This window comes from Veillonella sp. S13053-19, assembly GCF_002959835.1.
GTDB lineage: Bacteria > Bacillota > Negativicutes > Veillonellales > Veillonellaceae > Veillonella > Veillonella rogosae.
Genome location: NZ_PPDA01000013.1, coordinates 1 through 57,671, shown reverse-complemented (window position 1 = coordinate 57,671; position 57,671 = coordinate 1). Strand labels below are relative to the sequence as shown.

Genomic DNA, 57,671 nt, shown 5'->3' with positions numbered 1-57,671 from the left:
GAGCGGATTCATCGCGAAGCAGAGGCTTTATATACGCAAATATACGCAACGTATGAGGCCTATGTAGATAGCTATGAAGAGCAACACCATAGTGTGGCACCTGAACGTATAGCAGCGGACTTGATGAATCATAATATGTCTGACAGTCATATTGGCACTATTGGTCGCGCTCTTGAAGATATGGAAGTAGAAGGCACAAATCTTGCCGTTATGCAGCAAGCCGTTATGACACCTGCCTTTGAGCAACGATTATGGAATATTTTGCATGATGTAAATAGCTTACTCCTTGAAGAGGATCAATTCTTTGGTTATTTCTATTTACAAATGGCTCATCGCATTCGCTTTGACATGACCAGTGCTTTTGGCATTAACCTAAAACAAGGTGGCTATGTACTCTATGTAAATCCGTTTATCTTATTGCGCCAACCGCCGGATGTGATGAAGGATGGCATTAAGCGCGAAATTCTTCATATCATTTCGGCTCACTTGATGCGGGTGAAAGCATTGAGCCAAGGCTTTCACAAAACAGCCGTTCACATGGCTATGGATATGGTGGTAAACGATTATCTTGAACATGTGGACCGTGATGCGGTAACGGTCGCTAATGTGAATGAGCGCTTTGGTTTATTGTTAAAACGGTTCCGTACCATTGAGTACTATGCGAAGGCTATCGACAAGGTCATGAAAGAGAAGCCAGATCTCTTTGTGCCTATCGACAATACAGAAACAGCAGTAGCTATGGAGTTTGATCCTCAAACAAGTCATGATATTTGGGATGAATCTGATTCTATTGACACCGATACGATGGACCAAATTACGGAGCGTTATATTAACGAAGCCTCCAAAGGCGATATGGAAGGCTATGTGAAAAGTCTCATCGATACGTTCCAAAAGACGCGTCGAGCCTTGCCTTGGTATTTTTACCTTAAAAAATTGATGGGGAAGGTAGCCAGCGGTTACAAAAAAACGACGATGCGTCGCAATCGTCGTCAGCCAGAGCGCCTTGAATTATCTGGCACTTTGCGCCAACATAAGGCGAATGTGTGGGTAGCTCTCGATATGAGTGGCAGTATTACCGATGTTGAGTTTACCAATGCATTAGAGGAAGTACTGCAAATTGTGCATGCCTATAATCACCGCATTACCGTAGTGGAATGCGATAACGAGGTGCGCCGTACCTATACGATGGAATCGGTGAAGGACGTTAAGCCGCGCCTCGATGTGCGTGGTGCCACAGCCTTTGCACCTGTGTTCTCTTTAGCTAATCAAAATCGTGTTGATTTACTAGTTTACTTTACGGATGGCAAAGGAGAGGAGCGCCTCCGAGAAGCTCCAAAAGGCTATAAAGTACTTTGGGTGCTGACAGGTGAGAACCCTCAATTATCTTTGCACAATCCATATGGTTTAGTTCGTGAGCTAGGCTATGTAGGTGTAGATGAAACTCAAGATATTGATGAATTTGTGCGCATGGCTAATCGTGGTGGCTTCTCCATGGCAAATCAAGAGTTCTAGGCCAATAGGAAATCACTTTATTTCATTAGGTTTTGTTTAGAACCTAACAATAAAAAATGACGCAATTCCAATGGATTGCGTCATTTCTATGTCATGTTTTGGGATTAGCTATTAAGCTCGATAGAGGAACCTGGTTCGATAATGAGGGCTGTTTGATTGTATTTGCCTTCAACTAAGCTTGTGAATACACCCGGTTCACGGTCGATAACAGGCCATGTTTTGTAGTGAATTGGAATGGAAATACGGGCTTTTACATAAGAAGCGGCAAGAGCTGCATCTTCAACGCCCATGGTGAAGTTATCACCGATAGGAAGCAATGCGTAGTCGATATCGCCAAAGCGATTCAATAATTTCATGTCGCTAAAGAGTGCTGTATCGCCAGCGAAGTAAAGAATGTCGCCGTAGAAGTCTACGATGCAACCTGCTGCATGACCGCCTGGGATACCAGCACCGTGGAAGGCAGGAACCATGCGAACAGAACCAAATTCGAAGTCGAATTTGCCGCCTAAATGCATAGCATGAGCACGGCAACCAGCAGCGGCTGCTTTACCTGCTACCTCTGCAGTAGAGATAACGAGGGCATCATTTTCTTTAGCGATAAAATCTGTATCGCCGTAATGGTCATCATGACCATGGCTAACAAAGATGTATTGGCATTTAATATCTTCTTTTTTAGCGATGTCCCATGTGTTGCCCGTTAAGAATGGGTCGAAAATCATGGATACATCACCGCGAGTGAGCATAAAGCAAGCGTGGCCGAAATAAGTTAGTTTTGTTTTCATAGGAACACTTCCTTCCTTATACATACAATTGTTAATTCTATTGTATAATATAACTAATGAAAATAAAACTATGGATGATAATTTATGCATAATTAGTAAGGATATAGTATGGATTTAACACATTTTGATCAAGATGGTAATGCCTGGATGGTAGATGTGTCCGATAAGGATATTACATCTCGCACAGCTGTGGCTGAAGGGTTTATTGCCATCAACGATGCTATTTATGAGCGTATCGCAGCGGGCACTATGAAAAAGGGCGATGTCCTTAGTGTAGCGCAACTAGCTGCTATTATGGGGGCTAAACAAACGAGTAATCTCATTCCCCTATGCCATCCGTTGGCATTGACTAAGGTTGAGGTTCACTGCACCTTAGTAGATGGTGAAAGCCCGGCTTGTACCGATGAAAATCATAACAAGGCCGTTAAGGTGAGTGCCATCGTTAAAACAACTGGTAAAACAGGCGTTGAAATGGAGGCCCTTACAGCTGTTCAAGTGGGCTTACTCACCGTATACGATATGTGTAAGGCCATCGATAAAGGGATGATTATGGGCCCTACATACCTCGTAGAAAAAGAAGGCGGTAAAAGTGGACATTTTGTGCGTTCCTTTGTAGAATAATATAGATATAAAGAATAGGGGAACGATAATGGAAATAGTACTTTATGAGCCAGAAATCCCTGGCAATACGGGAAATATAGCGCGTTTATGCGCCGCCAATCACATGACTTTGCACCTTATCAAACCGCTTGGCTTTTCCATCGATGATAAGCATGTAAAACGAGCTGGTCTTGACTACTGGCATTTAGTAGATGTGCAAGTGCATGAGAATATTCAAGAACTATATGAGAAATATCCAGATCGTAGATATTTCTATGCTACTACAAAGGCTAAGCATACACACTCTGAGGTCAACTATGAAATTGGGGATATGCTCGTATTTGGTCCTGAATCAAGAGGCTTGCCTGAAAGTCTTTTAGAAGGTAAAGAGGATACTTGTATTCGCATACCAATGGTGGATGAAGCGCGTTCTTTGAACCTGTCTAATGCAGTGGCTATCATTGCCTATGAAGGAATGCGCCAACTTGATTATCCAGATCTTAAAGCAGAAGGAAACTGGATTCAACCCAAATAATTATACTTTCACTATAAAGGGATATAGTATAAGTATGTGTTAAAGAACCTACCAAATCTCTATGACCGGTAGTGTTTCGTACGGTGTTGTTAGAGGAGGATATTATGAACTACGATAAAGCTCATGATTTAGCTCACGCTATGCGTGAATCCGAAGAGTACAAAGAGTTAATGGCTGCTCAAGAAGCAGTGAAGGCTGATGCAGTAGCAACGGCTTTGGTACGCACATTTATGGCGCAACAAATGCAATGGGAATACGCTAAGTTGTCCGGTGCTCCAGAAGCAGATGAATTGCAAAAGAAACAAGAGGAATTGATGCCTCAAATTCAAGAAAATGCTGCAGCGACTTCTTATTTGCAAGCGCAAATGCGTTGGAGCCAGATTTCTAATGATATCTATAAAATCATTAGCGAACCAATCACTGAGGGGATGAAAGTGTTAGATCATGGCGAACAACAACAACCAAAACATTAAGGCCTTAAAAGAAGCCTTATTAGAGAAATTACCTAGTACACGTGTACGAGAACAGGAGCTGCTTTGTCATCATACGACATTTAAAATTGGTGGTCCTGCTGATTTATTTATTGAACCTACGACAATGGATGAGTTGAGCTTTACGCTACGCACCATTCACGAATTACAAGTGCCTGTAACTATTATTGGTGGCGGCTCCAATATTTTAGTGAAAGACGGTGGTATCCGCGGTGCTGTCGTATCGGTTCGACATATGACACAAATCATAGATTGCAATGATAATGTATTATGCATTGGTTCTGGTTATATGTTAAAGGATGCTTCTGAATTTGCTTGGGAAAACGGACTATCTGGCCTTGAATTTGCCATTGGTATTCCAGGTACGCTCGGTGGTGCTGTATTTATGAATGCAGGTGCTTATGACGGGGAAATGAGCAATGTAGTCACTACAGTACGTGCCGTAGATTTCGAGGGCAATATTAAAGAATACGATGCATCTCACTTAGATTTTGGATATCGTCATAGCGTATTCCACGATAACCATGAGGTTATTGGGGAGGTTGTTATGACGTTACAACCTGGCGACAAGGATGCTATTAAGGCTCGCATGGATGAGCTCACAGAAAAACGCGAATCTAAACAACCTTTAGAGTATGCTAGTGCAGGTTCAACCTTTAAACGCCCACCAGGGTATTTTGCAGGTACTTTGATTGAACAAACAGGTCTTAAAGGGTTATCTGTTGGTGATGCACAAGTATCTCAAAAGCATGCTGGCTTTGTTATCAACACTGACAATGCTAAAGCTAAAGATGTGCTTGATCTGATCAAAGAAGTACAAAAACGCGTATATGACCAACATGGTGTACATCTAGAACCAGAAGTACGCATGATTGGGGAAGATAACTAAATAGTAATTAAAAGATTTCTTATGTGCCTTTGCTCTTAGCTGATTTGCAGCAAGGTATCATAAGGAATCTTTTTTGTTGTCATATCTTTATACAGCAAATTTAGTCTTAAGATGACTCAAAAGTATAATCAAATGTAGAAATTGCCATGATTGGAAATCCTGTACTTCTTTGACTTTTTTCTATAGACTGCGTTATAATTAACTGTTGCCAATTTTGGGAATATACCTACATAGCTACTTTTACAAGCGCTATGTGATATAGAATATACTAAAGGAATTAAAGGGAGGATCTTATGATTCGCGAAAATCTTCGAAATGTAGCGATTATCGCCCACGTTGACCATGGTAAAACTACTTTGGTGGACGCGTTATTAAAACAAAGCCATGTGTTCCGTGAAAACGAAAAGGTAGCAGAACGCGTAATGGACTCCAATGACTTGGAACGTGAACGCGGTATTACTATCTTGTCTAAAAATACTGCAGTTATGCATAATGGCATCAAAATCAACATCGTTGATACTCCAGGCCATGCTGACTTCGGTGGTGAAGTAGAACGTGTACTTAACATGGTTGACGGCGTATTGCTTCTCGTTGATGCTTACGAAGGTCCAATGCCTCAAACTAAATACGTTTTGCGTAAAGCATTAGAACAAAAATTAAAACCAATCGTAGTTATCAATAAAATCGACCGTCCAGACCAACGTGTTAAAGCGGTTGAAGACGAAGTTCTTGAATTGTTCATGGAACTTGAAGCTGATGATGATCAACTTGATTTCCCTGTAGTATACGCATCTGCTCGTTCTGGTGTTTCCAAAACTAATTGGGATGATGAAGCAGTAAACATGGAACCATTGTTCCAAACATTGATCGACGAAATTCCTGCACCACAAGGTGATTTGGAAGGGCCTCTTCAATTCATGATTACTACACTTGATTACGATAACTTCATCGGTAAAATCGCTGTAGGCCGTATCGTTCGCGGTAAAATGAAAACTAACCAACAAGTGGCTATCATGAATGGTGAAAGCACTCGTAAAGCGAAAATTGGTCGCGTATATACATATAATGGCTTGAACCGTGTTGAAACTGACGAAGCTGAAATGGGTGATATCATTGCATTCGCTGGTATTGACGATATCAATATCGGTGAAACAGTAGCAGATGCTGAAAATCCTGAAGCATTGCCATCCATCTCAATCGACGAACCAACATTGTCCATGGTATTCTCTGTAAACAACTCTCCATTCGCTGGCCGCGAAGGTGAATTCGTTACATCTCGTCACTTGCGTGATCGTTTGTTCCGCGAAGTAGAAACTAACGTTTCTATGAAAGTAGAAGAAACTGATTCTGCAGATGCTTTCAAAGTATCTGGCCGTGGCGAATTACACTTGGCTGTATTGATTGAAACTATGCGTCGTGAAGGCTACGAATTACAAGTAGGTAAACCTCGCGTAATCTTCAAAACTATTAACGACCAATTGTGTGAACCACTTGAAGCATTGACTATCGACGTACCTCAAGAATTTATGGGTACTGTAATGGAAAACCTTGGTCAACGTAAAGCTGAATTGACTAACATGGTTGAATTAGCTGGTTACCTTCGTATGGAATTCGTAGTTCCAGCACGTGGTTTGATCGGTTTCCGTGCACAATTCTTAACAGCTACAAAAGGTAATGGTATCATGAACCATGTATTCCATGGCTATGCACCATATAAAGGTGAAATTCCTTCCCGTACACGCGGTGCTTTGGTAGCATTCGAAAATGGCGAAACTACTCCATATGGTTTGAACTCTGTTCAAGACCGTGGTACATTGTTCATTGGCCCTAACCAAGACGTGTACGCAGGCCAAGTTATCGGTGAAAACACTCGTGAACTTGATATGGATGTTAACCCATGTAAGAAAAAACACGTTACTAACATGCGTTCTAGCTCCTCTGACGAAGCAGTTCGCTTGACACCACCTCGTATCTTCTCCTTGGAGCAAGCTCTTGAGTGGATTAACGATGACGAACTCGTTGAAGTAACACCAGAAAGCATTCGTATGCGTAAAACAATCCTTGATCGTAACGCTCGCGCGAAAGCTGCTAAAAACAAAAAATAATATCTATATAGATGTTGAACGACGCTCCTTATGGGGCGTCGTTTTTGTATTGTAACAGAATAAGAATGGCATTTCATACATGGTAGTAAACGATATATTTCATCGTTTAGCCTAATTCAAGATATTCTTATTTATTATATCTACATGAATAAATGATGATAATTTTATCATTAATGCTAGATTCGCATACAAATGGTTGTATATACTAACTCCGCATATTAACTAAGTTATAGGGGTATTGGTATATACGAAACGTACAGAACGCTGTATAATAATAACAAGTTTGTTGAAATAAATTATTGATTATGGAGGTTCTTATGAATAAGAAAATCTTAGCTTCTTTGTTCGCAGTAGGTTTAGCAGCAGGTTGTGTGTGCTCTTCCGTTGATGCTCATGGCGTATTCTTTGCTAACCGTCTAGATGAAAAAGTATTAGTTCTAGGCGAAGGTCCTTTGGATAACGCTTACAAACCTGAAATGGTAACAGGTCTTGTAGGCTATGACAACAATGGTGCAGTAATCCCTGTAGAAGTTGTTAAACATGAAAAAAATATTGCTGTCGTGCCAACAGATAAATTAGGCGTAACAGCAACTAATTTCGACTATGGCTATTGGACAAAAGACAAGGATGGCAAAACTGTTCATAAACCAATCACAGAAGTTCCTGGTGCACAAAAAAGTACACATGCTATCAAATATGACGTTCACTACTGGAATGCAGAAGCAAAACCTTTAGACAATAAAGACGCTTTCATTCAAATCATTCCATCCGTTAACCCATTGACACTTAAAAAAGGTGATACCTATGAAATTCAAGTCTTGAAAGAAGGCAAACCATATGCAAATGCACCTCTTATCAAAGACGTAATCAATGATCTTACTAGCGAAAGCCAAGCTGATGCAAACGGTAAAGCAACTGTTACAGTAAGTGCTAATGGTCTTAACGTAGTAGGTGTTGAAGTTGGCTTCCCAACTCAAATCAAAGGTGAGCAAAACAAATACTTCAGCGCATTGTCCTTCATTATCAATCCTGAATAATTAAGTTTTATTTTACCGAGTGTGTGGATATACAAGACCTCCTAAGTTGGACTTAGGGGGTCTTTTTATATTTTGGTGTCTATGTTGTTCTGTGAGGGTACCAACCTACAAGGTAGGGAAAAAGGAGAGATACTTATGAAATTACAACGTCATGTGTCGGCTGTGATGGCTGCGTTAGTGTTAACTGGTATGTCTTATTCTGCAATGGCTACAGAATTTAATGCTACCAGCGATAAAGCAGAGCAATTGCTAGGCTTAACAATGGGGTCACCAGTACAAACGCAACCTGAGGTTAAACACATAGAGGATACATTAACCGTTAATGTACATGGTAAAAGTTTAACAGAGGCCGGTAAAAGTAAGAATGTTACAGGTATTTATAATGGCTTTGGTTCGCAACTAACGGTAGACAAAGATCTTATTGTACGATTAAAGAATGATGCACCAGCATCAAAGCGAGAATTAGGTCATTATTATATGAGTGCAGTCTATGCTGGTTATGGCGGCAAGGTACCACGTCTAAGTAAAGATAACCCTGATCGAGACTATGGTGATACTAATATTCATGTGAAAGGTAATGTGGATATTGATGCTATCGGTGTAGGTTTACAAGCTAATCAGCGCGGTCATATTATTGTTGATGGTGGTGGTCGTATCATTACCCATCCATTAGAAACATCTGATACGTACTCCGTAGTAGCTGAAGAGGGCGATGTCTATGTAAATGCAGGCTCTGATGGTAAACATCCAGGTACCAAAGACTTGGTTGCTGTTGGTAATGTAGGCTTAATCGATAAGGATTATGGTCGCGATCCAAACCATAATGAAGAACCGACGAATGTAGGTTTAGCTTTCACAACACCAAACTCTAGCCTCACAGGTGCTGTATTAAATGAATATGCTGAAAGCAATAAAAACCCTCATAATTCTGGTGCAGATATATATCTACAAAATGGTGCCACTTGGAATAATGAGTGGATTGGTATGGAGCGCCCTACACCTAAAAAAGAACGTCCATCAGGGGATAATGCAGCGTACCTATACAAGGGCAGTAAGGTTCGCAATCTTGTAGGTGGTGTTAACCCAACCGCAGCAGGTAACATTCATCCTATCGATGCGCGGCCTATAACAATTCAGAACTATAGCGGTTATGTGAATGCCATTTATAAATCTGGTGTACCGGCTAGTGATACAGGAAAAGGGCAAATCATCGTTGAACATGCGGCGGATAATAGCCATATTACAATGCAAGGCGACCATTCCGGTAATACCATCGACGATGCAAGCTACAAAAAGGATATCCAAGCATTAGCTGAGAAATTACAATACACAGGCAATGATAAGAAGCTTAGCACAACAGTTCTAATCAATGAAGGCGTTACTACACCTAGCGCTGTTGCAGACCTAGGAGCAGATCATTTTGATTCTCAAGGTCATCTCGTTGTAGATGATACAACAAAAGTTGTTCGTGCTAGCGAATCATCACTCGTAAGTGGCACGAAATCTGCCCTTACTTCTACAGTTATGGCGTGGAAAAATAATACTAATGATTTACAACGTCGTTTAGGTGACCTTCGTTTAGCTAATACAGATAAAGGAATATGGGCTAAATATATAGGTGGTAAATCTAAGATTACAGATGGTGCTGATGCACATATGACATATAATGGTGTACAAGTAGGTTACGACCATAAAGCCTCCAATGGTTGGATTTTTGGTGGGGCTATTGATTACAGCACATCTAGTAATTCATATGCCAACGGCAGTGGCGATGGTAAGTTAGGTGGTGTTGCCTTATATGGTACAAAACAACACGATGATGGTCGTTATCTAGATATTATCGCTCGTGGTAATAGATTATCCAACGACTATAGCCTTAACTCTATGAGCAGCCAACGTTTGAATGGTAACTACCATACATTTGGTACATCCTTGAGTGCTGAATATGGTAAGCGTATTAAGAAACAAAATGGCTTCTACATAGATCCTAGTGTAGAATTTATCTTAGGTCGTTTAAAAGGTGTATCCTATGATGCGTCTATTGTTGGCGGTGGCTCCATGCATGTTAAATCTGATGCTGTGAACTCTGCTGTAGGTAGACTCGGCATTGGCATTGGTAAAGAAACAGAAAAATCCAATATCTTTGCTAAATTAGCACTAGCTCATGAATTCTCTGGTAAATTGAACACTACATACTCTGCACCAGGTAATCCAACAGTACAAACTACAGTTGACTTGAAGGATACTTGGCTTGATGCGGAAATCGGTGGCTCTTGGAGCATTCGTCCTAGTACATATCTATATGGTACATTCACTAAAAACTTTGGTGCTACCATAGATAATACATGGCGTATCGATGCAGGGGTACGACATAACTTCTAATTAAATATTGCACTAATAGTCCTTATAGCGTATGCTGTAAGGACTATTAGTATTTAAGGAGTGTATTATGACCAAAATTTTATTCATCTGTCACGGTAACATCTGCCGTTCTACGATGGCAGAGTTTTATATGAAGCATATCGTTAATGAGGCTGGATTAAGCGATTCTATTTGTGTTGAATCTGCTGCCACATCTCGTGAGGAGATAGGCAACGATACTCATTATGGGACTAAGCAAAAGCTAGATGAAATGGGTATTCCTTATACTCGTCGTAAGGCTCGCCAAGTGACGATAGATGACTATCAAAACTTTGATTACCTCGTTATTATGGATGAAAATAATGCACGTAATTTAAAACGTATCATTGGAGATGATCTAGACTCCAAGGTATACAAGGCTATGTCTTTTGTTGGTGACAGCCGTGATGTAATGGATCCTTGGTATACGGGAAACTTTGATGAAACCTATAACGATGTAAGTTGTAGTTGTGATGCTCTATTAGAGTTGATAAAAGAAAAAATATAAATACAGAGACCTTATTATTAGATAGAATAGTACTAATTATTAAGTTTAGCTTAGTTATTACGAAATCGAAATATCAAGAATAATAAGGTCTTTTCTATATGTAGACTAAGTCCCTTTATACTTTATACTACCGAACCATAGCGTTATATGGTATAATTTTTAGGTATTCATGCGCCTATAGCTCAGGGGATAGAGCGCCGGTCTCCGGAACCGGGTGCGCAGGTTCGATTCCTGCTAGGCGCACCAAATAAAAGGCTTCTCGAAATTTCGAGAAGCCTTTTTATGTGTCTTTATTCTTTAGGTTGATGTATAGTTAAGAAAATTATATGTTAGCATCTATATTTAGTACAACGAACTCCTCGTACTTGAAATTCATTCATCAGTAAGTCTATTGATTTATCAATGATTTCTTCATTAGTTATATATACCATCTTTTTGTAATAGACAGTACCATCAAATTCTATCCAACGGCTTGTTTTACCATTTAGTTTGCAAATTTGCATTCTGCCGGCCCAGCTGCCCATGCTACGGAATTTTTTACCTTTAGAAAAACGTACCTCACGAATATCGCTTAATTTAAATGTTCTTCTTACTAAGCCAATGCCTATAGAGACTTGATCATCCTTAAAGTAAAGAAGTTTATAACGTTCTTCAGGAGGCATAGATCTAATTATAGATAAGTTATAAGTAGCAAAAACTACAGCAATAGCGATTAATAGAAACATAAGGATTATCATATATTTTCCCATACTTTCAAAGCCTCCTTTTCTTTATTATAATAAATATAAATAATATATGAAACAACTATATTAACTCTAGTAATAGGAGAGAAACGAATGGAAATACATGCACGAACTACTAAATGGAGTATTCTATAATTTATGCTTCATGAATGAAATTTCATATTTCTTATATATTCGGTATGATATAATATTCTCAAATTTGCATTGTTATTTGTAATAGAAATGGAGAGGGTTCTATGCTTTCAACACTTATATTTTTCTTAATTGTATTCTTGATTTACTTCTTTATTAAGCAATACAATTTATTGCAAAATTTGACTGTAGAGATAAAAGAAGCACGTGCTAATATTATCGTTGCTTACGAGAAAAAGGTTGCTATCGTAAACCAATTTACAGGTCTTGTAAATGAGTATGGTGATTATGAAAAACTAATCCAGTTGAAAGTATCTGATAACTTTGTAGAAATGGCTCGTGAAACATCTAAGGCGGTACAAAATATTACAGCCTTAGCAAATCAATTCCCTGATTTGAAAGCCAATACTCAATATGGTAAATTCTTAGAAGCTATTAGCGAAAACGAAACATTTATTTCTAATAAACGTGAAATCTACAACTATGCAGTTAAGCAATACAACAGTGCTATTGCGCAAATTCCAATGGTATTTGTAGCATCCTTATTAGGTTTTAAACAAGCTCCGTTCTTTGATCCAAATAATGAAGGTGCGTTGGCTGAGTTCAGTGGTGCCGATCCAGAAGCGATTAAAGAGCTTGCATTGAAAGGTCGCGATAAATTAAAAGAAACTACTGATAAAGTTAGTGAGTCCTTTGAAAAGAGAGAACAAGAGGCACAAGCTAAGCGAGAAGAACGTATCAGACAAGAGCGTGAAGCTGCTAATAATGAGAGTGTAACGACTGAAGAGAAAACTGAAACAGAAGCTTCTAAAACTGAAGAGGCGCCTGCTCCGGTAGAGAAACAAGAAGAGAAATAATCATATACTCAATTGATGTATATGAGCAGATAGTATAAACCTATCTGCAAAATGAGAGATAAAAGACTCCACTCATTAGAGTGGAGTCTTTTGTTTTTGTAAAAAGCACATTAAATAGTCTTTATGTGAAAATACATATTTAATAATATTGAAATAGCATAATAAATGTGACTTGAGTAACACATTTTATTTTGAGAATGATGTACAATAAAAATAGCTATATGAAAATCTGAACCTCCTAGACGGAACACTAGGCATATAGGGGAGAGTTAAATTACATTGTAAATTTAACTGAGTGAAAACTACTTATAACTTATATATCTATAGCTTGTACATATTTGTATGTAGCTAATTAGAGGGGATATTATGACAAATACAATACAAGAGCTTACGGTCAACGAAGCTTGGCGCGATGAGCAAGATGCGTGGAATCACCGTTCCGAATATTTTGTGGAAATGCACAATCGAGAGGATCGAAAAGCACAAGTAACTGAATTTTTAGCATTTTTAAAGGATGAAAATCTATTACCCGCAGCTGGTGGACGCACTTTAGACATAGGCTGTGGCGTTTGCGATTATGCCCTAGGATTAGCACGTGAAGGGTATAAGGCAACAGGTATCGATTTATCTGACGGTATGATTCGAGGTGCTAAACAATTGGCAGAGGCAGAAGGTCTTGATTTGAGTTTATATATCGCACCTTGGTCTGATGAAACACGTCGAGAACTCAGTTGGGATAAGAGTTTCGACTTGGCGTATAGCATTTTCTGTCCCATCATGTTTGATGTAGAAAATATTCGTGCCATGCACGAAGCAAGTCATGATAAATGCTTGTGGATTGCTTTCAGCGAGCGCAGTGATGAAATGGTAGATATGTTATCTGAACATTTCTTTGGTCGCGACTCATTCCCTTGGGATGGAAAGATGAAAGAGTGCTTAGAGGCTATCCATGAAATAGGGCATAATGTGAAAGTAATTTATAAAACGGTTCCTGAAACAGAGGTTATGTCTCTTGAGAAGGCTGTTAATTACTTTACTATGCGCCTTCATAATAACGGCTGGGGCGCAATAGATGATATGAAAGAAGAGATTAGAAATCTCATTGAACCACTAGCTATCAATGGTGAAATTCATAATAAGACCGTTGATAAGGTCGCTTGGGTTTCTTGGTCTGTGAAATAGGAGATTAACGTGACAGTTGATGAAAAACGTAAGTTAGAACTAAAAACTATGTACCAAATTATTGGCATCTATTGTCGTGATAAACACCACACGCCTAAAGGTGAACTATGTGAGGAGTGCCAAGACGTTTGGCATTATGCAGAGCATCGTATTGATGTATGTCCACATATGGAAAGTAAAACCTTTTGCAGCGTATGTAAAACACATTGCTATGGACCAACATATCGTGAAAAGATACGTGAAATCATGCGATATGGTGGGCCTAGAATGTTATTTGTATCACCGATCCAAGTAATTAAACATATGTATCTTGAATGGAAAGACAAAAAAAGAGGCTAGCATTGCTAGCCTCTTTCTTAATGGATTTATCACATTTTTATGTAATACTAGATTACGCGATTGCTTTGTCCAATACAGCTTTGATTAAAGCTTTTGTTTGTTCATAGCTTTCACCAGGTTGAGCCTCGTATTGTTTGTCGAGGTCAAACCACAAGTTTGGATAGTATTCATATGGATGAGTTTTGAAGAGCTCGTGAGCATCTTGATCTTCAACCCAGTTAATATGAATATCTGCGTATGCAGGGTTTTCTGCAACGAGTTCATCGATAGCGCGGAATGCGTTTGCGCAGTAAGGGCAACCGATTAAGTGGAAACCTAAGATTTCTTTCATGTTACACAGTCCTTTCCAGATGGAATCAACACATACTTATATAATTTGAGATTTTATACATACTCATGTACCACAACATATGGTACTATATTGAGTATAACACATCTATATAAGATATTCAATTTTTTAGATATATCTAATGAGAATATTGAGAATGCAATATGCATGTATTACATAGATAAGGAGACACCTATGATTTCAGGCGCGCAGTATTTGGTAAAAGCCCTTCAAGAGGAGCAGGTAGAAATCTTATTTAACTATCCTGGGGCAGCTACCATTGATATTATGGATGAATTATATAAACAAGATCAGGTAAAGGTTATTTTGCCTCGTCACGAGCAAGCCTTAGCTCATGCTGCTGATGGGTATGCTCGTAGCACGGGTAAGGTAGGGGTTTGTATGGTAACCTCTGGACCAGGTGCTACCAATCTTGTAACAGGTATTGCTACTGCTTATGCAGATAGTGTGCCTCTCGTTTGTATTACTGGCCAAGTAGACTTAGGCCTTATGGGCAATGATGCCTTCCAAGAGGTGGATACAGTTGGTATCGTCCGTAATATTTGTAAATATGCTGTCACTGTGCGTGATCGTAAAGACTTAGGGCGCATTTTGAAAGAAGCTTTCTACATTGCCCGTACCGGTCGTCCAGGCCCTGTAGTTGTAGATATTCCTAAAAATATTCAAAAGGCGATGGGATCTGATGAATATCCTACAGAGGTTAATATTCGCGGTTATAAACCGAATATGGCTGTTCACGTAGGGCAAGTTAAAAAGGCTTGCTCTATCATTTCTAAGGCTAAGCGACCACTGTTCCTATTAGGTGGTGGCGTCAGCATTAGTGGGGCCAACCAGCTTATGATGGATTTAATTGAAAAAACAGGTATTCCAGTTGTAACGACCTTGATGGGGAAAGGGGCCGTAGATACACGTCATCCTCTATACCTAGGCAATGTAGGGATTCACGGTGGCTATGCACCAAATGTGGCACTCACAGATTGTGATGTAATGATTTCTATTGGCACTCGCTTCAATGACCGCATTACGGGTAAATTAAGTACCTTTGCACAACATTGTAAGATTATTCATATCGATGTAGATGCAGCATCTATCTCTAAAAATATTAAAGTAGATATTCCAATCGTAGCCGATGCTAAATTGGCTATTGAAAAACTCTTAGAGTATATTGAGCCTCATGATCTTGGTGATTGGCCTGAACAACTGCAACAGCTTAAAGCAGAACGTCCTGTAACGCAAGCTGATGAAGAAGGTTTAACACCTCAAACAGTCATTGACTACATCAATAATCACTATGATCGCCCAATTGTTACTACCGACGTAGGTCAAAACCAACTATGGACTACTCAGTTCTTAGAGGTACAAGGACAACACCAAATGCTGACTTCTGGAGGTCTTGGTACTATGGGCTATGGCTTCCCTGCAGCACTAGGTGCTCAAATGGGGAATCCAGATAAGCGCGTATTTGCCATCTGTGGTGATGGTGGGGTGCAAATGAACATCCAAGAGTTTGCTACCGCTATGCACTATCGTTTACCTGTGACGCTAATTGTTTTAAACAATGGGTTCCTCGGTAATGTTCGTCAATGGCAACAATTGTTCTACGATAAACGGTACGCTTGTACGAATTTGATGATGGATGAAAGCTCCATTGTTACACGAGATATCATTGATAATGATGAGTTTGAATATGTGCCAGACTTCGTGAAATTGGCAGAGGCTTATGGTGCTAAGGCAATGCGCATTACTAAAGTTGAGGATATTGAAAAAGGGTTCCAATTGGCGGATACTTTCAAAAATGGCCCGACTTTACTTGAGTTCATCATTCCTACAGAGCTCAACGTATTGCCAATGGTACCAGCAGGTAAATCTTTAAGTGATATGTTATTAAAGGATAAAAAATAGGAGGGGCTATGGAAGTACATATGAAAAAGCGCTGCATTTCAGCGTATGTAGAAAACCAAATCGGTGTATTGGCTAAAATTTCAGGTCTCTTTGCTGGTAAAAACTATAATTTAGATACATTGACGGTAGGGGAAACAGAAGATCCTACTATGTCGCGTATGACGATTGACCTTACTTGTGATGATTTGACGTATGAACAAATTATTAAACAATTGAACCGCAGTGTAGAGGTAATTAAGGTTATCGACTTTACGGATATGCCGATTACGAAAAAAGAGTTATTATTTATCAAAGTTAATAGCTGTAAGGAAGCGGATAAACAAGAAATCTTCCGTATTGCTCAAACCTTTGATCTCTTAGTGGTGGACTATAACCGTAAGTCTGTACTGATACAATGTGTAAAGACCGTATCTAAAAATAATGACATGATTGCCTTATTTAAAGATATGTTCGTGAATCGCATTGAAGTTGTACGCGGTGGTAGCGTGGCAATCGAAGCATTATCTACACCTGATAAATAAGAGATGTTTTAACTCTAACCTAAGTCTATTCATAATGTATCTGCATTAAAGAAATGGTAATAGTTTAGAGTGTGTACAACTGGATATGATATAATATTTATATCGACCATTATTGATATGAAGACCTTGGTTGCATGCCGAGGTCTTTTTATATAGGAGGTACTATGAGTTTATTAGATGATATTTTAGCCCATAATAGAGAATATGTAGAAGATCAAAATACCGGTTACGTTGACACTGACACTAAATGTAGTAAAATGCCAAGCCGCGAAATGGCTATCGTTACATGTATGGATACGCGCCTCGTAAACTTTTTAGAGGACTCCATGGATATTGGCCGCGGTGAAGCGAAGATTGTTAAAACTGCAGGTAACTGTATTACAGGGCCTTTTGACGGTATTGTGCGTAGCTTGCTGGTATGTATTTTTGAGCTAGGTGTAAATGAAATCTTTATCATTGGTCACCATGAATGTGGTATGGCTAAAACGACAGCTGAAAGCTTATCTAAAAAAATGTTAGCTCGCGGCATTGCACCTGAAGCGATTCACATGGTGAGAAAAGAAATGGAACGCTGGGCAGATGGCTTTACACATCCTGCAGAAAATGTAGAAGAAACAGTAGACGAATTGCGTATGAACCCTTTAATTCCTAAAGACGTTCCTATTCACGGTCTCATCTTCCACCCTAGAACTGGTGAAATAGAAGTCATCGTTAATGGCTATACACAAATGAAACAATATTACGAAAAATAATAGATAAATTTTTGATAGAGGTATTGTGAATTGAGCAATGTAGATAGATTAGATACCTTCGAGGTAGCGTGTAAACATTTTCTTGGGGACTTTTCAAATTTTAAAAATCTCATTTCCACTCAAGTTCAATCGTTAGATGGTCTAGAATGGTCTTTTGATAAAGGTTCTACTAAGGTTTGTAGTGCTGACGAAAAAGGCTTAAAAAAACGCTGTAAGGTTGGTATAACATATAATCTACAGGTTAAACTATCTCCACATGACGCGGAGATTATTTGGGAAGGGTTTAGCCAATTTTTTGGTAATACGAGTCTATACAACATTGAAAGAGTGTCGTCCAATGAGGAACTAGGACGTTATGAGTTTATAGCTAATAACTCGTTTGGTGATGAAATTATCTGTGGAATTTACTTACCGAATGAATGGAATAGGCCACAAATAAATATATTAGGTTTTGTTTCCTCTAGATACAGAAAAGTAGACTACGAAGAATCATAAAGATTATAAATTTAATTAACTTAAAGTTAAGTGTAAGTTTTATAATGTGTTCATATTAAGTATTAGTAAAACAATTTAGTTAATAAAGGAATTATATGAACAAAAAAAGATTAATTATTTCCTTTCTAGCCATTGTTGCCGTAGTTGGTGCTACTGTAGGTAGCTATGTATATAGGGATACTATACAGAGTCGAATTGCTCGGACTGCAGCTGTTGTGAGTGGTCAAGAGATAAAGCCACTTCTTGATTCTGAAAGCCGTTATATTCGGCAAATTGTGGCTCAAGATAATAGCACAAGCCGTACCATAATGTGGCAATCAGATAGTAGCGAAGCTGATGCGGTAATAGAGTATCGTCTGGCAGGGGCTGAACATGCTCAAACGATAGGCGCTACAGACAAAGCTTTTACCGATGATGGTAGCACTACCTATATTCATGAGGCTACATTGACAGGGCTAACGCCTAATACTAAATATGAATATCGCGTTGGTTACGGCGCAGATCGTCGCAGTGATTGGTACAGTCTGGAGACGGCTGGTGCTAGTGTATATGATGTGCTCATCTATCCAGACTCTCAGTCGGGGGATTATTCTCAGTGGGAAGAGATTGTAAAGAGCTCAGCACTACGCAACCCTAGGACCGCTCTGTATATTAGCATGGGTGATCTCGTAGATAATGGGGAGCAAGCTTATCAATGGCGCACATGGCTTAACTCTATTAAACCGTTAAGTGCCAATGTGCCATTAGCAACGACTTTAGGCAATCATGAGATGTATACATTAGATTGGAAAATGCGTGAGCCTTATGCATATTTGAATTACTTCGGAGTACCACCTAATGGTAATGAAACATTCAATCGTCGGTACTATTCTTACGATTTTGGCGATGTACATTACGTTGTATTAGACACGATGTTATATGAAAGTAATCATGAGGACAATCATGATACGCATCATCCTGATTTATATGATGTACAGGTTCAATGGTTGCGCCAAGATTTAGCGTCTAATATGAAAAAATGGACTGTCGTTCTTATGCATAGGGATCCATTCCAATACGCCTTTGACCGACCAGGCGCAAGTCGTGATGTAGGATTCAACGAAGAAGGCGTATTGTTTATGCCTATCTTTGATGAGTTTAATGTAGATTTAGTGTTGTCAGCTCATTTACATTCTTATCGTAATAGAGGGCATGTACGCAACTTTAATCGAGATGCTTCGGGGCCCTTATATATCCTGACTGGTATCGCTGGAGATGCTCGTCGCCCTAAGTGGAAAGAACATCCATTAGATGTATATGTAGCGCCAGATCGTGATAAGAATAACTATATGACTATGACTGTTACACCAAATAAATTGATTGTAAAAGCATTCTTGCTTGATGGTACACAGCTCGATGAATCAGTCATTGCAAAATAAGATTTTAAGAATACATAAAACAATATAGCGGAAAGACACCTTTTTTGAAAGGTGTCTTTTTGTTTTTATACCGAAATAACATTGGCGATACATTAGTTGTTTTTATAATAAATCTTCTGAAAATATATTAAGTTAACATTAAGTTTATAGTTCTATGACTAAAATTAATTTGTAATATACAAAATAAAAATACATAAATTGCGTATAAATACTTGTACTTTGTGATTGGTGGTATTATAATACGTACATAGGTTATAAAAATACACAAAATATGTATAAAATATACATGAAGTGTATAAAGGAGATAAGGTAATGAATACATTACAAGATTTAATCAAACAATACGCCTCACAATATATAGAACAAGTTGTGGAATGGCGTCGATATATTCATAGCCATCCAGAGTTATCTGGTGAAGAAAAACATACATCTTTATTTATCCAAAAGGTTCTTGGTGAATTAGGAATTCCTTTTGTAAATGATGTTTCTGATTATGCAGTTATCGGCAAAATCGAAGGAGCTCATACGGGGCCAGTTATTGCATTGCGTGCTGATATAGATGCATTACCCATTCATGAGGAAACAGATTTAGCATTTGCCTCCCAAAATGAAGGTGTAATGCATGCTTGTGGTCATGATAGTCATATAGCGATTTTGCTTGGTGCAGGTGCAATTCTACAATCCATAAAAGATCAATTGTACGGTACTGTAAAGCTCGTATTTCAACCTTCGGAAGAAGAGGCTTTGTTTCCAGGTGCTCAAGGTATTGTAGATAGCGGTATCCTCGATGACGTAGATGAGATATATGGTCTTCATGTGTGGCCTCAACTACCAGTGGGAACTATAGGGCTTAAAAAAGGTAATCTCATGGCTGCATCCGATCACTTCCTCGTACACATTAAAGGGAAGGCTACTCATGGTGCGGAACCTCACAATGGGGTGGATGCCATCGTGGCTGCTGCAAACTGGATTGTTAATGTAGAGTCTATGGTGGCTCGTGAAACGAATCCAATGGAAAATCTTGTGTGTACTATTGGTGTCATCAATGGTGGTGACCGATATAATGTGGGCTGCGGTGATGTATATTTAGAAGGCACTTGCCGTACCTATGAACCAGAAAAACGAGATTATATTGAGCGACGATTAGGTGAAAGCTTACAGGCGCTTGATGTGATGTTTAAAACAGAAAGCACTTTAGATTATAAACGTGGTCATGGTGCTACTATTAATCATCCAGAAGCTATTGATTATGCAACATCCATCGTAGAAAAATACCTTGGCAAAGCGGCGGTCGTACATCCCGATTTTCCATCCATGGCGGCAGAGGATTTCTCCGCATACCTTCATAAAATCAAAGGCGCCTTCCTTTGGCTAGGCACGGGATTTGAAGGTAATCCAGCATTACATAATGCATGCTTTACTATTGATGAAAGCATCTTAGAATCAGGCATTACCATGATGGCAGCATTAGCGGCCGAGTTTTTACAAGAAAATTAGTTTGAAATAAGAGGTTATCATGAAAAGTTTACAACATAAATCATTTAAAACAATGCTTCAATATACATCAGAAGAAATTAAATACTTCTTGGATTTAGCTGCAAAATTGAAAGCCGATAAAAAAGCGGGCAAAGAAATCAAAACATTAGAAGGTAAAAACTTCGTTCTTATCTTTGAGAAAGACTCTACGCGGACGCGGTGTGCCTTTGAAGTAGGGGCTGCTGACCAAGGGGCGCATATAACATATCTTGGACCTACAGGTTCTCAAATGAACAAAAAAGAATCCTTGAAGGATACGGCTCGTGTGCTTGGTTCCATGTATGATGCTATCGAGTTTAGAGGCTTTGACCAAGAGGATGTCGATACGTTGGCAGAATACTCTGGCGTGCCAATTTGGAATGGTCTAACTGATATGGATCACCCTACACAAACATTGGCAAATTTCTTAACCATACAAGAAAACATCGAGAAACCATTGAATGAGATTTCCTTTGCCTATGTTGGCCATGGCCAATCTAATATGTGTAATGCATTGATGAGTGGTGCCGTTAAAATGGGCATGGATTTTAGACTCATTGGCCCTAAACAATATTGGCCAGCTGGTCCATTCTATGAAGAATGCTTAAAAGTTGCAAAAGAAACAGGTGCTACCATTACCTGTACAGATGATGTAGCCGAAGGTGTTAAAGGTTTAGATGTAATTTATACAGGCGTATGGGTAACCATGGGCGATACATATGATATGTGGGAAGAACGTATCAATACGTTCAAACCATTCCAAGTTAATGCAGAAATGATGGCATTAACTGGCAATCCAAATACAAAATTCTGTCACTGCTTGCCAGCATTCCACAATACGGAAACACAAGTAGGTAAAGATATCTTTGAACGGTTCGGCATGAATGGTATTGAGGTAACGGAAGAGGTATTTGAAGGTCCAAACTCCTTAGCATTCCAAGAAGCAGAAAATCGTCTCCATACGATTAAGGCCGTTATGGTTGCTACATTTAGTGACTATCCATTGAAATAATTTCATCTCCCTAGAAGGTGATGAATCGTATACTTTGTTTCCTATTTATAATCGGCGAAAGTAATAACTGAGAGTTGTATAAATAGGTGTGAGTCACCAATAGGTGAGAATTGAGGTTTATTATGGCACCCTATAAAGTATTTATTGTCGGTCATGAAGGTACGACAGGTTTAAGAATTCATGAACGGTTATCCGATAGAAAAGATATAGAGTTATTAGCTACAGCTGATGCGGATCGTAAAAATGTGGAGGCTATTAAAGAGGTCGCGAAGGAGGCAGATATTGTATTTCTCTGCTTGCCTGATGCGGCATCTAAAGAAATCATGACCGCTATCGGTGAATTGCCATGTAAGGTAATTGATACATCCACTGCCTTTAGAACGGCTGCTGATTGGGCTTATGGCTTCCCAGAGCTCGGTGCGGATTATAAAACAGCCATTGCTACTGAAAAACATATTGCTAACCCTGGCTGTCATGCGAGTGGAATGATTGCTTGTATAGCACCTCTTGTCAAAGCAGGACTAGTACCAGCGGACTATCCTTTCACTATAACATCTTTAACAGGCTATAGTGGGGGCGGAAAAAAGATGATAGGTCAATATGAAAGTAATCCAAAGGATTATTTCCTTTATGCACCGCGTCAATATGGTCTTAGTCAACAACATAAACATTTACCAGAGGTGCAACATGTTTGTGGCCTTAGTGAAGCGCCTATTTTTATGCCTATCGTTGATGACTACTATTCTGGTATGGAGGTGACGGTTGGTATTCATAGTCGCTTGTGTAGAAAACCAATAAGCATTGATAAAGTGCAACAGGTATTAGAAAACTTTTACAAAGATAGCACAATCATTACTGTCATACCATTTACTGAGAACAGTAATATAGGCATGTTAAATGCCAATCAGTTGAGCAATACGGATAGCATGAAAATTTATGTGACAGGCAACGATGAACGAATTATGGTTCATGCCATATTCGATAATTTAGGTAAAGGTGCATCTGGTGCAGCTGTTCAATGCATGAATATAGCGTTAGGCTTGTCAGAAGAGACTGGATTAGCATTGGGATAGAGGTAATACTATGAAGGATGTATCAAATGCAATGCGGGCGCAGATACTAACGGCGGCCGTTCCATATATAAAACAGTATACAGATCAATACGTAGTCGTTAAATATGGCGGTAATGCCATGACTGATGAAGAATTAAAAAAATCTGTTATGAAAGATTTACTATTACTTCAATTAGTAGGTGTGAAAGTTGTGCTCGTTCATGGTGGAGGGCCGGCTATTAATAGCACCTTAGAGGCCATGCAAATTGAGTCTCACTTTGCCAATGGTTTACGCGTTACCGATGAAGCGACAATGGATGTAGTACAAATGGTATTAGCCGGTAAGGTTAATAAAGGTCTCGTAGCAGACCTGACCGATCTTGGTGGTAAAGCAATAGGCCTCTGCGGTGTAGACGGAAATATGATTCAAGTTCATAAACAAAATGATGAGCTTGGTTATGTAGGTTCTGTAGATACTATTGATACGAGCATTATTCACGATGTTATCAGTAGAGGTTATATTCCTGTAATTTCTTCCATTGGTATGGGGGCAGATGGTAAGACATATAATATTAATGCCGATACAGTAGCTGCAAAAATTGCAGGCGCCCTCAAGGCAGAAACCATGGTTGCCATGACTAACATTGATGGCGTACTAAAAGATGTGAATGATCCAGAATCTTTAATTTCAAAAATTACAATGGCAGAGGCGGAGCAATTAAAAGCGGATGGAATTATTGCAGGAGGCATGATTCCTAAAGTAGATTGCTGTTTAGAGGCCATTAAAGCAGGGGCACAGAAGGTGTTCATCATCAACGGTGAAATTCCACATGCCATTCTTATTGAACTGTTGACTGATGAAGGTCTTGGTACCATGTTTGTAGCTTAAAGTAGTAAATATAATGTTGGTAATCATTTGATTACTGTTCATATAGATAGACGGCGGCAAGGCCGTACGTTTGGAGGATATAATGAATAATACAATAGATTTTGAAAAGCAAGATAAAGAATATATAGCCAATACGTATGGCCGGTTTAACGTATGTTTTGAAAAAGGTAAAGGTTCCTTATTATGGGATGTAAATGGTAAAGAATACATCGATCTTGGCTCTGGCATCGGTGTAACAGTCTTTGGTGTAGATGATGATGAATGGACAGAGGCTGTGACAAAACAATCTCATGAGTTGAACCACATTTCAAATTTGTACTATTCTTTACCACAAATTGAATTGGCAAAACAATTGTGTGCTAAAACGGGCATGAAGAAGGTATTCTTCTCCAACTCTGGTGCAGAGTCTAATGAATGTGCTATCAAGGCGGCTCGTAAATATAGCCATGATAAGTATGGTGAAGGTCGTCATGTCATCGTCACCTTGGTTAATAGCTTCCATGGTCGTACTATTACTACCTTGTCTGCTACAGGCCAAGATGTATTCCATCAACATTTCTTCCCATTTACAGAAGGCTTTATTCATACACCTGCCAATGATATTGATGCGGCCCTACAAGCTCTTTCCAATCCTGCCGTATGTGCCATCATGATGGAGCCTATACAAGGTGAAGGTGGCGTTATGCCTTTAGAAAAAGAGTTCGTGCAAGCTGTAACAAAATATGCTCATGAACATGATCAACTTGTGTTAATCGATGAAGTACAAACTGGTAATGGTCGTACGGGCAGTCTATATGCATATCAACAATTTGGCATCGAACCAGACGTAGTATCTACTGCAAAAGGTTTAGCAGGCGGTCTACCAATGGGTGCCACATTGTTTAATGAAAAAATGCAATACGTGTTAAATGCTGGTGCCCATGCTACAACCTTTGGGGGCAATCCAATCTGTGCTGCGGCTGGTAATACTATCATTAGCCGGTTAACGCCTGAATTCCTTGATTCTGTAAAAGCAAAAGGGGAATACGTAAAATCTACATTAGCTGGTAAGCCTGGTATTATTGGTGTTAGTGGTATGGGGCTTATGCTTGGCATTGAGACAACAGTAGATGCTAAAGCAGTTATCGCTAAATGTCTTGAAAAGGGCGTTGTATGCTTATCTGCTAAAAATAAAGTACGCCTTTTGCCAGCTCTTAATATTCCACAAGAACAACTAGAAAAAGCAATCACTATTTTAGCGGAAGTGATTGAAGAATTAGCAGCAAAATAATTTTGGCATAACTTTCATAAACATCATTTAAAACAGTTGAGTACTCGTATAATCATTGAAATAAATCAATGAATATATAGACTTTAGTTCTCATTCGTGTTAACCTAGAAGAAACAGTCTATATTGGAGGAGTAAATATGAATACAGAATCCTTACGTAATGAAGTATTGGTACCTGCAGTAGCAAAAACTTTGAATATTGCTGCTAAAGCAAAACCTACAAAAGAAGAACTTTTCACAACAGCAAAAATCACTGCTGCTGTGGCAGTTGCAACAGCTGTTGTATCCTTGGCGGTACAAGCCGTATTACGCAACCGATAAGACATAAAGAAAACGACATGGCGATGCCTGTCGTTTTCTTTTACTTTTACCCTGTTATTCCCCTTGATTATGGGATTTTATAAGGAGGCGATACCATGCATAGTCGCGATTTAATCGAACAATATAAAGGCTACGTTCAAGAGTGGCGTAGATATTTCCATAAACATCCTGAGCTCAGTAATGAAGAGTTTGAAACAACTAAGACCTTGGCTAAAGAACTAGAGTCTATGGGGGTAGAGGTTCACATTGATACAGAGCGTGGCATCGGCTTAATTGGTATCATCCGAGGTGCTAAACCTGGTAAAGCCATTGCGTTGCGCGCCGATATCGATGCATTGCCTGTTCACGAACATAATACAGTAGACTATAAATCAGAAACTGAAGGCAAAATGCATGCCTGTGGTCATGATGGTCATATGGCTATCTTGTTAGGCGCTGCAAAGATGTTACTGTCTATGAAAGATCGCATCGAAGGCGACGTATATTTAGCCTTTCAACCTGCTGAGGAGACCGGGGCTGGGGCACCAGATTTCATCAAATTTGGCGACTGGTACGATAAGGTGGATGCTATCTTTGGCGGTCACGTGTGGATCGACTTGCCAGCAGGTCTTATCTCTGTAGAGGAAGGACCTCGTATGGCCGCAAGTAGCCAAATTACTATCAATGTAAAAGGTAAGCAAGGCCATGGTGCACAGCCACACCAAGCAGTGGATGCTATCGTTGTGGCTAGTGCTATCGTAATGAACTTGCAAACCGTAGTGTCTCGTAATGTTAGTGCATTGGATTCTCTTGTATTAACTATTGGGAATATTCACTCCGGATCTGAATGGAATGTTATCCCTGGTGAAGCGAAAATGGGTGGTACCATTCGATTCTTTGATCCTAATCAAGAAGAGTATTATGTAGAATCTATACGACGCGTAGTAGAACATACTGCTGAAGCCTATGGTGCTACTGCTACATTAGAGTATGTAAAAAAAGTGCCGCCTACCATTAATGATCCTGAAGCAAGTGAATTGGCAGAACGCGTTGTTATTGATACATTAGGTAAAGAGAAATTATCTAAAATGCGTAAAGTTATGCCAGGCGAGGACTTTGCGTGGTACTTACGAGATAAACCAGGATGCTTTGCCTTTATTGGTATTCAAAATCCTAATGTAGAGGCTACGTACGATCATCATAACAATCGATTTAACATGGATGACTCCGTACTATCTGCGGCATCAGCTGTATATGCAGAATACGCTATTGCATGGTTGAAAGAGCATAAATAAAACTATTTAATCATATAAGCAATAACATACATACTGATTCGCCCAATGGATTGGATATTTGTATGTTTAATAATAAAATCAATTAAATCTTTTCATCATAAAAGCACCATTATCTTAAGGATTATGGTGCTTTTTCATTGTATCTTTATTTATCTTTTGTGCATGATATAGGTATAATATAGGTATAACATGGGTTTAATACAAGTGTAGTATACATCTTATATAGGTCTAATATATATTCTCTAGTTGAGAGGTGCTTATTTATGAATATAGTTATATGTATCACCATTATTGCTATTACAGGTATATTGTTAATGAAGCGCTATCAACCACAGCCAGTTTTAATTGGTATGGGAATTCTCATGATGTTTATTGCTTATGAAGCAAATTGGATTGATGCTATACTCGTTGAGTCTCAATCTACAGGTGTCTTGGTATTTGATGCCATGGATATCGTGCGCATTACCACGTCCGAGAATATAGTAAATTTAGGTCTCATGATTATGACCTGTGCTGGTTATGCAAAATATATGGAGCATATTGGGGCAGGGACGAGATTAGCACATACATTTATACGTCCTTTATATCGTCTAAATCGCCCATATATTGTACTGGCCCTAATGTTTCTTCTTAATATGGGATTATCCATTTGTGTACCTAATCCGTTGAGCCTTGCACTCCTTATGATGGTTACTATGTATCCCGTATTGCTTCGCCTTGGCGTGAGCCCCGTGGGGGCTGCAGCGGTTATTGCTACGGGGCACCTTATGGACGTAGGACCTGGTGCGGTGTCTACCTTACTCATTGCAAAGACCTTAAATATGCCTGTGCCAAACTATTTTGTAGGCTACCAGTTGCGTCTTTATTTCTTAGTCGCTATTGTGACGGCTATAGCACACTTTTTCTGGCAGAAATATCGTGATCGGGTGGAGGAATCTAAGGCTATAGATGCTTGTGAAAGTATTCCAAAGGCGCCCATAGGTCCTAAGCCGTATATGCTATTCCCTTTATTGCCATTGTGTTTTATTTTGGGCTTTAGTCAATACGGTTTACCTGGGGTGAAGATGAATGTAACGTTGGCTATGATGCTTGCTTTTGGTATTGCCTTGTTAGCGGAATTAATTCGTCATCGTAATTTACGGATAGTCCTTAAAAGTACGACTATATTCTTTGAGGGGATGGGAAATCAATTTTCCTATGCTGTAACACTAATTATAGGGGGACAGATTTTTGCACTAGGCTTAGTGAGCTTAGGAATTATTGAATCCTTAGTTAGTGCTCTTCAAACACTATCTCTTAACTCCATTGGACTTACCTCTGTTCTAGGGGGCGGTATGTTGGGTCTTAGCATGGTGACCGGCAGCAATGTGGCACCATTATTTACATTAGTTCCACTAGTACCCAATATCGTAGCTCATCTAGGCCTTGATCCAATTAATACTATGCTTGGTATGCAAAACGGTGCAAGCCTAGGCTTATTCCTTAGTCCCATTAGTCCCGTAATGGTCGGCGTATCAGGCGTGGCGCATATTAAGTCAGTAGACTTACTTAAACGAACTGCTGTACCTGTTTTTGTGGCATTACTTACTAGCTGTGTGGGGATATGGATACTCTATTAAATTTGGATATATACTAAAACTTGTGTAATATGTTATGGTACTAGTTAGTACTGTTGTTAATATTTTATTTAGATATAAAAAATACGGAGCTTGAATGATTAACTTTAACTTTTTGGATGAATGGTTGTTATTAAAACATAATATTAGAAATCTTTTTTTTAATCAAAGATTGACTCGCTTTTCGTATTTTGTAGGCTTAATATTTCTTTTTATAGAGATATATTTTGGTAACTTAATAAACCTTCTTGGGATTATAGGCTCTCTAAAATTTAACTTCAATGAAACTTTTCAGGAGTATTTTGATGATGTAATTTTTTCCTCTAATTACAAGATTGATGAACCAATGTTTATTATAATAACAATTATTTTTAATGTTATAGGTGCTTATGTATTATCTGAATTAGTTAAGAGACGTTTGAATGATTATAGTAATACACGTATTGGACAGTATATACAGTGTTGTATTTTAGCTTTTAATATAGGTATTTTATGCTATTGGGGATATAATCAAAGTTTTGATCATATTAATATTAGTATAACATTTAACCTTTATAGCTATTTTTTCTATGAACATATATTATCTCTATTGCTTGTACTACTACCATCAAACAAAAAAGAAAATATACATGGTCTTTCAAATGGGAATCAAAAGAGTGATGATTATATTATTTTCTTTGAACCCTTTTATAGTCCTAGTAAAACTACTGAGAAAGAGGATTACTGGGATGCTATTGGATTATCTCATTCTATAGATTCTTTTAAAGCTATGTTTATTAATAAGCTATTTGATTACCGAACAAGAGCAAAACGACAAGAATTATATTGGGGCGTGGTTATGTTTCAAATTTTAACAAATGCTCTAAATTCTGTATTGTTCTTTTTTTATGAAAATATATTTAATATTGAAACAGCTATTGTTGCGAGTATTATTATATATTGGATCTTTTGGTTATGGTATATGTTAGCTAATATCAGTTGTACTGTTAGAAGATTACATGATACAGGTCTTAGCGGTTATTGGTTAGTAACATTGTTTATTCCGTTTATTAATATTTATACTTTGTATATGACTGTGTTTAAACCATCTATACATAGTGTTGACTTAAATCCTATTAACGCATAAAGTTAATATTGAATTATGCTAAATAAACCTCTTTACATTTTTTGTAAAGAGGTTTATCATATTCCAAGATTAAATCATATGTAATTAAAATGGTTTCCTGCAGTGGTGCATGTTTTAGCTCATTGCGGATAAAAAGGGCCTTTCTTCGCCGGACGGTTCTAGAAGCCAGAAAGGATGTAATGAACAATCAAGTTTCTATTTCAACAGCAAATATTCGTGGTGCCTTTGGAGGCTTTTTTATCCCCGGTATGTATACAGCTTTATGGGCTGGCTTTGTACCATATTTAAAAGCAAAGCTTAGCATCGGTGAAGATGTACTTGGTTCTATGATTTTAGTGCTCGGTGTAGGTTCTTGTTTGTCCATGTCCATAGCTGGTAAGCTAGTAGAGAACTTTGGATGCAAGAAAGTCGTTTTACTAGCTAGCTTTATTGGGATGTTATCTCTTGCTATTGTTACCATGTGTTCTACAATTGCTACGACCACAGCGGCTTTATTCTTCTTTGGTATTGGCGTCGGCTTAAGTGGTGCATCTGCCAATTTACAAGCTATCTTGACAGAAAAGGTGAGCAAAAAGCACTTGATGGGTGCCTATCATGGTGGGTGGAGCTTAGGTGGCTTTGCTGGTGCTGGCGTTTTACTCGTTCTTTTAAAAATATTGTCCCTACCTGTTAATGAAAGTATTTGGGGACTTCTCATCGTATTATTCATTGCCATGGTTGTAGTCAGCCAATTCATGTTGACCTTTGGTAGTGATCCAAATGCAAAGGTTACTAAAAAATCTAAAAGTCCATTATCATTCCATCCAATTGCTATTATCTTTGGTCTCTTGTCCTTTGTATCTTACTTAGTTGAAGGTGCAGTAGGGGACTGGAGTGCATTATACTTATTCGAAGATAAAGGTATCGTTATCGAAGAAGCCGTTATGGGCGTTATGTTATTTAATGGTACCATGTGTATTGGCCGTTTGCTTGGGAATACAATTGGTAAACACTTAACCTCTAAACAAGTTGTTATTGGTGGTTATTTGTTAGGTGCTATTGCAATGGGGCTTATCGTATTCTTACCAGGTTATGGATCCATGTATACGTATTTATTGCTAGGTATCTCCTTAGCTATGGTAGTACCAAATTTATTCTCTGCTATGGGGGAACAAAATGTTATTCCTATGACACAAGCTGTGGCAACATCTACGATGCTTGGTTATATGGGGATTTTGATGGGACCAGCATTGATTGGTTTCATTGCTCATGGCACAAGTCTTACAGTGGCATTTATCGTATTGACTGCATTACTTGTAGTAAGTGCTGCAATTGGTAAATATGCATATATGTTAATGGACAAATCCAAAGAAGCTGAAGTATAAATAATAGCCCCAAAGACGATATGTCTTTGGGGCAATTTTTATGAAATATGGTAATATTATTATAAATATGTTGATTCGTTATATATTATCGATGAGATACAAAAAAGCCACAGGATAAATCCTGTGGCTTTTACATGTAATATTATATTAGCGATCGCCGTTGAAGATGGAGTTTTTAACAAGTACATAGTCTACTTTGCGGATTGCTTGTAGAGTAGTACCGCCAGCATAAGAGATGGCAGATTGTAAATCTTGTTCCATTTCAACTAATGTATCAAAGATAGAACCTTTGGAGTCGATAAAGATTTTTTTACCTTCTACGTTTTTGCGTTCCCCTTTTTGGAACTCAGAAGCAGAGCCGAAGTATTCTTTTACTGCTTTACCGTCAACGATTTTTTCGTCCCCAGGGGATTCTTCATGACCAGCAAAGAGGGAACCAATCATAACCATAGTAGCACCAAAGCGAATAGATTTAGCGATGTCGCCATGGTCGCGGATGCCGCCGTCAGCGATGATAGGTTTTGTAGCTGCTTTTGCGCACCAGCGAACAGCAGCTAATTGCCAGCCACCAGTACCAAAGCCAGTTTTTAATTTAGTAATACAAACTTTACCAGGACCAATACCTACTTTAGTAGCATCAGCACCAGCATTTTCAAGTTCACGAACGGCTTCAGGGGTACCAACATTACCAGCGATAATGAAAGTTTCAGGTAAGTTCTTTTTAATGTATTGAATCATTTCGATTACTGCGTTGGAGTGACCATGTGCAATATCGATTGTGATGTATTCAGGTGTTAAGTTTGCTTTTTTGAATTCATCAACTAAAGCAAATTCTTCAGCTTTTACGCCGATAGAAATAGAAGAATATAAGTTAAGGTCGTGCATGCGTTTTACAAAGTCCATACGACGTTCAGGTTGGAAACGATGCATGATATAGAAATAGCCTTCACGTGCTAATTTTTCAGCCAACTCTTCGTCAATGATAGTTTGCATGTTTGCAGGTACCACTGGTAAGCGGAATGTGCGTTTACCTAATTTTACATGTGTATCACATTCGCTACGGCTAGAGACGATACATTTATTAGGAATCAATTGCACGTCTTCATAATCAAAGATGTTCGTTGTGTTAATCATAGTTTCTATATCTCCTTCGGGTATTACATATTGAACCTGTACCATTATACAAGAGACTCGTAAAATTTTCAATACGTTCCGAATATTTTGTTTGGTATCACAAAAAAACTGTAGTACAATACAAGTAGACTGTATAAATAAAAAATATCAGTTAAAATATATATAAAAAAATATAATTGTGAGGAGGTCGATTGAAATGGAGCAATCAAAAACTCGAATGCTAGCAGAAGCTGGCGTAGCAATCGCTATTGCACAAGTTTTGTCATTTATTACGATTTTCCATATGCCACAAGGGGGATCTATTAAGGCTGCAGCTTTAGTACCACTTATGCTTTATGCGTACCGTTGGGGCGGCACACGCGGTATTTTTGCCGGTGTTGTGTACGGTATTTTACACTTTATTTTAGGCTTTAAATCATCTGTTCATTACTTGAGTATTATTTTAGACTACTTGGTAGCATATGGTGCTATAGGCGTTTGCGGTTACTTCAAAGATTCTACTTCTGGACTTATTACAGGCTCTATTGTAGGCATCGCATTGCGTTGGGCCGTATCTGTTACTAGTGGCGCCGTAGTCTTTGCTAGCTATGCACCACAAGGGCAAAATCCTTGGATTTACTCTATGGTTTATAATGCTTCCTATATGGTGCCAGATGGCATTTTAAATATTGTAGTTTTATTATTCATCTATCAAGGTGTTAAACGAGGTTTACGACGTCGTGGATAAATTAGGTTTAATTATTTTAGCTGGTGGTCTTAGTACCAGAATGGGCCAACCAAAGGCTTTATTGTCTTGGGTTGGTGGTGAAAGCCTCATATCTCATGCGCTTCGCAAGGGGCTTGATGCAGATGTACATGATATTTTAATCTCTATTGGAGACGATGAGCAATTAGGTCATGCCATTCAGACTCATATTATTGATACTTTATCGAACGATGAACAAGAAAAAGTTTCTATTGTTCGGGATTCTATTGAACGCTGTGGGCCCTTAGGAGGCCTGTATAGCACTTTGGCGGTAGGCCCTAGCCCTGCTTATGCAGTTATGGCCGTAGATATGCCATTTATGGAGATGGATCTCTATTTTGACTGGCTATACCAAGTAGAACATAATGATTGGAACGCCATTATCCCATATGGTAATAGTGACAAAGCTGAGCCTATGGCTGGTATTTATAGAACGCATATTGCATCTTTAATTCAGTCTGTTCTCGTCGGTGAGGATATGTCTTTGCATCATGCCCTTGATGTCATCGGTCACGTTGAAGCTGTGGATGCTAGTGATTATACTTGGGAACTAAGTAATATTAATCGATTTGAAGACTATCAATGGGCACGTGCTTTAGCAGAAAATGAGTTCCGTCGTGTGCCGCTCATTAGTGTAGTGGCATCTAAACGGAAAACTGGAAAGACAACGGTAGTAACACGTCTAGTTTCAGAATTACAACGAGTTGGTTTATCCGTCGGTGTTGTAAAGAGCGATAAGCATGGCTTTCAAATGGATCATGATGGAACCGATACAGACCTTATGTATAAGGCCGGCGCTGATGCTGTTGCTATTGCAGGCCCTACTGAAACAGCGATTCGTATACGCACAAAAGAACAGTCTAGTTTGTACGATTTGACACAGCATATGCCTGTAGATATTGTTATACTAGAAACAAGGTCTCAAGGTATTGCCCCTATTATAGAGGTTACCCAAGAGGGATATACGGAAGAGCTTATCTCGGACGCAATGGACCGAGTGGCCACAATTGAAATTGGTAAGTTGGATCAAGACGTACCTGAATTGGTACGCCATATACAGGAAATGATAAGGAGTTTACATGGCCGTCGTTACTGTTGAGAAGGCACTCCAATTATGGGATGAGGCCTTACAAACACAAGTTCATAAAACTGAAACTATAGCTGTTAAGGCTGCGAAGGGGTACGTATTGGCAGAGGATATTATGGCCTCAACTGATGTACCGGCATTCCCTAAATCTGCCATGGATGGCTATGCTATCGCCTACGAAGAAGGTCGTAATGAATATATCGTTGACGGTATTATTGGTGCCGGCGTTGTATGGGAGCAGGCTGTTGAACCTGGTCATGCAGTGCGAATTATGACTGGAGCACCTGTACCGGATACATGTGATACCGTAATTATGCAGGAACAAGTAGTTGGCTCTGGAGAGCCGGGTACAACAATTACCATGCAAGGTAAATACAAATGTGGGGATCATATCATTCCTCAAGGTGAGGAATGTCGTGCTGGTACTATTGTGATTCCTCGTGGAACAGAGGTAACATCTTCAGTACAAACCATTTTGACTGGTCTTGGTCGGACTGAGATAACTGTCAATGCGATGCCACGTGTGTTAGTTCTTACCTCCGGACATGAGGTGATTGAGCCTGGTGAAAGCTTAACACCTGGTAAAATCTATAATTCTAATCGAGCTATGATTTGTGGTCTCTTGGAGGATTTAGGCTTTCATAAGATTACACACTATCATGTAAGCGATGCGCCAGAGGAACTAGAGTCTGAAATTAACCACGTGTTGAAACTTAGTGAAGAGGCAGATATTATCATCAGTTCTGGTGGTGTATCAGTAGGTCTCTTTGATACGATGCCTCTTATTTATGAGAAACTAGGTGCTCAATCTATTTATGCACGTATTCAAATGCGTCCTGGTGCGGCATCCTATGGTGCTGTGACGCCGAAAGGTCAGATCATCTTTGGTCTATCTGGCAATCCAGGGGCTGCCTTTAACGGCTGGCATTTAATCGTAGCGCCAACGTTGAAGCGCTATAAAGGTTTGGCAAACTGGACTACACCAGTAGTGGCCTGTGTTATGGATTCGGAAATCTTTAAACGCAATGCTTTTGATCGCTATGTACAAGGTAAAGTAATCTTTGGTGGTGGCGCTCCACGCTTTGTGGCTAACCGTCATTTTAACAGTAGCAGCATGTTAGGCTTATATACAGTTAATGCCTTGGCGTGCATTCCGAAAGGCGTACACGAAGTACGTCCTGGCGATACTTTTGATGTGTATCTATTAGGACTACTACCTGCGATTTAAATTATATGAGATTAATAGTTATAGACATTTAATATTTCAAAATTTAGGATATTACATATCTGTAATATTTAGTGATAAAAATAATAGGACGAGGTCTCTTTAGAGGCCTCGTCTATTTGTTTATATAAAATTATTTCAATACTGTTGCTGTAGGTACTGAAATTAAATCTCAATTAATTTATAATAAAGTCGACAAAAGGATAAACCTTTTAGTTACATCAATTGAGTTTTGACAAACTTTATTTCAATCTACTTTTGAATACTTTTATCATTGTATAGTTATATAAGGAGTGATTTCTATGAGTAAGACTTTCACAAAAAATATCCCAGTCAACGAAATTTTATATCTAGGCGATCGTTTGGAGTATAAAGAGGGACAAGTGATTAGTATTACGATTGCCCAAAATGAACGCCTCAGCATTACCTTGTTTGCGTTACCAAAGGGCGAAGAAATCTCTACGCATGTAACTGTAGGTGATGCGATTGTGCAAATCCTCGATGGAGAGGCACATATCGTTGTTGGTGATGTGGAACACAATGTGAAAGCTGGTGAAACATTGATCATGCCTTCTGAAGTCCCTCATAGCCTCGATGCCCAAGAAAACTTCAAGATGCTGTTGACCGTAGTTAAATAAATATATCATAATGAATGCATCCCTTGGATTAGTGGGGATGCATTTTTATATGCTTTGAGAGAGGACTGAACAATGAATATTATTGAACAGTATAACTTAACCTTACAAATAGAAATTCTTAAAGAACAAAGTGCGGAAACACTAGCTCGCTTATGTAAAATCGTAGGCGATAGCAATACTAGTAAGTATATAGATTTACTAAAAGCCTTTTCTTATATTGTTAATACAGAACTGTATATGGTTACATCGGTAGATGAATTAGAATCTTTAAAGTCAAAGATGACAGGTATTGAGCAGCGTATTAAAGCGTCACTAGGGACTGATGCTCATATTGCGGAAGTTGCTAAGTCTTTAAAGTCATATAGTGATATTCAAGATATTGAGTCCTATAGTTCTGAAGACTTTGATAAGGCCTTAGAACGTACCATTGATTTGTTAACGTTTAATAAAAATATATCTAGTACACCTCATGCTGTCATTTTAGGTGGTCAAAGTGGGGCAGGTAAGACTACAATTCATCGTGTAAAAATGTTGGAGTACAAAGGTGACTATATTGTCATTGATGGTGATACATACCGTGCTCAACATCCACATTTTAGAGAGCTACAAGAAAAATATGGTGTTGATAGTGTAGATTATACAAAGACCTTTGCTGGAAAGATGGTAGAGGCTGTAATTGATAAATTAAGCTCTTTACAATACAATTTAATTATTGAAGGCACACTGCGTTCAGCCGTAGTACCAATTAATACAGCTACATTATTAAAATCTAAAGGCTATACCGTCGACTTTTGTTTGATTGCCACTAAGCCAGAGTTATCTTATTTGACGACGCAATTGCGCTATTTAGAAATGATGATCATGGATCCTTTACAAGCGAGAGCTACTCCTAAAGATCATCATGATGGAATTGTAAAATCCTTGGTCGCTAATATTAATGAACTTGAACAAAGTGGACTTTTTGAAAGCCTTCAAGTGTATAAACGTGATTTAGAACAAGTATATAATTCAAAATTATGTACTGAATCTGTTGAAGTTGTCGTAGACCAAATTTTATTTGGTCCGTGGACTCAAGAGGAATCTGCCTTGTTAGAAGTGAGTAAATCACAGGAAAAGGCATTGAGAGCGAAATTACCTTAGGGAGTAAACGTGTAATGGATTATTTTCACTATACATACAAACATAATCACATAGATTTTAGCAGCCATATTTACAAGGTTAGTACGTATCATTACAATTGGCATGGAGAAACGGAAATCCTTATCTTGTTAAAGGGGCGTATTGAGATGAGCTGTAATAGTGAGGTTTTCACGATGGAGCCACTTGATACAATTATTATTTCTCCTCAAGTTGGACATGCTACATTAGCTTTAGAACAGGATACAACAGCCCTTGTTATTCATGTAGGAAAAGAGTTTTTCCAACAATTTGATTCTAATTTTGGGATGTATCAATTTGTGATCCGCTCTGATAAGTCTAATAGACATAATCCGTTCTTCACCTCATTACGACATCATGCAGCGATGATGATGTTGATAAAGGCTAATGGTGAAAGCCCTATTAATCAAATGTGGTTGGAACATCATTATTTAGCCTTAGCCAGTGAGGTATATGATGAAATTGATGCAGTTAAGTCCATACATGTACATTCTAAGCCTGTTGATATGACGGAAGCTACGTTTGATAAGATGATTGCTTATATTGACGAAAATTATCAGCGAAAAATTGAACTGGAAGATATTGCTAAAATTGGTGGTTATAATGTGAACTATACGTCACAGTTCTTTAAACGCCAATTAGGTGTTTCCTTTTTAGAATATGTATTGCGTTTGAGACTACGGGAGGCTACCGTAAGTTTGGCTAACTCTACAGATAGTGTAGCTCATATTGCCATCAATTGTGGCTTTGCAGATATTAAGGCTTTTAACGTAGCCTTTAAGAAGCACTTCCATACGACGCCATCGGAGTATCGTAAGCAAGCAAAAGAGTTCGGGCGTAAAACAAAGTTACATGATTGGAAGGAAATTATTTCTACACAAGAGCAAGATATTTTAGAACTATTACAGTCATTTTTACCATACCAACCGGATTCTAGATACAAAGCTGATTTAGATGTGGCCAACCAAAAACTTAAAGCGGTTACAACACAGTTAGAGAATGTCGTTAATTCATTGAAAGCCTGATTTAGATAGTTTTTGTATCCTTTTAAGCATAAATAATGTAGAATTCTATAACTAATTTGGAACGTATATACAATCATTAGGTATAGGTAAATTTGTATATGGTATAATCCTATAAGAATAAATAGTAAAAGAGCACTACTTTTTGATAGGTAGTGCTCTTTTTGATGTTTTGATATAGGTGTAATTGTATATTTTAGATGGGTAAAAATATAATCATATGGGTGATTTTGTATGAATTTGTCGTGCTTTTACTATCAAAAATCAACTTGTAAATTGGATAGTTATTTCCTGAAAAAAGAGTAGAATGAAATCATCGAAAGGAGCTAAGGTTCCGAAACAGAAATAATTGCGTCTTAAATAATGAAGTCCTTTTGGAGGTTTACGATGAGTACGAAAGAACAACAAGTACAAGAAATGACAAATGTCATCGCAAAGTTCATTGCTTATGTAGCAAAGAAATTACCTGATGATGTAGAAGCAAAAATCAAAGAGCTTGCTGCAGATGAAAAAAATCCATTAGCTAAAACAATTTATGAAACAATGAAAAAGAATCAGGAATTGGCCTTCGATTTAAATCGTCCATCCTGCCAAGATACAGGTGTGTTACAGTTCTGGGTTAAAGTAGGTTCTAACTACCCATTGATCGGTGAACTCGAAGAAATCTTGCGTGATGCTACATACCAAGCTACACAAGATGCGCCACTTCGTCACAACTGTGTAGAAACATTTGATGAATTTAATACTGGTAAAAATATTGGTCGTACAGCTCCGTACATTACATGGGATATCGTACCTGGCCGTGATGATGTAGAAATCTTCCCATACATGGCTGGTGGTGGTTGCTCCTTGCCAGGTTCTGGTAAAACATTGATGCCAGGTGAAGGTTACGAAGGTGTAGCTAAATTTGTATTAGACTTAATGACAAGCTATGGCTTAAATGCATGTCCTCCATTATTAGTTGGTGTAGGCATTGCTACATCTATCGATACAGCAGCAGCTATGTCTAAAAAAGCCTTAATGCGCCCAGTATCCTCTAAAGCAGATAATGAAAAAGCTGCATATATGGAACAATTGCTTGAAGATGGCATTAACGCATTGCACATTGGTCCACAAGGCATGGGCGGTGATAAATCTGTAATGGGTGTTAACATCGAGCATGGCTCTCGTCATCCATCTGTAATTTCTGTAGCTGTCAACGTTGGTTGTTGGAACCATCGCCGCGGTCATGTAGTATTTGATAAAGACGGTAAGTACGAAATTCTATCTCACAAAGGAGTGACATTCTAATGGCTAAACACATTTTGACAACACCAATTCAAGCATCTGATCTTGAAGGTATCAAAGCAGGGGATATTATATATTTAAATGGTCACATCACAACATGCCGTGATGTTGCTCATCGTCGTCTTGTTGAATACGGCCGTGAGTTACCTGTAGATGTACGTAACGGTGCTATCTTGCACGCAGGTCCAATCGTACGTGATCATGGGGATGATAAATTTGAAATGATTTCCGTAGGTCCTACAACATCTATGCGTATGGAAAAATTCGAGTACGAATTTGTAAAACAAACTGGTGTACGCCTTATCGTTGGTAAAGGTGGTATGGGTCCTGAAACGGCTCGTGCATGTAAAGACTTTGGTGCATTGCACTGTGTCTTCCCTGCAGGTAATGCAGTATTAGCAGCTACAGAGGTAGAGGAAATCGAATTTGCTAACTGGCGTGAACTAGGCATGCCTGAAACCTTGTGGACTTGCCGTGTAAAAGAGTTTGGTCCGCTCATCGTATCCATCGATGCGGAAGGTAATAACTACTTTGAAAATAAAAAAGTAGAATACAATGCGAAAAAAGATGAAGTGTTAGAAGAGATTTATAAACACGTAAGCTTCATTAAATAATCTCATTGTGAGTTTTAACTGCATAGGAGGATTATACGGATTTTGTACAATCCTCCTTTTTTGTACCCTTTTTTAAGGATATTACACGTATTGGGAGGTATTTATGGATACGAGTGTAATGATTACCCTGGGCTTCTTGGTATTTGCCATCGTCATGTTTGCATGGGAGAAAATCCCATTGTCTATTACCGCTATGGTTGTGGCGGTAGGCCTGCACTTAAGTGGTGTATTATCCGCTAAAGAAGCGTTCGCCGGTTTTGTGGATCCCAATGTCTTACTATTTATGGGTATGTTTGTTATTGGTGAAGCATTCTTTGCAACAGGTGTAGCAGTAGGTGTAGGTAATGTAGTTCATAAGTTTGCTAAAACTGAAACATCTTTGCTCGTTGCAGTTATGATGATTACAGGTATTTTATCTGGTTTCTTATCTAATACTGGTACAGCTGCTGTACTGATTCCTGTAATTATCGGTATTTGCAAAAAGAGTGGTTTTAAACAAACTAAATTATTGATGCCTCTTGTATTTGCCGCTGCTATGGGTGGTAATATTTCTCTAATTGGTGCGCCTGGTAATATGATTGCGCAAGCAGGATTGCAACAAGCTGGCTTAGGCTCCTTTGGTTTCTTTGATTATGGTCTAGTAGGCTTACCAATCCTTATCGTAGGTACTATATTCTATGCTACAATTGGCAAACGGTTCTTGCCAGATGCTCCAAGTCATCAGCCAGATGGTGCTTTTGAAGGTAATGATGATTATAGTCATGTACCAGCTTGGAAAAAATGGACTTCAGCACTTGTATTGATTTTGACAGTGGCTGCTATGATTTTTGAAAAACAATTGGGCGTAAAACTCTATGTAAGTGCTTGGATCGGTGCTCTTGTATTAGTAGCTACTAATGTTATTAGCGAAACAGCAGCTGTTAAATCTATCGACATGAAAACAATTATGCTCTTTGCTGGTTCCATGGCCCTTGGGGATGCGATGGTAAAAACTGGTACGGGCAGTGTAATTGCTGATATTATCGTGAATAGTCTTGGTGCTAGTCCATCTCCAATTGTTGTGCTAGTAGTAATCTTTGTTCTTGGCGTATTTATGACAAACTTTATGTCTAATACGGCTACTTGTGCGTTGTTAGTTCCTATCGGTCTTAGTCTAGCCGCTCAACTTGGCTTTGATCCAAAAGCAGTGCTTGCAGCTATCGTAATAGCAAGTTCCTTGGCATATGCTACACCAATTGGTATGCCTGCTAATACTATGGTATACAATATAGCTGGCTATAGCTTCATGGATTATGTGAAAGCTGGTTTGCCGCTCATTGCTGTATCTAGTATAGTGGCACTCGTATTATTACCAATCTTATTCCCGTTTTAAAATATTCGAAAACTATAAATTTGCCTAGTGTACGGAGGATACACTAGGCATTTTAATATGCTTAGTTGTATAGTCCATGGGAGAATTTATTAATTATATTACTGAAATTGTTAAGGATTAATATTAGACATATGTACTACTTTCATATATAATAGATTACTGTAGCTGTACAAATATACATCTACAGTAGACATTTAGTATTAAATAGTAAACATTAAATAGTAAGTTTATAGTTGATAGATGGCCATGGTGCCGAGGAGGCTGTATGTTAAGCGATATTGAGATTGCCCAACAGAATAAAATGGAGAAGATACAGGTTATTGCCGATAAATGTGGTTTAACACCTGATGACATTGAACAATATGGTCATTATAAAGCGAAAATTTCCTTTGATGCTATTCGTCGCTTAGAAACAAAGCCGGACGGTAAATTAGTGCTAGTTACGGCCATTACGCCAACACCGGCAGGGGAAGGTAAATCTACAACGAGCATTGGTCTTGTTCAAGGCTTACAAAAAATTGGTAAAAACGCTATTGCTACATTGCGTGAACCATCTTTAGGTCCTGTATTTGGTATTAAAGGTGGTGCCGCTGGTGGCGGTTATGCTCAAGTTGTACCGATGGATGATATTAACCTCCATTTTACAGGTGATATGCACGCTATTACTGCAGCTAATAATTTATTGTCTGCTATGATCGACAATCACATCCATCAAGGTAATGAATTGCAAATCGATTTGCGTCAATTATCTTGGACTCGTGTACTAGATATGAATGACCGTGCTCTTCGTAATGTAACGGTTGCTCTTGGTGGTAAAGTCTGTGGCTTCCCACGAGAAGATCACTTTATGATTACTGTTGCTTCTGAAATCATGGCTATTCTTTGCTTAGCTAAAGATCTAGAAGATTTAAAAGAACGTTTTGGTCGCATTGTTATTGGCTGTAATTTAGCAGGTGAGCCTGTTTATGTTCATCAACTTGGTTGCCAAGGTGCGATGGCGCTTCTTATGAAAGACGCAATCAAGCCAAATTTAGTACAAACATTAGAACATACACCAGCTATTGTTCACGGTGGCCCATTTGCAAACATCGCTCATGGTTGTAACTCCATCGTAGCTACAAAGCTTGGTCTTAAATTAGGTGACATCGTAGTTACAGAAGCTGGCTTTGGTGCTGATTTGGGGGCTGAAAAGTTCCTTGATATCAAATGCCGCTACGGTAATATCTTCCCTGATACAATTGTTATTGTAGCAACATTGCGTGCTCTAAAAATGCATGGTGGTGTACCTAAGCAAGAACTCAATACAGAAAACGTAGAGGCTGTTACAAAAGGTTTTAGTAACTTACAAAAAGCTATTGAAAACATGCGTTACTTTAACGTGCCTGTATTAGTGGCAATCAATAAATTTGCTACTGATACGGATGCTGAAATTGCAGAATTAACTCGTCTCTGCGACGAATTTGGTGTACCTGTAGAGCTTAATGAATGTTGGGAAAAGGGCGGCGAAGGCGGCACTGATATGGCGAAAAAGGTCGTAGAGCTACTTGAAGGGCCTAAACCAACACCTAAATTCGTTTATGACTTAGAAGATACTTTGGAAGATAAAGTTAATAAAATTGTTAAAACCATTTATGGTGGCGATGGTGTTATCTTTACAGACAAAGCTAAAAAACAAATTAAACAATTAGCAGACTGGGGACTAGATCGTTTACCTGTATGTATGGCAAAAACACAATATTCCTTATCTGATAATCCAGCCCTTTTAGGTGCTCCAACGGGCTTTACCATCACTGTATCCGATATCCGCGTTGCTAATGGTGCAGGTTTTATCGTATGCCGTACAGGGGATGTAATGGTTATGCCTGGCCTTCCTAAACGTCCTGCCGCTCTTAATATGGATATCGAAGCGGACGGCACGATTAAGGGATTGTTCTAATATAAATCCTTTACAGCAGATACTTTTTTAACTACCTATTGGTAGTGTCTGCTCTAACTAGTTTTATATAGTGTTTTATCTGTATATTTTTATAATAATTAGAAAGCGATAACAAGGATATCTTGTTATCGCTTTTACATGAGGTCTTGTTATGAATTTAGTAGAACAACGTGTTATAGATTTTGTAGCTGCTACGGCGTCTAAAGAGCCTACACCTGGTGGTGGTGCCATTGCAGCTTTAACTGCTGCAACAGGTGCAGCATTGGCTGAAATGGTAGCGAACTTAACCTTTGGTAAAAAGGGCTACGAAGAGGTTCAGTCCGAAATGGAAGAACTTCAAACTAAGGCCGAAGCGATTCGTAATCGCATGCTCGAATTATCTCAAGCTGATGCAGATGTATTTAATATTTTTATGAATGCCTTAGGTTTGCCAAAGAATACAGATGAAGAAAAGGCTACGCGCACAGCGGCGATTCAGCAAGCTTATAAAGACGCGGCTATGGTTCCTTTTGAAATCGGTGAATTAGCGTATCAAATCTTTGATTTAGCGGAACTAGCATCTCGTAAGGGCAATCAAAACCTAATTACCGATGGTATTATTGCGGCTATTAATGCACGTGCGGCGGTGAAAGCAGCATTTTTAAATGTACGTATCAATTTATCTGGCATTAAAGATGAGGCTTTTGTAGCTGATGTAACGGCTAAGATGAATGCTATTGAACAAGATCTTGATACTAAAGAAGCCGCTATTATAAGCTTATACAAATAATAAAAGCTGTTATAATACTCTTTTTTTAATACGTCGTTAAATTATAAAAATGAGAACTCTATTCGTTGAGAATAGAGTTCTTTTTTTAGTGATTAAATTCACAGGGAAAATGTCTAAATACTATGTTATAATATATAGATAATTGTAAAAGTATTTTGTAATGCTTTCACCAAAATGAGAATTACATGTTTATTTTGCAATTAAATGTTTATATAAAGTTATATATATGTATATGGTATGTTCCCATAAGAAGGGAAGGGCTACATGGCAGAAGGAAAAATTATTGCTATCTCCATTAGTGAGAAAAAAGGGCAAAAGAAACATAATATTGAATCCGCAAATCTTATCGTAGATCATGGTATGGAAGGTGATGCTCACGCAGGCAATTGGCACCGTCAAATTAGTTTGCTTGGCATTGCAAGTATCGACCATATGCGCGCTCAAGGGGCGGATGTAAAACCGGGTGATTTTGCTGAAAATATTACAGTTGAAGGTATGGTACTGTATGAATTGGCAGTAGGTACACAACTACAAGTCGGTAAAGACGTTATTCTTGAAATCACACAAATCGGTAAGGAATGTCACCATGGTTGTGAAATCATGAAACAAGTTGGTTCTTGTATTATGCCGACACAAGGTATTTTTGGCAAGGTTCTTAAAAATGGTACAATTCACGTAGGTGATGAAGTATCTATTATTAAATAATTCTGTATTGGTAAACGAGGTGTGTTATGAAAGACGCATGGGGCCGTACAATTGAATATGTACGTCTGTCGCTGACAGATGCGTGTAATTTCTGTTGTCCCTATTGCCGACCTGCAGAAATTACGCCTCAAAGTCAAACACAACTATTATCTGTTGATGAATGGATGACCATCTTAGAGGCTTTCCATCGTATTGGTGTGAAAGCTGTGCGACTAACAGGTGGTGAACCATTGTTGTATCCTCATATTGAAGAGTTGTTAGAACGCATTAAAGCAACGGGTTGGTTTGAAGATATTTCCATGACTACAAATGGTAGTCTATTATCATCTCGTGCTCAACGGTTGAAAAAACTAGGCTTAAACCGTGTGAATATTAGCTTGGATTCCCTTGAAAGTGAAGCCTTTGCTACATGTGTAGGTAAAGATGGGCAACTTGAGTCCGTTCTTGAGGGGATTCGCAGTGCTATTAATGCTAACTTCAAGTCTGTAAAAATCAATACGGTTTTGTCTCGACATTGGTCTGATGATGAAGTTAAATCGTTATTACAATATGTAGAAAAGTGGCCTGTTGTTTGGCGCTTTATTGAATATATGCCATTCCAAGGTGATGCATTCCATGGACCGACCTTTGATGAGTGGAAGGCTCAATTGGAACGTGTGAGTGGGGGGCCTCTTACAGAGGTTCATTCTGTATATGGTTTTGGTCCTGCTACGTATTTAGCGTTACCAAGTGGTAAGGCGGTAGGCTTTATTTTCTCTATGTCTCATAGCTATTGTGATACATGTAATCGCGTTCGACTCACATCCGATGGACAAATGCGCTTATGTTTGCTCCGTGATGATGAGGCTGATTTAGTATCACTCGTACGCAATGGAGCGACTGCAGAGGACTTGGCAGAGCATATTGAGCGAGCATTACAGCGTAAACAAGAACGACATGATGGAATAGGGATGGAGCAACCAGAACGTCCAATGTGGCGCATCGGAGGGTAGTATGGGATTTTTTGATTTTATCAAACCAAGATCAAAAGAAAATATTGAATCATGCTGGCCCGGGGGTAAAATGCTTCAAGTCCATATAGAGTACGATACCGTAAAAGCTGTTTTTACCTATTTTGGTCGCTATGGTTTACAATTTAGTGTACCTAAGGATAATCTAACACATGTCGTTGTTAAAGAGGTAAGTCGTACACATAGTGTACTTCAACTATATAGTGGTGAAGACTGCGTAGGAACGAGTGATTTACTTCCTACAGAGGCTTGTAATACCATGAAAGACTGGGTGTTACAATTTTAATGCATATGTTTTATAGGAATGTAATAAATATTCTTTACATTCCTATAAAAGAGGCATATAATTAGTCATGTCATGGACCACTAGCTCAGCTGGCAGAGCACCTGACTCTTAATCAGGGTGTCCAGGGTTCGAACCCCTGGTGGTCCACCATATAAACCCGCGCAGTAGTGCGGGTTTTTCTTATTATTGTCTTTAGACTGGTTCGCGACATAGTCGCGAACCATAAAACCACCCGCTATGCGGGTGCGGTAACGAAAGTTATACAAAAAAAATCACCTTGCTTAAGTATAATGTAGGTGTTCAAGCCGCATTATATGCAAAAGAAAGGTGATTTATAAAAATAATAAAAAGTGGCTACCCTTAATATTAGCTATCCTCCAACTAGCAACTGCGGTGATAACGGTGATTAATAAGGAGTAACTACGAGGGCTAGGAAGAGCCCCACTCTTCTTAACTATTATATCAATGAGATAGATATGATTTCAAGATTAACGTCAATAATTGATATTATTGCCTTTATATTATCCGTTTATAATTTATTAGTAATATTAGGAGTACTATAATGAAACTAGATGATGTAATGACTACACAAGAGGCTGGTGAAAGATGGAATGTACCAGCTGATTCTATTAAGCAATGCTGTTTAAAGCGATATGCAAATAAACAATTTACCGATGAAGAGGCTAGAAAATCGGGCAAGAATTGGCTTGTGACCCGCCAGGGCATGGAACGGTTATATGGTGAAGAAAAGGATCGTTCTATCTAATGTATATATTATATATGATATCATTTTGACATTATATTATTAAAAAATATGTAGAAATATAGGTAAATAATAAGCCTATAGAACAAATACCAAAAGAATATATGACCAATTGATATTTTAAGCTTTTAGTTTTCTTCTTTTCTGAAAGGTTTGTAATAGCTGAGATGAGTTTATTGGATATGGAATGTTTTATATCTCATAGACAATACGGGCTTAATAGCTTATGATTGCTATATAATAATTTTTCTCATTAGGAGGTAACGAATGGCTTTAGATATTTCTAGAACACAAGATGTGTACAAAGATGCTGGCCAAAGTGTCAACTTTACGACGTTGTTATTAAACCGCGAAGATCATGATGCAGAGCTTGAAGTGATTCAAGATATGGCAGATAGAATCCAAGCAATTAAACGTTCTGTTAGTATTCGTGCTAACAATTCTGGGTTAGCTATTGCTTTTGGTTTTAGCCGTAAAGCATGGGATTATTTGTTCCCTAATGCACCTGTACCAAAAGAATTAGAAGATTTTACTGGCATTAAAGGGGATAAACAAGACGTACCTGCTGTACCAGCAGATTTATTCCTCCATGTTCGTTCTAATGATGAATCTGTGACGTATACTGTGGTAGACCAAATTATGGGCTTCTTACGTCCTATTACATCTGTGGTGGATGAAACTCATGGCTTCCATTATGAACAAGGTCGGGCTATCATCGATTTCGTAGATGGTACAGAAAACCCTGTCGGTGAAGAGGCTGTAGAGTGGGGCGTTATTGGTGAGGAAGATCCTAAATTTACCAATGGCTCCTATGCATTTGCTCAAAAATATGAGCATGACCTAGATGCTTGGCGTGCGCTTCCTACAGAAATGCAAGAAAAATTCATTGGTCGTCGTAAATTCAGCGATATTGAATTAGAAGATGATGAAAAAGATCCAGCTGCTCATAATGTAGTAGCTCAAGATAATCGCGATGACGAAGAACATAAAATCGTTCGCATGAATGTGCCGTTTGCACAACCAGGCCAAGGTATACGTGGTACATACTTTATTGGCTATGCTCGTTACTGGGATGTAACGAAAACAATGCTTACCAATATGTTTACTCAAAATGATAAGTTGTTAGACTATTCTAAACCGATTACAGGCATGTTATTCTTCATTCCATCCCTTGATACATTGGATGCTATTGCAGAAGGTGAGTTATAATTTTATTGAATTAAGCTTTCACTCAAAAAAAGGAGCCCTAAGTATGGGGCTCCTTTTTTTTGAGATTAAAATTTATAAAAAGATAGCATTAAATTTAATGAAGTTTAAAAAACAATGGAAGATATTTGATATAAGTTAGTATATTATTTGGTATAATTATTTTGTATTATATTTAATAAATATAATGCTTACAACTAAATATAAGGTGGAGAGTAGTGGTTTATGAATTGGGAGGTTTATATGGGACATGAAATAGCAACAAAAAAATTATCGATGTTAAATTATGTTGAGTCTGGGACTAAAAAAGAATTGTATTCTCATGTATTATTTGATGAGGCAATTTGTTTTGAATTTAATGCTCCTAGAGATGTATTAGTAGTTACAGATAAAAAGATTATAGCTATAGATGTTCAAGGGTTAACAGGCAAGAAAAAAGAGGTTTTAGTAATTCCGTTTTCAAAGATTACAGCATTTTCGACAGAGACTGCAGGTACTTTTGATTTTGACTTAGAAGTTAAAATCTGGGCTTCTGGTATAGGACTTGTTGAGTTTACCTTTTTGAAAGGTGTTAAAAACTTTACGGAGCTTACAAAACATTTAGCTAAGCATATCGTTTAATAAATATTAATTTTTATAGTTTGTGATGTTCAGTTTTGTTAGCAGCATTTAATTTGAGTGAAAATATCATATAAATTCTATAGAAGCGCTCCTTTTAAGGGCGCTTTTATGCTATAATAAATCTATTAGACTCGAAAAAATACATTGTAGTTATAAATGAGGTATTCCATGAATTATACTAGCACCCGCGGTACCGTTGCGGTAAATGAAACATATGCATTGTTGCACGGCTTAGCAGAGGATGGTGGTCTATACGTACCATCTTTATTCCCTACGAACTGCTTAACTTACAATGATGTGAAAGATAAAAACTATCAAGAGGTAGCAGCTGTTGTATTAGCTAAGTTGTTCCCATGCTTCTCTGAAGCTCATTTAAATGAAATGATCAATTCTGCGTACTCTGATGCTAACTTTAGCACCCGCGATATTGCACCATTACATTCTATCTTAGAAAAAGTATCCGTCTTGGAATTGTTCCACGGTCGTACACAAGCTTTCAAAGATATGGCATTATCTTTATTCCCATACCTTTTAGTAGCCGCTAAAGAAGCAGAAGGTGAGAAAAAAGAGGTTCTTATCTTAACTGCTACATCTGGTGATACTGGTAAAGCTGCTCTTGAAGGCTTTAAAGATGTGCCTGGTACACATATCCAAGTATTCTACCCAACAGATGGCGTAAGCCCAATGCAAGCTGAGCAAATGCAAAAGCAAGAAGGGGAGAACGTTAATGTAACTGCTATTCATGGCAACTTCGACGATGCTCAACAATTCTTGAAACGTCTCTTTGTAGATAAAGAAACGGCAGAAGCTGTAGCTGAAAAAGGTGTAATGTTCTCTAGTGCGAACTCCATTAACATCGGCCGTTTGGCACCACAAGTAGTGTACTATGTAAATGCCTATGCTGAGCTCGTAGCTCAAGGTGCTATCCATGAAGACGAAGCTTTTAACGTAGTTGTTCCAACAGGTAACTTCGGTAATATCTTGGCTGCTTACTATGCGAAGAAAATGGGGATTCCTATTGGCAAATTGATTTGTGCATCTAATCAAAATAACGTACTTACTGATTTCTTTGAAAATGGTACATACGATATGAATCGTCCGTTCTATACGACGATTTCTCCGTCCATGGATATTCTTGAATCCTCTAACTTTGAACGCTTCTTGTACTATATTTCTGGTGAAGACAGTGAACGCACAGCAGGTTGGATGAAAGATCTTAAGTCTACTGGTAAATTGACTGTTAACGAAGAAGAGTTCAAACGCGTTAAAGCTAATTTTGCTGGTGCTTACGTTAGTGATGAAGAAACAAAAGCGATCATTCAACAAGTATATAACTCCTATGGTTATGTAATGGACCCTCATACGGCGGTTGCTATGGGTGCGTACATGAAGGAATTGGAAAAACATCCTGAAGATGGTGCTCGTCATACTGTAATTGCATCTACTGCACATCCGTTCAAATTCCCTACACCAATTTGTGAGGCATTGGATATTAAGGTGGGTGAGACTCCTTATGAAAGCTTAGATAATATCTCTGCTGTAACAGGTGTTGCGTTCCCTAAACAATTAGAAGCATTGCAATCTAAACCATTGCGCTTCACAAAAGCAATCGATAAAGAGAATATGAAGCAAGAAATCTTAGATTTTGTAAATACATTCTCTGAATAATACAATGCCGCCTTTCGTTAGAAGGGCGGCATATATTTTGTTAAGGGATCCTATGATTTAGTGGATAGTATGATTTAGGGGCATATTAATTTAACTTGTGTGGTTAAGTTAATATAGTAGTATTATTACTGGATTTTTTCTTTAAAATATACATGGAAGTATATAGGGAGGTAGTATGGCTAAAAAAGGCCTTATGTACGCATTGTTATCGGCTCTTTTGTTGAGTACGATGAATTTATTCGTAAAGATGCTAGGCTCTAATATTCCTTCTGGGGAAATTGCCTTTTTCCGTGGCTTATTTGGTACTGTAGCGGTTCTTATCGTTATGTATACCCAAGGCATCCGATTCTCTAAAGAAGATAGAGGACATCTTATAATGCGCGGTTTATACGGCGGCTTTGGCATGGTTTGTAACTTTATTGCCTTAGTGCATTTAAAATTATCTGATGCAACGATTCTATTTCAAACATCAGGTATATTTGTATTGATATTTAGCGCCTTATTTCTTAAAGAACGGGTACCTAAAGGGGCTGGGAAATGGCTTCTTTTGATCTTTGTAGCTGTAATGGTTATGGTAAATCCATTTAGCTTTACCGGCTTTACTTGGTTTGCCTTAGTAGCTATTTTAGGGGCTGCTTTATCTGCGGCTGCGTATACAACGATTCGCCTTATATCTAAGCGAGGTAAGCATAGTAATTTCGAAATTATGGCGTATTTTATGATTACAGGTATGATTGCAGGACTTGTTACAACTGATAAACTCGTTATGCCTCAAGGCACAGATTGGCTTATCATCTTGGCGATTGGTGGCATTAGTGTGGTGGCTCAGTTCTTCTTAACCGGTGCCTTTGTTACCACAAATGCCGTAGTGGCTCAATTCTTGCAATACGTTGGTGTATTTATTAGTTCCTTCTATGGGTTCTTGTTCTTTGGTGAAAGTTTATCTATTGAAACTATAGGAGCTGGTATTGCGATGTTTGTATCCTCTGTTATGCTAGCGCGCCTTAAAGAGCAAAGTGGTCCTTTGCGTGAAGGCAAGGTTATAGAAGATAAAATTAAATAACTGTGGAATATATACAATACAGTCAAGTTATAGAAGCCGATATGATACGGCCCGAATTTATTGCTGTTATAGAAGAGACTAGAGATCCTTCCTGAGATATAAACATATAATAGTATATATAAAGGGTTATAAATTACTTTTTCTAATTAATAGAGTCTAACCGATGTAGGGTTAGACTCTATTTTTTACGTATTCCATATAAAGTTTTTAAAGAAATATACAATAATATGGTGCGAAAAATACGCATAATTACTGGTTTATTACAATAATAGATAGGATTATGAAAAACTATATTAAATAATTTCGAAAAACTACATCGAAAATTCTTGACATCTCTTCATGTTTCCTTTATGATTAGTACAGTTATTAACGCATTCTCAATTAAATGTAACTAGGAGTAGTGAAATGAAACAATTTTTGAACGATTTTAAAGCTTTTGCATTCAAAGGTAACATGATGGACCTAGCTATTGGTATGATTATCGGTGCTGCTTTCACGGCGTTGGTTAACTCTGTTGTAAGCAACTTGTTCATGCCTATTATCAGCTTGTTCACAGGTGGTATTGATTTCAGCAACTTGTACTTACCATTAAATGCTGCGTCTAAAGATGCATTCATGGCTGGTGCTGATATTAATGCAGCTCGTGCAGTTGGTTCTGTATTGCCATACGGTACATTCATTACTGATTTGATTCAATTCTTAATCTTGGCGTTCGTTGTATTCTTGATGGTTCGCGCATTAGCTAAAATGATGAAAAGCGCGAAAGAAGAAGAAGCTGCTGAAGCGCCAGTAACTAAAGAATGTCAATTCTGTAAAACAGAAATTCACATTGATGCAGTTAAATGTCCTAACTGTACAGCAGATTTGAACTAATTCAAACTAAAAATGCAAAATCAAAGGAGTAAGGCTTAGGCCTTACTCCTTTTTGTTGTATTAATTTAGCTTTCTAGTATAAAATATAAGTATAATAACAGAATTCTTATGGGAGGGATGCATATGGAACAAAAACCTCTAGTAGTAGTAAATGGGCTTGTTCGCAAGGATGCGATTGCATATTTAAAAGAGCACGTAGAAGTGCGCCAATGGACTGAAAAGACAGTAATGCCTCGGGAGACATTAAAGGAATGGCTCGTTGATGCGGATGGTTTGTGGTGTGTTCGTCCTTTAGATGTAGATGGTGATCTTGTAAAAAATGCACCTAATTTAAAGGTTATTGCTCAGGCCGCTGTTGGTTATGACAATGTAAATATTGATGAATTAACAGCTGCAGGTATTCCTTATGGCAATACTCCGGGCGTTTTAAATGAAACCGTCGCGGAGCTTGCTTTTACCTTGATTACCACTGCAAGTCGTCGTATTTTGGAAAATGCTAATTTTGTAAAAGAAGGACGTTGGGCGCAAAGACCATCTAATATTAAAGGGTTTGATTTGAGTCGTCGCACCCTTGGTATTATTGGTATGGGCGCTATCGGTGTATCTATTTCTCGTCGTGCTCGTGCTTTTGGTATGACCGTTGTATATCATAACCGTAATCAACGTATAGATGATAAGATTCATAAAACTACGTATATGGAGCTAGATGACTTATTAGCTACTAGTGATGTAGTATGCGTGATGGCTCCGTTAACAGACGAAACATATCACATGTGTAATGAAGCATTCTTCAAAAAAATGAAAAATACTGCACTATTTGTTAATGTTGGTCGTGGCCCTATTGTAGATACGGATGCGCTTATTAATGCACTTAAAACAGGCGAAATTGATTATGCAGCGCTTGATGTTACGGATCCAGAACCTCTACCTGCTGATCATCCATTGTTAGAGGTAGAAAATTGTCTCATCGTACCACATATTGGTTCTTACACAGATAGAACTCGTTATGATATGTCTATTTTGACAGCTGACAATATTATTGCTGGTGTTCAGAAGAAACCGTTAAAGACTTGTGTAAACGAAGAAGTGAACTATAAAAAACCGCAAATGGACGTAGAATCTGCATTAGAAGAGCTCAAAAAGGCGGGCGTTGATTTGACTGATTTTGACTAAAATTATAAGATCTTAAAAAATATGCGGTTTTATGCAAAATATGGTAAAATAAAAGAATATTTATCCTATGGAGGTAAGAACGGTGGAACATAAAGACATTGAAAAAAATGTAGCTCCTGAAGAAGTTGTATCTGTTAACTTTATCGAAGCTATCATCAACAAAGATAATGAAACTGGTAAATACGGTGGTCGCGTATTAACACGCTTCCCGCCAGAACCAAATGGCTACTTGCACATTGGCCATGCCAAATCTATCTGCCTTAACTTTGGTATTGGCAAACAGTACAATGGCTTAACAAATCTTCGTTTTGATGATACAAACCCAACAAAAGAAGATATTGAATACGTAAACTCCATCATGGAAGATGTAAAATGGCTTGGCTTTGAATGGGCTGGCGATGTTCGTTATGCATCCGACTACTTTGGTGAAATGTACGAATATGCTAAGAAATTGATTTCTCTTGGCAAAGCTTATGTAGATGATCAAACTGCTGAAGAAATCAAACAAACTCGTGGTGATTACTCTACACCTGGTATCAATAGCCCTTATCGTGAACGTAGCGTAGAAGAAAACTTGAAACTCTTCGAAGAAATGAAAGACGGTAAATACGATGATGGTGAAAAGGTATTGCGTGCAAAAATCGACATGGCACATCCTAATATCGTTATGCGTGACCCTGTTATTTATCGTATTGTAAAAGCTGAACATCACAATACAGGTAATGAATGGGTGATTTACCCTATGTACGACTATGCACATCCTATTGAAGATGCCATTGAACGTATTACACACTCTATTTGTACATTAGAATTCGAAGTTCACCGCCCATTATATGATTGGGTATTAGAGGATTGGGATGACACTGAAATTCCGCAACAAATTGAGTTTGCTCGCCTAAATGTAACTAAGATGGTTATGTCTAAACGTAAATTGCGCGCTCTTGTTGAGGCTGGTCTTGTAGCTGGTTGGGATGATCCTCGTATGCCTACTATTTCCGGCTTACGCCGCCGTGGCTATACTCCTGAAGCTATTCGTGATTTCTGTGACCGCATTGGTGTAGCTAAGGCTGACAGTGTTGTAGACATTGCATTGCTTGAGTTCTGTATCCGTGAGGACTTGAAACTCAAGGCTACACGTCCAATGGTTGTTATTGATCCTGTGAAAGTTGTGATCACAAACTATCCAGAAGGTCAAACAGAGCTTGTAACAGTTGAAAACAACCCTGAAAACGAAGAACTTGGTAATCGTGAAGTTGTATTTGGTCGTGAAATCTATATCGAACGCAATGACTTTATGGAAGAGCCCGTTAAGAAATTCTTCCGTTTGGCACCAGGTAAAGAAGTACGCTTGAAAGGCGCTTATTTCATTACATGTACTGACGTTATTAAAGACGAAAATGGTAATATTACAGAGATTCACTGTACATATGATCCTGAAACTAAGAGCGGCAGTGGTTGCACACGTAAAGTTAAAGGTACATTGCACTGGGTTGAAGCATCTACTGCAGTAGATATTGAGTCCCGCTTGTATGATTACTTGCTCAAAGAAGATTCTGACGGTAAAGACTTCTTAGGTGACTTCAATCATGAGTCCTTACAAGTTTTCAATAGTAAAGGCGAAGCTTGCCTTGCTACAACTATACCGGGCGATCGTTTCCAATTCTTACGCCAAGGTTACTTTGTAACTGATAAAGATAGCACACCAGATCATATCGTAATGAACCGTATTGTTGGTTTACGCGATAGCTGGGCTAAAGAACAAAAGAAATAATATTGTATTCGTGGTAGCTAACCATGATGCTAAAGAACCGCCCCTCGGTGGGCGGTTCTTTAATACTGTGTTGTTATTAGAAATAATTTGTTCCTAATAAATTATTAGAGACCTTTAATCTATGGTTATTGTTAGAAACTTTAACCGATTGTTAGCGTCACCTTTAGTTGTTGTATTGAACATTTATTATGAACATGTTTCGGTGAGGAGAACTATGAAAAAATTAGTATTACTTGCTACGGCAGCAGCTCTATTAGTATCAGTACCAGCTGTTGGTTCTGCAGCAAATATTAAGTCAATTTTGAATAGAAGCCAAACGGTAACATACCAAGGCGTTAAATTGCCTGAAGGTGTTGCTATGTATCAGAATAATCCTAAAGCGTTATTTGCTGGAGATGCTAAAAAGGATATAAAGTCTGTTCTTGTTGAAGCAGGTGCAACGTCTGCAGATGTATATACATTAAATATTAAAAACGAAAATGAAATGCATTATGCTGTGTATGCTAATGTAGTATTAGGTAAACGCTTATCCGGTCGCATGAGTGAAACAAAGCATGTAAATACGGATCCATCTGCCCTTGGTGCATTAGCTGCAGCTATTAACAAGGGGGATAGCCCGGTACTTGGTACTTTTACAGTGGTAAAACCATTAGTAAAACAAGGTAATGCCTATGAGGGTACATTAAAATATAAAAGTATTGCTAATAATAATTCTTATAATGAAATCTTGCATATTAATCTTTTTGAAGATAAATATACAGGCCCGAATGCACGCTTTATCACTATTGATGAAGCTAATGATGCTGTAGTTTTCCCTAAAGTAAAAGGTTTGCTTAATGCCAAAAAATAAATAATTATTGAAAATATATATCAATTATTCTTGACAATTTTTCTCATCAAGAGTACTATGTGCATATAGGAATTATTCTCATTAGAGAGAATTCTAACGATGTGCAACAGGCAGGTACTATTATGATGAATTCAATTGACCATATCATTGGATATCATTGTGCACCGGCAATTCGAGGTATTAAGCTTTCGAATTTGGTTTCTATTCCACGGGACATGAATGAACAAATCCAATTTGTATTGACAGAATATAATAAAGAGTTCAATGAAAAAGGATTGTTCTTCTTTGAATTATGTCGCTGTAAAGCGCGTAGACTGCTATTGGTATTCCGTGAGAAACAATTACGAGACTATGTGCGGCAACCTGCGGTGATGACATTTTTGAAAGCCTACGGTTATCATGATCGCATGAGCATTATGGAGATGCTTGAGCATTTAAGATATCGTATGGAAGCGAGTATTGATTTTCCACATGAAATCGGCGTATTTCTAGGTTATCCATTAAAAGATGTAAAATATTTTATTTCACGTCGTGGTAATGGATACCGTATGTGTGGAGAGTGGAAAGTCTACCATGATGTGGTAGACGCAAAGCGCTCTTTCTTGTGTTACAAAGCATGTCGTGAATTTTGTCAAACTCAATTGATGTTGGGAAAAACATTTAGTTCATTGGTCGCAAGAACGGCCTAGGAGGTACAAGATGATTGGTGTAATTTATTGGTCCGGTACAGGCAACACAGAACAAATGGCTCAAGCAGTAGCTGAAGGTATCAAAGCTGCAGGTCAAGAAGTTGAAGTAAAATCTGTTTCTGAAGTATCCGTAGATGACGCAGCAGCTTACGAAAAACTAGCTCTTGGCTGTGCTGACATGGGTGCAGAACAATTAGAAGAAGGCGAATTTGAACCATTCTACACAGAATTAGAAGCTAAATTGGGTGGTAAAAAAGTAGCAATCTTTGGCTCCTATGGTTGGGGTGGTACTTGGTTAGAAGACTGGGGCACTCGCATTAAAGATGCTGGTGGTGAATTAGTAGCTGATGGCTTAGCGCTTTTGGGTGAACCTGATGATGACGGTAAAGCTCAATGCCAAGAATTAGGTAAAACTTTAGCGAACGCTTAATTGATCTTAACAATATACAAAGGCTGTAATAACGATAAATTCGTTATTACAGCCTTTTTATATTTATTATATATAACATCAATATTTCAATTAGAACGAAAATTTTCTTTCTTATGAATACAAAGAATATTTGGGTTATAGGACAAAACGTGTTGGTTTTATAGGGGATGGAGCCAGTAAATTACTGCTTCCATCGCCATTTTAAGTTCTTTTGATAAACTTAGAGGGTGGACAAAATGTGTTGGTAAAAAGTCCCAAACCCCTTGATTTTACTGGCTTCAATAAGGTTATATCTTCTTAGAAAATCGTGTTCTAAGTGGAGGGAATAATCATGCTGGTAAGATGTATAAATTGTGGATTTTCTTGTCAAAAATATGGGAAAACTAAAGCTGGATCACAACGATGGCATTGTAAGCAGTGTAACATCACCTTTACACAAACTATTGATAATACTACTAAATGTTTTCATCGATTTCTAAATTGGTTATTTAGTAAAGAAACACAACAGGACATGCCTGGGCAGGGCCGTACATTTCGTAGACAGATAGCTGATTTCTGGCAAATATGGCCTATGCCGCCCAAAATTGAA

Annotated in this window: 56 protein-coding genes, 2 tRNA genes and 1 pseudogene (1 of these 59 running past the window's edge); 55 read left to right on the top strand and 4 right to left on the bottom strand. The window is 38.3% G+C overall.

Going from position 1 to position 57,671, the window contains the following annotated elements:
• On the top strand, nt 1-1,512 hold the 3' portion of the coding sequence (locus VEHSUH06_RS08290; protein WP_105098531.1) for a VWA-like domain-containing protein. 132 nt of this gene lie to the left of the window's left edge; 1,512 of the gene's 1,644 nt are visible here — the last part of the coding sequence; its start codon lies off the left edge, out of view; its stop codon occupies nt 1,510-1,512.
• A 104-nt stretch (nt 1,513-1,616) separates the two neighbouring features.
• Here VEHSUH06_RS08290 and VEHSUH06_RS08285 read toward each other — a convergent pair whose 3' ends face one another.
• The gene (locus VEHSUH06_RS08285; RefSeq protein WP_105098503.1) at nt 1,617-2,294 is read right to left on the bottom strand and encodes a metal-dependent hydrolase; all 678 of its coding nucleotides are present in this window, start codon (nt 2,292-2,294) and stop codon (nt 1,617-1,619) included.
• Between the two features lie 108 nt (nt 2,295-2,402).
• Here VEHSUH06_RS08285 and moaC point away from each other — a divergent pair, with 108 nt between their 5' ends.
• From moaC to VEHSUH06_RS08240, 9 genes are all read left to right on the top strand, one after another.
• Nucleotides 2,403-2,915 (top strand): cyclic pyranopterin monophosphate synthase MoaC, encoded by a 513-nt coding sequence (moaC, locus tag VEHSUH06_RS08280; protein ID WP_105098502.1) that lies wholly within the window; start codon nt 2,403-2,405, stop codon nt 2,913-2,915.
• 28 nt (nt 2,916-2,943) lie between these two features.
• Nucleotides 2,944-3,429 carry a tRNA (uridine(34)/cytosine(34)/5-carboxymethylaminomethyluridine(34)-2'-O)-methyltransferase TrmL gene (gene trmL, locus VEHSUH06_RS08275; RefSeq protein WP_105098501.1) on the top strand — a complete coding sequence of 162 codons (486 nt, stop codon included), beginning with the start codon at nt 2,944-2,946 and terminating at the stop codon, nt 3,427-3,429.
• A 104-nt stretch (nt 3,430-3,533) separates the two neighbouring features.
• Nucleotides 3,534-3,902 carry a YlbF family regulator gene (locus tag VEHSUH06_RS08270; protein ID WP_009351130.1) on the top strand — a complete coding sequence of 123 codons (369 nt, stop codon included), beginning with the start codon at nt 3,534-3,536 and terminating at the stop codon, nt 3,900-3,902.
• Nucleotides 3,874-4,809, top strand: coding sequence for a UDP-N-acetylmuramate dehydrogenase (murB, locus tag VEHSUH06_RS08265; protein ID WP_105098500.1), 936 nt, complete (start codon nt 3,874-3,876; stop codon nt 4,807-4,809). Before VEHSUH06_RS08270 ends, murB begins: the two co-directional genes overlap by 29 nt.
• Nucleotides 4,810-5,102: 293 nt before the next feature.
• Complete coding sequence (typA, locus tag VEHSUH06_RS08260; protein ID WP_105098499.1) at nt 5,103-6,914, top strand: translational GTPase TypA; 1,812 nt, start codon at nt 5,103-5,105, stop codon at nt 6,912-6,914.
• 317 nt (nt 6,915-7,231) lie between these two features.
• On the top strand, nt 7,232-7,951 hold the full coding sequence (locus VEHSUH06_RS08255) for a DUF4198 domain-containing protein (RefSeq protein WP_105098498.1): 720 nt from the start codon (nt 7,232-7,234) through the stop codon (nt 7,949-7,951).
• Nucleotides 7,952-8,086: 135 nt separating this feature from the next.
• Nucleotides 8,087-10,333, top strand: a complete 2,247-nt coding sequence (locus VEHSUH06_RS08250) for an autotransporter outer membrane beta-barrel domain-containing protein (RefSeq protein WP_105098497.1) — start codon at nt 8,087-8,089, stop codon at nt 10,331-10,333.
• A gap of 67 nt (nt 10,334-10,400) precedes the next feature.
• A complete protein-coding gene (locus VEHSUH06_RS08245) occupies nt 10,401-10,859 on the top strand; it encodes a low molecular weight protein-tyrosine-phosphatase (protein ID WP_105098496.1) in 459 nt (152 codons plus the stop codon).
• A gap of 171 nt (nt 10,860-11,030) precedes the next feature.
• Nucleotides 11,031-11,105, top strand: a tRNA-Arg gene (locus tag VEHSUH06_RS08240).
• A gap of 83 nt (nt 11,106-11,188) precedes the next feature.
• Here the strand turns inward: VEHSUH06_RS08240 and VEHSUH06_RS08235 are convergent.
• A complete protein-coding gene (locus VEHSUH06_RS08235; RefSeq protein ID WP_105098495.1) occupies nt 11,189-11,608 on the bottom strand; it encodes a hypothetical protein in 420 nt (139 codons plus the stop codon).
• Nucleotides 11,609-11,838: 230 nt separating this feature from the next.
• Here VEHSUH06_RS08235 and VEHSUH06_RS08230 point away from each other — a divergent pair, with 230 nt between their 5' ends.
• From VEHSUH06_RS08230 to VEHSUH06_RS08220, 3 genes are all read left to right on the top strand, one after another.
• The gene (locus VEHSUH06_RS08230) at nt 11,839-12,591 is read left to right on the top strand and encodes a LemA family protein (protein WP_105098494.1); all 753 of its coding nucleotides are present in this window, start codon (nt 11,839-11,841) and stop codon (nt 12,589-12,591) included.
• A gap of 366 nt (nt 12,592-12,957) precedes the next feature.
• The gene (locus tag VEHSUH06_RS08225; RefSeq protein ID WP_105098493.1) at nt 12,958-13,773 is read left to right on the top strand and encodes a class I SAM-dependent methyltransferase; all 816 of its coding nucleotides are present in this window, start codon (nt 12,958-12,960) and stop codon (nt 13,771-13,773) included.
• Nucleotides 13,774-13,782: 9 nt separating this feature from the next.
• Complete coding sequence (locus VEHSUH06_RS08220; RefSeq protein WP_054746914.1) at nt 13,783-14,112, top strand: nitrous oxide-stimulated promoter family protein; 330 nt, start codon at nt 13,783-13,785, stop codon at nt 14,110-14,112.
• 52 nt (nt 14,113-14,164) lie between these two features.
• Here the strand turns inward: VEHSUH06_RS08220 and VEHSUH06_RS08215 are convergent, their stop codons facing one another.
• Nucleotides 14,165-14,443, bottom strand: coding sequence for a hypothetical protein (locus tag VEHSUH06_RS08215; protein ID WP_009351220.1), 279 nt, complete (start codon nt 14,441-14,443; stop codon nt 14,165-14,167).
• A 192-nt stretch (nt 14,444-14,635) separates the two neighbouring features.
• Between VEHSUH06_RS08215 and ilvB the strand changes: the two genes are divergently transcribed.
• From ilvB to VEHSUH06_RS08140, 15 genes are all read left to right on the top strand, one after another.
• On the top strand, nt 14,636-16,363 hold the full coding sequence (gene ilvB, locus VEHSUH06_RS08210) for a biosynthetic-type acetolactate synthase large subunit (protein ID WP_105098492.1): 1,728 nt from the start codon (nt 14,636-14,638) through the stop codon (nt 16,361-16,363).
• Between the two features lie 8 nt (nt 16,364-16,371).
• Entirely contained in the window at nt 16,372-16,884 is a 513-nt protein-coding gene (gene ilvN, locus VEHSUH06_RS08205; RefSeq protein ID WP_105098491.1) for an acetolactate synthase small subunit, read from the top strand.
• A gap of 164 nt (nt 16,885-17,048) precedes the next feature.
• Nucleotides 17,049-17,636: a carbonic anhydrase gene (locus VEHSUH06_RS08200; protein WP_105098490.1), complete on the top strand. Its 588-nt coding sequence runs from the start codon at nt 17,049-17,051 to the stop codon at nt 17,634-17,636.
• Between the two features lie 30 nt (nt 17,637-17,666).
• On the top strand, nt 17,667-18,131 hold the full coding sequence (locus VEHSUH06_RS08195; protein ID WP_105098489.1) for a hypothetical protein: 465 nt from the start codon (nt 17,667-17,669) through the stop codon (nt 18,129-18,131).
• A gap of 95 nt (nt 18,132-18,226) precedes the next feature.
• Nucleotides 18,227-19,549 (top strand): metallophosphoesterase family protein, encoded by a 1,323-nt coding sequence (locus VEHSUH06_RS08190; protein ID WP_105098488.1) that lies wholly within the window; start codon nt 18,227-18,229, stop codon nt 19,547-19,549.
• A 312-nt stretch (nt 19,550-19,861) separates the two neighbouring features.
• The gene (locus VEHSUH06_RS08185) at nt 19,862-21,046 is read left to right on the top strand and encodes a M20 family metallopeptidase (RefSeq protein WP_105098487.1); all 1,185 of its coding nucleotides are present in this window, start codon (nt 19,862-19,864) and stop codon (nt 21,044-21,046) included.
• Nucleotides 21,047-21,065: 19 nt separating this feature from the next.
• Nucleotides 21,066-22,076: an ornithine carbamoyltransferase gene (argF, locus tag VEHSUH06_RS08180; RefSeq protein WP_105098486.1), complete on the top strand. Its 1,011-nt coding sequence runs from the start codon at nt 21,066-21,068 to the stop codon at nt 22,074-22,076.
• 122 nt (nt 22,077-22,198) lie between these two features.
• The gene (gene argC / locus VEHSUH06_RS08175; RefSeq protein WP_105098485.1) at nt 22,199-23,149 is read left to right on the top strand and encodes an N-acetyl-gamma-glutamyl-phosphate reductase; all 951 of its coding nucleotides are present in this window, start codon (nt 22,199-22,201) and stop codon (nt 23,147-23,149) included.
• A 10-nt stretch (nt 23,150-23,159) separates the two neighbouring features.
• Nucleotides 23,160-24,017 carry an acetylglutamate kinase gene (gene argB / locus VEHSUH06_RS08170; protein WP_105098484.1) on the top strand — a complete coding sequence of 286 codons (858 nt, stop codon included), beginning with the start codon at nt 23,160-23,162 and terminating at the stop codon, nt 24,015-24,017.
• Between the two features lie 82 nt (nt 24,018-24,099).
• Nucleotides 24,100-25,287 carry an aspartate aminotransferase family protein gene (locus VEHSUH06_RS08165; protein WP_105098483.1) on the top strand — a complete coding sequence of 396 codons (1,188 nt, stop codon included), beginning with the start codon at nt 24,100-24,102 and terminating at the stop codon, nt 25,285-25,287.
• 137 nt (nt 25,288-25,424) lie between these two features.
• Complete coding sequence (locus VEHSUH06_RS08160; protein WP_105098482.1) at nt 25,425-25,607, top strand: hypothetical protein; 183 nt, start codon at nt 25,425-25,427, stop codon at nt 25,605-25,607.
• 95 nt (nt 25,608-25,702) lie between these two features.
• The gene (locus VEHSUH06_RS08155; RefSeq protein WP_105098481.1) at nt 25,703-26,881 is read left to right on the top strand and encodes a M20 family metallopeptidase; all 1,179 of its coding nucleotides are present in this window, start codon (nt 25,703-25,705) and stop codon (nt 26,879-26,881) included.
• Nucleotides 26,882-27,144: 263 nt separating this feature from the next.
• Nucleotides 27,145-28,500: a C4-dicarboxylate transporter DcuC gene (gene dcuC / locus VEHSUH06_RS08150; protein WP_105098480.1), complete on the top strand. Its 1,356-nt coding sequence runs from the start codon at nt 27,145-27,147 to the stop codon at nt 28,498-28,500.
• A 112-nt stretch (nt 28,501-28,612) separates the two neighbouring features.
• Complete coding sequence (locus VEHSUH06_RS08145) at nt 28,613-29,623, top strand: DUF805 domain-containing protein (protein ID WP_233187918.1); 1,011 nt, start codon at nt 28,613-28,615, stop codon at nt 29,621-29,623.
• Nucleotides 29,624-29,802: 179 nt separating this feature from the next.
• Nucleotides 29,803-30,987 (top strand): MFS transporter, encoded by a 1,185-nt coding sequence (locus VEHSUH06_RS08140; protein WP_105098478.1) that lies wholly within the window; start codon nt 29,803-29,805, stop codon nt 30,985-30,987.
• A 147-nt stretch (nt 30,988-31,134) separates the two neighbouring features.
• Here VEHSUH06_RS08140 and VEHSUH06_RS08135 read toward each other — a convergent pair whose 3' ends face one another.
• The gene (locus tag VEHSUH06_RS08135; protein WP_105098477.1) at nt 31,135-32,121 is read right to left on the bottom strand and encodes a GMP reductase; all 987 of its coding nucleotides are present in this window, start codon (nt 32,119-32,121) and stop codon (nt 31,135-31,137) included.
• A gap of 196 nt (nt 32,122-32,317) precedes the next feature.
• Between VEHSUH06_RS08135 and thiT the strand changes: the two genes are divergently transcribed.
• The 27 genes and pseudogenes from thiT to VEHSUH06_RS08000 all read left to right on the top strand — a co-directional run.
• On the top strand, nt 32,318-32,848 hold the full coding sequence (thiT, locus tag VEHSUH06_RS08130) for an energy-coupled thiamine transporter ThiT (protein WP_105098476.1): 531 nt from the start codon (nt 32,318-32,320) through the stop codon (nt 32,846-32,848).
• On the top strand, nt 32,841-33,965 hold the full coding sequence (locus VEHSUH06_RS08125) for a molybdopterin-guanine dinucleotide biosynthesis protein MobB (RefSeq protein WP_105098475.1): 1,125 nt from the start codon (nt 32,841-32,843) through the stop codon (nt 33,963-33,965). Before thiT ends, VEHSUH06_RS08125 begins: the two co-directional genes overlap by 8 nt.
• A complete protein-coding gene (locus tag VEHSUH06_RS08120) occupies nt 33,946-35,181 on the top strand; it encodes a molybdopterin molybdotransferase MoeA (protein WP_105098474.1) in 1,236 nt (411 codons plus the stop codon). Before VEHSUH06_RS08125 ends, VEHSUH06_RS08120 begins: the two co-directional genes overlap by 20 nt.
• Nucleotides 35,182-35,480: 299 nt before the next feature.
• Entirely contained in the window at nt 35,481-35,816 is a 336-nt protein-coding gene (locus VEHSUH06_RS08115) for a cupin domain-containing protein (RefSeq protein ID WP_105098473.1), read from the top strand.
• Between the two features lie 72 nt (nt 35,817-35,888).
• Entirely contained in the window at nt 35,889-36,956 is a 1,068-nt protein-coding gene (locus VEHSUH06_RS08110) for a zeta toxin family protein (protein ID WP_105098472.1), read from the top strand.
• A 14-nt stretch (nt 36,957-36,970) separates the two neighbouring features.
• Complete coding sequence (locus tag VEHSUH06_RS08105; protein ID WP_105098471.1) at nt 36,971-37,999, top strand: AraC family transcriptional regulator; 1,029 nt, start codon at nt 36,971-36,973, stop codon at nt 37,997-37,999.
• A gap of 384 nt (nt 38,000-38,383) precedes the next feature.
• A complete protein-coding gene (ttdA, locus tag VEHSUH06_RS08100) occupies nt 38,384-39,286 on the top strand; it encodes a L(+)-tartrate dehydratase subunit alpha (RefSeq protein ID WP_105098470.1) in 903 nt (300 codons plus the stop codon).
• Complete coding sequence (gene ttdB, locus VEHSUH06_RS08095) at nt 39,286-39,897, top strand: L(+)-tartrate dehydratase subunit beta (protein WP_105098469.1); 612 nt, start codon at nt 39,286-39,288, stop codon at nt 39,895-39,897. The genes ttdA and ttdB overlap by 1 nt, the downstream gene beginning before the upstream one ends.
• A 103-nt stretch (nt 39,898-40,000) precedes the next feature.
• Complete coding sequence (locus VEHSUH06_RS08090; RefSeq protein WP_105098468.1) at nt 40,001-41,269, top strand: SLC13 family permease; 1,269 nt, start codon at nt 40,001-40,003, stop codon at nt 41,267-41,269.
• A 265-nt stretch (nt 41,270-41,534) separates the two neighbouring features.
• A complete protein-coding gene (locus VEHSUH06_RS08085; protein ID WP_105098467.1) occupies nt 41,535-43,205 on the top strand; it encodes a formate--tetrahydrofolate ligase in 1,671 nt (556 codons plus the stop codon).
• Between the two features lie 151 nt (nt 43,206-43,356).
• Nucleotides 43,357-43,974 (top strand): cyclodeaminase/cyclohydrolase family protein, encoded by a 618-nt coding sequence (locus VEHSUH06_RS08080; protein WP_105098466.1) that lies wholly within the window; start codon nt 43,357-43,359, stop codon nt 43,972-43,974.
• A gap of 264 nt (nt 43,975-44,238) precedes the next feature.
• The gene (locus tag VEHSUH06_RS08075; RefSeq protein ID WP_009351261.1) at nt 44,239-44,679 is read left to right on the top strand and encodes an MOSC domain-containing protein; all 441 of its coding nucleotides are present in this window, start codon (nt 44,239-44,241) and stop codon (nt 44,677-44,679) included.
• A 26-nt stretch (nt 44,680-44,705) separates the two neighbouring features.
• The gene (gene moaA / locus VEHSUH06_RS08070; protein ID WP_105098465.1) at nt 44,706-45,671 is read left to right on the top strand and encodes a GTP 3',8-cyclase MoaA; all 966 of its coding nucleotides are present in this window, start codon (nt 44,706-44,708) and stop codon (nt 45,669-45,671) included.
• A 1-nt stretch (nt 45,672) separates the two neighbouring features.
• Nucleotides 45,673-45,975 carry a hypothetical protein gene (locus VEHSUH06_RS08065; protein WP_105098464.1) on the top strand — a complete coding sequence of 101 codons (303 nt, stop codon included), beginning with the start codon at nt 45,673-45,675 and terminating at the stop codon, nt 45,973-45,975.
• Nucleotides 45,976-46,049: 74 nt separating this feature from the next.
• Nucleotides 46,050-46,125 (top strand) — tRNA-Lys (locus VEHSUH06_RS08060).
• A gap of 412 nt (nt 46,126-46,537) precedes the next feature.
• Entirely contained in the window at nt 46,538-46,741 is a 204-nt protein-coding gene (locus VEHSUH06_RS08055) for a helix-turn-helix domain-containing protein (protein WP_105098463.1), read from the top strand.
• A gap of 264 nt (nt 46,742-47,005) precedes the next feature.
• A complete protein-coding gene (locus VEHSUH06_RS08050) occupies nt 47,006-47,947 on the top strand; it encodes a Dyp-type peroxidase (RefSeq protein WP_105098462.1) in 942 nt (313 codons plus the stop codon).
• A 240-nt stretch (nt 47,948-48,187) separates the two neighbouring features.
• Nucleotides 48,188-48,565, top strand: coding sequence for a PH domain-containing protein (locus VEHSUH06_RS08045; protein ID WP_199179782.1), 378 nt, complete (start codon nt 48,188-48,190; stop codon nt 48,563-48,565).
• A gap of 168 nt (nt 48,566-48,733) precedes the next feature.
• On the top strand, nt 48,734-50,233 hold the full coding sequence (thrC, locus tag VEHSUH06_RS08040; protein WP_105098461.1) for a threonine synthase: 1,500 nt from the start codon (nt 48,734-48,736) through the stop codon (nt 50,231-50,233).
• Between the two features lie 175 nt (nt 50,234-50,408).
• Nucleotides 50,409-51,296, top strand: coding sequence for a DMT family transporter (locus tag VEHSUH06_RS08035; RefSeq protein ID WP_105098460.1), 888 nt, complete (start codon nt 50,409-50,411; stop codon nt 51,294-51,296).
• A 405-nt stretch (nt 51,297-51,701) separates the two neighbouring features.
• Nucleotides 51,702-52,169, top strand: coding sequence for a large conductance mechanosensitive channel protein MscL (gene mscL / locus VEHSUH06_RS08030; RefSeq protein WP_105098459.1), 468 nt, complete (start codon nt 51,702-51,704; stop codon nt 52,167-52,169).
• A 123-nt stretch (nt 52,170-52,292) separates the two neighbouring features.
• Nucleotides 52,293-53,342 (top strand): D-glycerate dehydrogenase, encoded by a 1,050-nt coding sequence (locus VEHSUH06_RS08025; RefSeq protein ID WP_105098458.1) that lies wholly within the window; start codon nt 52,293-52,295, stop codon nt 53,340-53,342.
• Nucleotides 53,343-53,424: 82 nt separating this feature from the next.
• Nucleotides 53,425-55,113, top strand: a complete 1,689-nt coding sequence (locus VEHSUH06_RS08020) for a glutamine--tRNA ligase/YqeY domain fusion protein (protein ID WP_105098457.1) — start codon at nt 53,425-53,427, stop codon at nt 55,111-55,113.
• Nucleotides 55,114-55,327: 214 nt separating this feature from the next.
• Nucleotides 55,328-55,963: a hypothetical protein gene (locus VEHSUH06_RS08015; protein ID WP_105098456.1), complete on the top strand. Its 636-nt coding sequence runs from the start codon at nt 55,328-55,330 to the stop codon at nt 55,961-55,963.
• A gap of 101 nt (nt 55,964-56,064) precedes the next feature.
• Nucleotides 56,065-56,652, top strand: coding sequence for a DUF3793 family protein (locus VEHSUH06_RS08010; protein ID WP_105098529.1), 588 nt, complete (start codon nt 56,065-56,067; stop codon nt 56,650-56,652).
• A gap of 10 nt (nt 56,653-56,662) precedes the next feature.
• Nucleotides 56,663-57,082: a flavodoxin gene (locus VEHSUH06_RS08005; RefSeq protein WP_105098455.1), complete on the top strand. Its 420-nt coding sequence runs from the start codon at nt 56,663-56,665 to the stop codon at nt 57,080-57,082.
• A gap of 331 nt (nt 57,083-57,413) precedes the next feature.
• A pseudogene (locus VEHSUH06_RS08000) lies at nt 57,414-57,671 on the top strand (IS256 family transposase); the annotation flags it as partial.

What these genes read in the sequence shown, in the direction of transcription:
- moaA (WP_105098465.1), top strand. Translation starts at nt 44,706, where the DNA reads ATGAAAGACGCATGGGGCCGTACAATTGAATATGTACGTCTGTCGCTG.
- VEHSUH06_RS08045 (WP_199179782.1), top strand. Translation starts at nt 48,188, where the DNA reads ATGGGACATGAAATAGCAACAAAAAAATTATCGATGTTAAATTATGTT.
- VEHSUH06_RS08190 (WP_105098488.1), top strand. Translation starts at nt 18,227, where the DNA reads ATGAACAAAAAAAGATTAATTATTTCCTTTCTAGCCATTGTTGCCGTA.
- VEHSUH06_RS08270 (WP_009351130.1), top strand. Translation starts at nt 3,534, where the DNA reads ATGAACTACGATAAAGCTCATGATTTAGCTCACGCTATGCGTGAATCC.
- moaC (WP_105098502.1), top strand. Translation starts at nt 2,403, where the DNA reads ATGGATTTAACACATTTTGATCAAGATGGTAATGCCTGGATGGTAGAT.
- VEHSUH06_RS08085 (WP_105098467.1), top strand. Translation starts at nt 41,535, where the DNA reads ATGTTAAGCGATATTGAGATTGCCCAACAGAATAAAATGGAGAAGATA.
- argB (WP_105098484.1), top strand. Translation starts at nt 23,160, where the DNA reads ATGAAGGATGTATCAAATGCAATGCGGGCGCAGATACTAACGGCGGCC.
- VEHSUH06_RS08255 (WP_105098498.1), top strand. Translation starts at nt 7,232, where the DNA reads ATGAATAAGAAAATCTTAGCTTCTTTGTTCGCAGTAGGTTTAGCAGCA.
- thrC (WP_105098461.1), top strand. Translation starts at nt 48,734, where the DNA reads ATGAATTATACTAGCACCCGCGGTACCGTTGCGGTAAATGAAACATAT.
- VEHSUH06_RS08250 (WP_105098497.1), top strand. Translation starts at nt 8,087, where the DNA reads ATGAAATTACAACGTCATGTGTCGGCTGTGATGGCTGCGTTAGTGTTA.
- murB (WP_105098500.1), top strand. Translation starts at nt 3,874, where the DNA reads ATGGCGAACAACAACAACCAAAACATTAAGGCCTTAAAAGAAGCCTTA.
- VEHSUH06_RS08200 (WP_105098490.1), top strand. Translation starts at nt 17,049, where the DNA reads ATGAGTTTATTAGATGATATTTTAGCCCATAATAGAGAATATGTAGAA.
- VEHSUH06_RS08090 (WP_105098468.1), top strand. Translation starts at nt 40,001, where the DNA reads ATGGATACGAGTGTAATGATTACCCTGGGCTTCTTGGTATTTGCCATC.
- VEHSUH06_RS08185 (WP_105098487.1), top strand. Translation starts at nt 19,862, where the DNA reads ATGAATACATTACAAGATTTAATCAAACAATACGCCTCACAATATATA.
- ttdA (WP_105098470.1), top strand. Translation starts at nt 38,384, where the DNA reads ATGAGTACGAAAGAACAACAAGTACAAGAAATGACAAATGTCATCGCA.
- mscL (WP_105098459.1), top strand. Translation starts at nt 51,702, where the DNA reads ATGAAACAATTTTTGAACGATTTTAAAGCTTTTGCATTCAAAGGTAAC.
- VEHSUH06_RS08080 (WP_105098466.1), top strand. Translation starts at nt 43,357, where the DNA reads ATGAATTTAGTAGAACAACGTGTTATAGATTTTGTAGCTGCTACGGCG.
- VEHSUH06_RS08155 (WP_105098481.1), top strand. Translation starts at nt 25,703, where the DNA reads ATGCATAGTCGCGATTTAATCGAACAATATAAAGGCTACGTTCAAGAG.
- typA (WP_105098499.1), top strand. Translation starts at nt 5,103, where the DNA reads ATGATTCGCGAAAATCTTCGAAATGTAGCGATTATCGCCCACGTTGAC.
- ilvN (WP_105098491.1), top strand. Translation starts at nt 16,372, where the DNA reads ATGGAAGTACATATGAAAAAGCGCTGCATTTCAGCGTATGTAGAAAAC.
- VEHSUH06_RS08215 (WP_009351220.1), bottom strand. Translation starts at nt 14,443, where the DNA reads ATGAAAGAAATCTTAGGTTTCCACTTAATCGGTTGCCCTTACTGCGCA.
- VEHSUH06_RS08165 (WP_105098483.1), top strand. Translation starts at nt 24,100, where the DNA reads ATGAATAATACAATAGATTTTGAAAAGCAAGATAAAGAATATATAGCC.
- trmL (WP_105098501.1), top strand. Translation starts at nt 2,944, where the DNA reads ATGGAAATAGTACTTTATGAGCCAGAAATCCCTGGCAATACGGGAAAT.
- VEHSUH06_RS08135 (WP_105098477.1), bottom strand. Translation starts at nt 32,121, where the DNA reads ATGATTAACACAACGAACATCTTTGATTATGAAGACGTGCAATTGATT.
- VEHSUH06_RS08115 (WP_105098473.1), top strand. Translation starts at nt 35,481, where the DNA reads ATGAGTAAGACTTTCACAAAAAATATCCCAGTCAACGAAATTTTATAT.
- VEHSUH06_RS08050 (WP_105098462.1), top strand. Translation starts at nt 47,006, where the DNA reads ATGGCTTTAGATATTTCTAGAACACAAGATGTGTACAAAGATGCTGGC.
- VEHSUH06_RS08225 (WP_105098493.1), top strand. Translation starts at nt 12,958, where the DNA reads ATGACAAATACAATACAAGAGCTTACGGTCAACGAAGCTTGGCGCGAT.
- VEHSUH06_RS08110 (WP_105098472.1), top strand. Translation starts at nt 35,889, where the DNA reads ATGAATATTATTGAACAGTATAACTTAACCTTACAAATAGAAATTCTT.
- VEHSUH06_RS08055 (WP_105098463.1), top strand. Translation starts at nt 46,538, where the DNA reads ATGAAACTAGATGATGTAATGACTACACAAGAGGCTGGTGAAAGATGG.
- VEHSUH06_RS08105 (WP_105098471.1), top strand. Translation starts at nt 36,971, where the DNA reads ATGGATTATTTTCACTATACATACAAACATAATCACATAGATTTTAGC.
- VEHSUH06_RS08065 (WP_105098464.1), top strand. Translation starts at nt 45,673, where the DNA reads ATGGGATTTTTTGATTTTATCAAACCAAGATCAAAAGAAAATATTGAA.
- argC (WP_105098485.1), top strand. Translation starts at nt 22,199, where the DNA reads ATGGCACCCTATAAAGTATTTATTGTCGGTCATGAAGGTACGACAGGT.
- VEHSUH06_RS08230 (WP_105098494.1), top strand. Translation starts at nt 11,839, where the DNA reads ATGCTTTCAACACTTATATTTTTCTTAATTGTATTCTTGATTTACTTC.
- VEHSUH06_RS08015 (WP_105098456.1), top strand. Translation starts at nt 55,328, where the DNA reads ATGAAAAAATTAGTATTACTTGCTACGGCAGCAGCTCTATTAGTATCA.
- VEHSUH06_RS08035 (WP_105098460.1), top strand. Translation starts at nt 50,409, where the DNA reads ATGGCTAAAAAAGGCCTTATGTACGCATTGTTATCGGCTCTTTTGTTG.
- VEHSUH06_RS08285 (WP_105098503.1), bottom strand. Translation starts at nt 2,294, where the DNA reads ATGAAAACAAAACTAACTTATTTCGGCCACGCTTGCTTTATGCTCACT.
- VEHSUH06_RS08120 (WP_105098474.1), top strand. Translation starts at nt 33,946, where the DNA reads ATGGCCGTCGTTACTGTTGAGAAGGCACTCCAATTATGGGATGAGGCC.
- VEHSUH06_RS08245 (WP_105098496.1), top strand. Translation starts at nt 10,401, where the DNA reads ATGACCAAAATTTTATTCATCTGTCACGGTAACATCTGCCGTTCTACG.
- thiT (WP_105098476.1), top strand. Translation starts at nt 32,318, where the DNA reads ATGGAGCAATCAAAAACTCGAATGCTAGCAGAAGCTGGCGTAGCAATC.
- VEHSUH06_RS08140 (WP_105098478.1), top strand. Translation starts at nt 29,803, where the DNA reads ATGAACAATCAAGTTTCTATTTCAACAGCAAATATTCGTGGTGCCTTT.
- argF (WP_105098486.1), top strand. Translation starts at nt 21,066, where the DNA reads ATGAAAAGTTTACAACATAAATCATTTAAAACAATGCTTCAATATACA.
- ilvB (WP_105098492.1), top strand. Translation starts at nt 14,636, where the DNA reads ATGATTTCAGGCGCGCAGTATTTGGTAAAAGCCCTTCAAGAGGAGCAG.
- VEHSUH06_RS08075 (WP_009351261.1), top strand. Translation starts at nt 44,239, where the DNA reads ATGGCAGAAGGAAAAATTATTGCTATCTCCATTAGTGAGAAAAAAGGG.
- VEHSUH06_RS08235 (WP_105098495.1), bottom strand. Translation starts at nt 11,608, where the DNA reads ATGGGAAAATATATGATAATCCTTATGTTTCTATTAATCGCTATTGCT.
- ttdB (WP_105098469.1), top strand. Translation starts at nt 39,286, where the DNA reads ATGGCTAAACACATTTTGACAACACCAATTCAAGCATCTGATCTTGAA.
- dcuC (WP_105098480.1), top strand. Translation starts at nt 27,145, where the DNA reads ATGAATATAGTTATATGTATCACCATTATTGCTATTACAGGTATATTG.
- VEHSUH06_RS08160 (WP_105098482.1), top strand. Translation starts at nt 25,425, where the DNA reads ATGAATACAGAATCCTTACGTAATGAAGTATTGGTACCTGCAGTAGCA.
- VEHSUH06_RS08025 (WP_105098458.1), top strand. Translation starts at nt 52,293, where the DNA reads ATGGAACAAAAACCTCTAGTAGTAGTAAATGGGCTTGTTCGCAAGGAT.
- VEHSUH06_RS08005 (WP_105098455.1), top strand. Translation starts at nt 56,663, where the DNA reads ATGATTGGTGTAATTTATTGGTCCGGTACAGGCAACACAGAACAAATG.